Here is a 57,671-nt window from a genome sequence, read left to right as displayed (position 1 = left end):
TAAAAATAAAAAAAATCCCGTTCTTTTTGAAGAACGGGATTCTATATAACTAGCTATGAGGCTCAGTTTACATTTCTAAAGCTTTCAACGGATTGTTATCCATTAATAATTCTACTGGGTTTTCTAGCGCTTCTTTTACAGCTACTAAGAATCCAACAGACTCACGACCGTCAATAATACGGTGATCGTATGACAAGGCTACGTACATGATAGGCTGAATTACCACCTCTCCGTTTACGGCCATCGGACGGTTTACGATATTGTGCATTCCTAAAATACCACTCTGTGGAGGGTTGATGATAGGTGTTGACAACATAGACCCGAATACACCTCCATTGGTAATGGTAAAGGTACCTCCAGTCATTTCATCAACAGTAATTTGCCCATCGCGTGCGCGCAACGCCAAACGCTTTACTTCGCTTTCCACTCCTCTAAAAGTTAAGTTTTCAGCATTTCTAATAACAGGAACCATCAATCCTTTAGGACCTGACACTGCTATAGAGATATCTTGGAAATCGTGCATTACTTTGTAATCTCCATCGATCATAGAGTTTACATCTGGGTACATTTTTAATGCGCGAACCACTGCTAACGTAAAGAAAGACATGAACCCTAAGCCCACACCGTGCTTTTCTTTAAACGCTTCTTTATATTGTTTTCTCAAGTCAAAAATTGGCTGCATATTCACCTCATTGAACGTGGTCAACATGGCAGTTTCATTTTTAACAGACACCAAACGCTGCGCAACTTTTCTACGCAACATTGATAATTTTTTACGTTCTGTAGTACGTGCTCCAGTTCCTGGAGTTCCCATAGAAGGCACTGCTTTTATTGCGTCTTCTTTGGTTACACGACCGTCTTTTCCAGTTCCTTTCACCTCTGAAGCGGCGATTCCTTTTTCAGCTAATACTTTTTTAGCTGCTGGTGAAGCCGTACCTGTTGCATAAGTATCCTTTACAGGAGCTGCTTGAGGTGCTTCTTTCTTTTCTTCCTTAGCTGGTTCTGCTTTTGGAGCAGCTCCACCTTCTGGCTTTGCAGCATCCATATCAATTAAACATACAACAGCTCCTACCGCTACTGCATCTCCTTCTTCAGCTTTTAAGGTGATTATTCCACTTTCTTCCGCAGGTAACTCTAACGTTGCTTTATCAGAATCTACTTCGGCAATCGGTTGATCTTTTTCAACATAATCACCATCTTCAACCAACCACGTTGCGATTTCTACTTCGGTAATTGATTCCCCCGGAGAAGGAACTTTCATTTCTAAAACCATCAGTTCTAAATTTTTATATCTGAATTATTTTATTTCTTTTAATTGTTGCCTTAGGGCACCTTTTTGATTAATCAAAAACCTGTGCTAATACTGCTTCGTGACGACGCTTGTATCTCGCACTTGATCCTGCTGCTGGAGCCGAGTGATATCCTCTAGAAGCACATTCTAACTTCACTAAGTCAAAACGCTCTAGCATATACCCCCATGATCCCATGTTCTTAGGCTCTTCTTGTGCCCATACATAGCGCTCAACATTTGGATATTTATTGATTACTTCTTGTATTTTATCGTTGTGTAATGGGAACAATTGCTCCAATCGTACTAAGGCTACATCTTCTCTACCGAGTTCTTCGCGTCTCGTCAATAAATCGTAGTAGAATTTACCTGTACAGAATACTAATTTCTTCACCTTTGTAGGCTCAATAGTATCGTCAATTACTTCTTGGAAACCTCCCGTTGCCAATTCCTCCATAGTACTTACCGCTTTAGGTAAACGCAACAAACTCTTCGGCGTAAACACAATCAATGGCTTTCTGAACTCACGTTTCATCTGACGGCGTAAAATGTGGTACATATTCGCCGGAGTTGAACAGTTAGCAATGGTCATGTTATCAACTGCACACGATTGTAAAAAGCGCTCAATTCTCGCTGAAGAGTGCTCTGGACCTTGTCCTTCATAACCGTGTGGCAATAATACTACCAATCCGTTTTGCAGCTTCCATTTATCTTCTGCAGAAGTGATGTACTGGTCAAACATAATTTGTGCTCCGTTGGCAAAATCACCAAACTGAGCTTCCCAGATTGTCAAAGTGTTCGGAGCCGCCATCGCGTATCCGTAGTCAAAACCTAACACCCCGTACTCTGATAAGTGCGAGTTGTAAATGGTCATGTTTCCTTTGTTATTAGGATTGGTGTTTAACAAGTTAATACGTTCTTCAGACACCTCATCTCTCAAAATAGCATGACGGTGTGAAAAAGTTCCACGTTCAACATCTTCTCCCGAAATACGAACATCGTAGCCCTCTTCTAACAAGGTACCATAGGCCAACGTTTCTGCCGTTCCCCAATCCAATTCGTTGGTTTCGAAAGCTCTCTTTTCTCTGTCCTTTAAAATACGTTCAGCTTTTCTTACAAACTTTACACCTTCAGGAACCGATGAAATCACTTTGGCAATACCGCGCAAACGCTCGAGGTCAAAAGTAGTATCAACAGGTTGCAGCATATGCTCCAACTGCTTACGGATAAATCCATTCCATACTTCTGGCATAAATTCGCTTACACGAGACACCTCTTGCTTTTTCGACTCTTCAAACTCTACTTCAAGCATGTTTTTGAATTCAGCCGTTTCTGCTTTGATGTATTCATCGTCCACAATTCCTTCAGCAATTAGTTTTTCACCGTAAATCAACTTCGGGTTCTTGTGCTTAGAAATTGCTTTGTATAAGGTAGGTTGTGTAAAACGAGGCTCATCACCTTCATTATGACCGTATTTTCTGTATCCTAACAAGTCGATAAACACATCGCGCTTGAACTTCATTCTAAACTCTACCGCCAATTGCATTGCGTGACAAACAGCTTCTGCATCGTCAGCATTTACGTGCAATACCGGTGACAAGGTTACTTTGGCAACGTCCGTACAGTAGGTACTAGAACGTGCGTCTAAGTAATTGGTGGTAAATCCGATTTGGTTATTCACGACCACGTGAATAGTACCTCCGGTTTTGTACCCGTTTAACTGAGCCATTTGCACTACCTCATACACGATACCCTGTCCTGCAATTGCAGCGTCACCATGTACTAATACCGGTAGAATTTTACCATCGTCTCCTTGATAATCTTGATCTACCTTAGCGCGAACAATTCCTTCCACAACAGCATCTACTGTTTCTAAGTGAGAAGGGTTCGGTACTAAGTTCATTTTTATTTCTTGTCCTTCCTTGTAGGTTTTACTCAAGGTAAGACCGAGGTGATACTTTACATCTCCATCGATATCTTTGTCTTCAAAATCTTTCCCTTCGAACTCGCTAAACAAATCGCGAACAGGCTTTTTAAAGATATTCACCAAGGTATTTAAACGCCCTCTGTGCGCCATTCCGAGCACGCATTCTTTGACACCGTATTTTTCAGCAGCGTCGCGCAATGCCATACTCAACCCTGGGATTAAGGTTTCACCACCTTCTACAGAAAAACGTTTTTGCCCAACGTATTTCGTTTGTAAAAAGCTCTCAAAACCAACCGCCTGGTTCAATTTCGAATAGATATACTTTTTAGTATCCGCAGAATAGTCAGGGTGATTATCGTTCTTATTCAAACGATTTTGCCACCACTTTATTTCTTCAGGATTTCGCAAGTACATGTATTCCACTCCAATACTATCACAATAGATAGCCTTTAAGTGGTTTATGATATCCGCTAGCGTTTTAGGACCAATACCTAAAATTTCACCAGCGTTAAATACTGTTGCTAAATCATCAGAGTTAAGACCGAAGTTTTCAATATCCAGTGTTGGTGAATACTTTCTTCTATCTCTTACGGGATTGGTTTTAGTAAATAAGTGACCTCGGGTACGGTACCCATTAATCAAATCGATCACTAAAAATTCTTTACGTACTTCTTCGGGGATTTGTACCGAAACTTCTTCATCGGTTAGCGAGTAGTTTTCATTTGCTAAATCATAACCTTGAAAAAAGCTCCTCCAACTTGGTTCTATCGCATCAGGATTTTTTTGATATTGTTCATACAAATCACCTACAAACCCTGCGTGTACTGCGTTTAAGAACGAAAACTTGTCCATATTTTTGTTATACTTTTCTTTATAATAAGAATAATGGATACAAAAGTACAACTTTTAACTGTATCCCACTTTTATTTTGATTTTATTTTGTCCTAACTTTTTACCCGCTTTGTATTGGGATTTTAAATTTAGCAAAAAAATCTTCACCTCTAACCATTTGATTTACAATAAATGCCAAAATATCTTTGTTTTTTTTCGTATTTTTGTTTGGTGATATCAAAAAAACGCCTAAATTTGCACTCGCATTTGAAACGAACACCGTTTTAAATTCCTCCTTAGCTCAGTTGGTTAGAGCATCTGACTGTTAATCAGAGGGTCCTTGGTTCGAGCCCAAGAGGAGGAGCAAAGGCAACATGGAAGCCGATAATTTCCATACTTACATATATATTCTTGAGAAATCGAGAAATTCCTCTTTAGCTCAGTTGGTTAGAGCATCTGACTGTTAATCAGAGGGTCCTTGGTTCGAGCCCAAGAAGAGGAGCAAAAAAAGACTAACATTTACGTTAGTCTTTTTTGTTTTAAGTTGGTACAGTTCCGTTTTGTATTATACCCCTACGCTGTACTTTTGTTGAAAATACTGAACCAAATCGGTCGATTCAGATACTTCTCCATCCATAAAGAACTGCATAATCTCAAGTTGATCATCCTCTGGGTGCGCTGCTATGTGTTTGGTCATGCGCTCTAATTGCGTCTCATGAACAAAATTCCAAGTAATTGAAACACTATCCGACAAACAGGTCACATCGTGAAACCAACCTGAAGGGAAAAAGATAATCTCTCCTGGTGCCAGTACATCTTTATAATCAGGTGTTGTATTTTTAAAATTTGGGAATTTGGCATGATCCGGATTTTTTACGTCTACGAAGTCGGTACCATTCATTACTGAGGCCTCCTTTTGAGGACTGTACAAGTATATTTCTTTTTGTCCATAAAACTGACACAGTACTGCATTGCTCATAAAAGGATCTTTGTGCAAACGAGTTCTCGACCCTCTTCCCGATATAAACAGACCTTTATAGGGGTAACTGTATTCGTTAATTGGGCGCTTTGCTGTTTTGTGATTACTTGGTATCACTAAATTGGTATCCGGAATAAAATACGGTTGTGACCACGCGGGCTTCAGAGCCTCAAAAACCTTGTCAGACCAATAAAATTCTACTTCCTTTAGTTTGGTATACCAACGCATATAATTTTTAGCGGGTCCGTCTTCAGGAGCTCTATCAAAGTTTGTATCGATGTATTCTGACAGTGTTTGGATGGTTTGCAAGTCGAATAAGTCGTTGTACACCTGTACTATTTGATCACCAAAAGTAGCTTTTAGGTATTGGGGGGTAAACTTCTCCCTATCCCAATGCTCCATACCATCCGTGACAATGATGGGTTGATTAGCCTTGATGCACTTTTCTATAAATAATTCTGGGGTAATATTTTTAACTCTCGTTACTTCCATAATGTTTGGTTTTAAATAATTAATTAGTTGTGAAGCTCTTTAACTCACGTAGTTCAAATACGATTTATACAGTGAAAAAATCACTTTTTCAGGCATGCGTAATCGCAGACCGCTGTACAATAAAGCGTTGTAATACACATTTTTTAACGGTGCTCCTTGCCAAAGCGTGTTCACTCCTTTCCAGGCTCCTTTAGCCGTATGCCAGTCTATGTTGAAAGAAATAGATTGACTGAGTCCATGCACTTGATGCAACATCCCTCCCGGCATGAATAAAATATCTCCTGGCCCCAACAACGCTTCGCGAATTTTTAGAGAGCCCGACTTAGGAAACTTTGAATAGTCGGGATTTTGAGGATCAAACTGAGCCCAACGCCACCCCTCGATGTAACACTTGTTGCGATCTTCAGCATCGATGAGTATAAATTTCTTTTCTCCTACTACCTGAAAAAACAAGTTGTTCGTAAGTAGGGTATCGAAGTGCAGGGGCGTAAGACTTCCGGTCGACCCCATAAAGAACTGAATATAATTTTGCCAGGTATTCGCATACCAGTCCGGCAATAGATCTTTAGGAAACGGATTAATGTCTTGAAGGTATTCTGGGAACAAGTAAAAAAATGGGATGTCGTGTAGGTATCCTGGCTTTTCTGCCGGCAACCCTAAACGCAGCTGTTGTTCGTAGTCCTCCAAACGGGCTACGTAATCACTGAGCAACATTTGTTCGCGTTTTCCTTCACTGACATTCCCGACTTTGATCGCTACTTTTTTCCCTGTTTCTCGACTTTTAAAATAAGCCGTATCCCAATGGAGCGCTTTCCATTCCGCTGTCATTCCTTTGATGAGAACAGGTTTATTTTGAGAAACGTATTTCTCGTAGAACGTCTTTTTGTCTATGGTCTGTTCCACAGGAATATGTTCGAAGGTTTTTAACACATCTCTATCTAACACATTCATAATCGTAGTTTTATTTAAGTTCTTAAATTTTGAAGTTTATATTAGACCACTACATCAGTAGTAAGGTCAGTAGTTAACAGGCAATTGTGCAGTAGTTCAAGTACCTCTTTAAAGTTCCCTTTGTCAAAGATTAAGGAGATAGAATTGAAAAACATTCGGAAACCTACGACAGGAATTCCCTCTTGCGACAAGACTTCATTGATACGAATGAGCTCTTGTTTCTTATCCATACTCTGGCTCGTAATCGTTATCAAGGCTATGTTTCTCTTTTCGATGACCACTTTTCGAATCATTTCAGAAAACTGGGCTCCACTAACACCAGTTCCTGTACCAGGTGTAAAAAAATGTATGCACTCATCGGCCACCACGTAATACGATCGGCCATCATTTGACGAAGTTTTAATTCTGAAAAACAAGTAATCCTTATCGATGATCTCCTTGGTAAAATTTTTAGGCAAATTCCATTCTTTCTCAAAACTAATAATACTACATGCTTGATGTAAAGAGAGTGCTTTTTGAGCCGAACGATCTCCATTAATTACCTGTGTCCCTCTAAAATTTCTATTAAAGGTATTTCTAATCACAAAAGGGATGTTGTTTTTGGACAGCTGCCCAATAGATTCGGGATGAACCAATACATTAGACCCGAATTTAGACAAGTTTTTCAATTCGTCGAAAGAGATGTTCGTCAGTGAATGCGCTTTCGGAACCTTGTTGGGATCGGCTGTCATAATACCATTGACATCGGTCCATTTTGTCACACTATTTGCCCCTAATACAGTACCGAGTATGGTTGCCGTATAGTCAGAGCCGCCTCTACCCAACGTTGTCGTACTCCCCGTTTCAGTAGCTCCTATAAATCCGGTGATGACAAAATTCCCTGGATTGGCAACAAAAAAAGTGCGAATTGCCTTCGCTGTTTGCTCCCAATTTACGCGGGCATTCTTGTGATTATCATCTGTGATGATCAACCCACGGGCATCTTTAAATCGGAAATCTAGTCCGTAGCTCTGTAAGTAGCAGGTAATAATATTGGCCGAAAACAATTCGCCAAAACTTAAAATCTCATCGTAGTCTGCATCCGTTACCCTTCCTTTTTCAGCGAGTGCAGCTACCTTTACTCTAAAAGCCTTTTCAATTTCTTTGACAATCGCTTTACTATTTTCCAATTCGGTTTCAAAAAGGAAGTTTACAAAGTCGTCATGCCTATTCACTATTCGTTCCAAGACCTCTTTATAGGTTGGACCTCCTGTTTCAAGGGCATCTAATAAACTCAAGAGTTCGTTAGTGATTCCTTTTAAGGCCGAAACTACAACGAGTACCGGCTCTTGCTCCAAATCGTAACTCCTCAAGATATGTCGCATATTCTGAAGAGAAATTTTTGAACTGACCGAAGTGCCTCCAAATTTCAATACGTTCATAATAGTTATTTTGTAAGGTTAGTCTATAAGTATTCGTGAATGCACCATGTGCATGTAAATGACTTCTTAGGAAGTCTGTTTGTATAAATTTTGTACTAGCAGCAGGTGATATACCAACTCAGCGCTATCTAGTGTATGAATCTCTACCTCATAAATGGGTTTACTCGCCACCAAATGACAGGGATGAGATTTATCGATTTCTAGTTTATTAATAAACCACTGCTTGTTTTCCACTGTAACTCCAGCGGCATTGAGTCGAATTTTATCGAGAGGAATGTTCAGACCTCTCCCATCGGCTTTGCTCACGGCTTCCTTGATGGTCCAGTAATCAAAAAACCGGGTGTATTTACACGGAGCCTCCATGACATCTTCCCATTCTTGGTCACTTAAGATATTGGTAAACAATTCCAAGTCTATTCCTTCTGAAATCTGTTCGATATCGATGCCTATAGCCTCTTCGTTAGTACTGAAAGCACAAAGTACAAAGCTCCCTGCATGACTGATATTAAACGCCATTTGAGTTCCTATCGTCGGCTTCCCAAATTCGTCGTAATACACGTCCTTTAAACTTTTGTCTGTATGGCGTCTCAGCACCAACAACAACAAACAGCGTCCTAATAAAAAGGCCTGACGATCTTTCCAGAAACGAAATGTATTTGCTTTCTTTTGCAAAGGCTCTGGAACAAACTCCAACAGGGTTTCCCAAAGCTCTTTAGGAAACTCTTCTCTGTTCTCTATACTGAGAACTGTGATGACATTTGACCACATTTCTTTTTAGTTTATGAGGTTAGTAATTTTCGCTTGTAAAGCAGTCTTATCCATCACGCCAACAATAGTATCGTTTCGGATTTCAAGGACTACCGGTACCGTTTTGGTAATCGATTTCAATAGCGTTCTCGGCACTTTATTGACTTCAAAAGCTATGGCTAGTTCACGGGCAAATACTTCGTACGCTTCAGCGGCCTCACTATACGTGATTCCGGCTACGACCTTGCCTCTTTGCTGTAGTGCATGCATCATAGGAATTGCTTCCTCACAATGTTTACAGGTAGGAGAGAACAACAATACATAACTGTTCTCTTTTTGTATTTTACTGATAGGTAATTGGTAACTGCTTACTGTTTTTCCGATAGCCTGCTTTACAAAATCGGCGTTATCAACACTGCCAAATTGCATTACTTGATAACTTATCAAGGCCACGGTACACAGCGATATCAACTGTAGCACTCCTATAGTGCCTTTGTTTTTCCACGATCCTTGTAGTAGTGTCCATGCCATGAATACTAGTACTGCATTTTTTCCGAGGACCACAGCAATATTTTCGGAATTCAAAAAACTAAACGATCCGAAACAATCGCACTCTGTAATTCCCAACACCCAATATCCATAGCTGTATACTAGGCTCAACAGGATCAAAAACACCATCGAAAATTTAGCGGTGAATTTCTTGAATACAAACAGGGTAAAAGCGGCTGACAATGCCAACTCAACCCCCAGAATGAGCTGAGATACGCCTGAAAAATAAAGAGGGTATGCCGCCAGCTTTTCATTAAAACTCGGAAAATCGATCAACTTCCCAATGGCCGACAATCCAAATACGACTCCTAAAACCAAGCTCATCCCAAATTTTAGGTAGCCTTGCCCCTTTACATCGGACAAACGTTGGGCATTTCGCTGCCATAAACCTCGCACAAAACGTATAAAAAGCACGTAAAAGATTGTTGGAAAAATCAATGGTTTCCATAGCTCCCAACGCATGCCTGAGGTCCAGCTCTCTGTAATAGCAAGGCGTACATTTTGTGGAAATTGTAAGATTCCACTAGGATCATTTATTAATAGTAAGCTCAAAAAGAGTACAATCAAGCTCATGCTCACCACCGCGTAGAGTACCAACAAAACGTTTTGTCTGGTATAGGAAAAGGTCGCTACTCCTTGTACACTCTGTGCAAACTGACGCAATACTTGATTCGACGTAGCCCTTAGGTTGCTCACCCCCGAGATATCTGTCAATACCCAATAGCCATCGGTTCTAAAAAACGGATTGAGATTAAATGCTACACTGAGTACTCCTAAGGCGTACATCAATACGAGAAATTCAAGTTGACCTGTCCATTGGAAAAGCAGGGCAAAAATAGCTGCCAACAAAATTTGCATAAACAAGCCACCTAAATTTACGATGATTCTGTCCGATCTTTTCAACCGCCATATATCTGAAACATCGGCAAACATCACTGGTGTTAGCAGGTAAAAGCCCACACCGATGTCCCCGTGTTTTCCTCCCAACTTTTTACATGCCGCGGCATGACCAAACTCGTGAAAAAATATAGCTCCTGATAGCACTGCCCCCACAAAAACTGGTGATATCGCACGCCAATCCGCATAGACATTACTCAAGAAATAAGGCAAATAGTGAATGGCAAATCCGCCTACGACCAACAGCCCTATAATGAGCAAGCTATAAAACACGCTCGGTGAAAACAACGGTGCAAAAAACGAAGCTATCGGCCCCACGATACGCTTGGGAATGAGGGTAAAACTCAATTTTAAATAATCGGGTTTCTCCGCAACTCGGTATTCGTGTTCATCATTCTTAACAATGTGATATTTCCCCAAGGTATGATACAGAATATCATGAATTTGCTCCGGGCTCATTTGCTTCCCGTGTTTTGCATTAAAAACTCTGGTCAACTCATCAATGGTTTGTTCTCCATCAATGAGCTTTAACAAATTCACTACCGAATCATTTACCTTGATGTGGTGGTTTAATTCCTTTTGCACTATTAAGTGCCCAGGACCATCGTACGGAAGGATTTCTATATGCTCAGAAACAACGGGTATTCTCGTTAAAATATTCATAGTATTATACGCTATTAACTCCTAATTTTTCATTTTTCCATAGGCTGTAAGTCCAGCCACACAGCTCACTGTCGTAAATACTCTGTGAAAATCTTGCAGTACACAATTGGTTCCACGATCAGCGAGTATCCATTTAATTTCAGGGTGATCAGCTCGCAACACTGCAGGATGCGGTATGCGCATGGCTGCACTGGCTGGCCAAGATCCGTCGATAAATTGTCCGGATGTAAGAGCAGTTACCAAGGCCTTTTTCGCTGCCTGATACTTTGCAAAATCCTCGTGTAAACAGAGTAATTCAAGCAATTGTCCTTGATACCAATAATTTTGTTTTTCGATTAACTTCTCTACGATACCTCCATCCATCAACTGCCAAACCTGCGGTAATAACCAAGAAATCATTTCGTAGTCGTCTCGTCGCACTGCAGCCTTTAGTAGCTGATTGAATGCGTAAATAGTAGAGGTCCACCAATAAGAATGCAGTGTCTCAGGCTCTTGAAGTGCCGCTATTAAATAGGTTCTCAACTGAACTAGTGCAGTTCCTTGATAATCCACTAAGGACAGTAAATCATATGCTGCCGCACTAACACAAAAATGCGATTGAGTCCATCCTTGGACTTCTTGAATACGATCTGAATTCAACGAAATCCTGACCATATCGTCATTTAGGTAGGTGCTAAACCCTCCGTCAGACTTTTGGTAGTCCAACCAGGCTGTCAAATAAGGGCTAATATCTATACCTTGGTTGTATAGAGCTTTCAAAACAAAGGTAGACGAGTCTGCATCTGAAATCCAACGAGTATTATAGCCCCATAAACCATCCGCATTCCTTGCCGCTTTCAATTTTTGGGGTAGATTTAGCTCTTCAAATCGCGATCGAGCTTCCGAAGTCCAAAAGGATTGCGACATCACAAACCCGGTTGTCCAAAGGTCGCTATTTCCGGCATCGTTAAAATAATCTAACCACAATCCCGACTGTTCTTTGCGGGCCTCACTAATAAACTCAAGGCCTTTTCCCCTTTGTTCTTCCAGCGACATATGCTCCGAAACAGGACTCATAGCCAAGGAATTTTTGACTTCAAACACCGTGATAAACCCAGCTACATTCAACTGATTGCGCACGATGGCATTGTGGAGTTTTTGAATTTCAAACTCCCAATCTTTTAATCCAAATCCTTCACTGCATTGCTTGGCTTTTTGGAGATACTCCAACGCCTTATCGTATAAATCTTCAATAATTCCTTCTAAATAGAGGCTCTTCTTTAGTGTTCCGGGAGCTTGGTTTTGCAAAGCCTCAGTTCCAAGCCTCTTTTCGAGTTCGAAAAACGCGATATTAAACTGTCCGTTTTCCAAATCTTCTTGAAAATCGGTAATATCATCCGTAATCTGGAAGGCAGCATAATAAAACTTATGGGCCTCTAACAGACTGCCAAAGGTTCTCTGATCAGCATCCTGGGCTAAGGAAAAAAGTGCATCGATAGCTACTTTCCCAAAAGCGCATTTGTAATCTGCTAATTTTTCAAAATCTTCATAACTCTGGATAAGTGCGGCATTTTTATCCATTTCATAGGCTTTAGCATATTGAAACTTGCGCCCATTCCAGAGGGTCCAAAAGTTGTGATTGTTAGGAAACAGGCTCGCGAGTAACTTTATCGCTTCTTCCTTACAAATATCTGAGACTAGGAAGCCCATAAAATTGGCTCCAGTATCTTTTTTATCGACCATTTCATCGATCAACATCACCGCTTTATAATATAAAAAACCAGCCAAATTCAACGTCTCTAAATCCGAAGTACTAGGACCGTTAAAAGCCTCGCTAAACAAATAAGGATAGTAGGTATAATACGAGGGGTTATCACTGATAAATTTTTCATCCAAAATGATGGCAGCGATAGATTCAGGCAAATTCTTAGAGGCAAAATAGGCCTCTAATTGCCCTAAAAATTTTTTCTGTAATTCAGGGGCGTATAACGGTTGGGCATCGGTATAGATCATAATACTAGACTTTAATGGTATAAAAAGGTGCGTTGGGGGATAAACAATAGAAGAGGAGAATTATCACCCTGGTTCCCCAGGGCAATAATTCTTATACTCAAAAGCTGCTTAGAAGTTACAGTTTACGTTGTTAGGCATGTATTGACATTCCCACGCTTGCATTTCTAAACGTTGCTCTAATTGTTCTACTTGAAATTCATTTGAAGTTTGATTGAAATTTTTCATGATTAAATTATTTAAAAATTGTGCTTACTCTTTTAAGGATTTTCAGCGTGCTCCTATTCATTTTTGGCATGAAACTCCCTAGCCTACACAATTATGTAAGCCTACCTAGTGCATTACGAAGCTCTGTGGCGATGTAAATTTTTGGCGGAGTATTGCCGTTAAACCGGGGTACTAATTAGAAGTTACAGTTTACGTTGTTAGGCATGTACTGGCATTCCCATGCTTGCATTTCTAAACGTTGCTCTAATTGTTCTACTTGAAATTCGTTTGAAGTTTGTTCGTATTTTTTCATACTAGATTGATTTTAAAAAAAGAGGGAAATTCCTCATGGAACCTCTTTTTATAGTTGGTTATTAATTAAAAGTTACAGTTTACGTTGTTAGGCATGTATTGGCATTCCCATGCTTGCATTTCTAAACGTTGCTCTAATTGCTCCACTTGAAATTCGTTTGAAGTTTGGTTTACATTTTTCATAATAAATTGATTTTAATAAAATTTCGCCTACTCTGAATAGGATTTTCGGCTTCCTCCTGTGATGGTGTTGTAATTAGAAGTTACAGTTTACATTGTTAGGCATGTACTGACATTCCCACGCTTGCATTTCTAAACGTTGCTCTAATTGCTCCACTTGAAATTCGTTTGAAGTTTGATTTGCATTTTTCATAATTAAATTGTTTAAATAATGGTGCCTACTCTAGCTAGGATTTTCGGCTTCCTCCTATATTTTAGACATGATGTTCCCAGGCCTACAAAACACTGTAGGCTTCACAGAATATCAGATGATACGGTGCTAACTCGGGTTACAAACGGTAGTAATTATTGATTCACAATCAGTTACCTAAAAAAACCAAACACTTATAACTATTTCGTTTACAAAATGTTAACCCTATATTAGTTCTTAATTTATTGCTTATACGGTTCTAAACGATCTGACTCTTTTTCAATTGCCGATTTACGTTCTTTGCGATCCTTTTTAAAGCCTCCGCCAAACTTGTAGGTAAAGGCCAATTTGATACTTTGCGTTTGCCAAGTGTTGTCTATGCGAACATCGGTATTAGGAAATGCACTTTTCCCGACGAAGTTGGTCCATGCAAAAACATCGTTTCCACTCAAGCGTAATTTTCCTTTACCTCCCCATAAACTCTTACCAATAGCCAAGGCCAGTTTTCCATAGGGTTCCTGAATAAATGTGTCAGTAAGACTGCGTGAAGTATACCAAGCTCCCAATTCAAATTTCCAGGTCGGAGCAAATCGGTACTGATGCAACATAAATCCAGTAAAGGTTCCTGTTGAAATCGAAAAATTAGTCCCTTGAACCATACCGTCCAATTGATTGCGACTGTAGTTCAAATCGATTGAAGTTACCCAGTTGTCCATCAAAGGCAAGCCAGCATTTAGCCCAATTCCATAAGAGGTTAAATCGTTCAAGTTATCCTTGCGAATAAAGGTTTCATTCTGGGCTGCATTTTGGAAAATAACATCGGTAATGATATCTTCGGTTTTGTTGTAAAAAGCCGTCGTAGTAATAGCGCCGCCCATCATCGCATAGCTCAGCTCAAAGTTGTTGCTAAACTGTGGATTCAACGCAGGATTTCCCTCTTCAAAAGTGTATTTATCATAAAAATATCTAAACGGATTTAAATCTCTGTAATCCGGACGTTGAATTCTCCTTCCGTACGACAGTCCCAGCTGTGACTCTTCATCCAAATCATAGGTAAAGAATACCGAAGGTAGCCATCGGGTATAGGAATTTGTAAATTCCGTTTTTTGTGTTAACTGTTTCCCCGTAATACTCGTCTGTTCCATTCGCACTCCTGCCTGCATGGTCAATTGCCCGAAATTTTGCGTGTAATTGACATAGGCCGCATTCACGTTTTCATCGTATTGAAAGTAATTTGACAATGCGGTATTTTCAACGAGTTGCCCGCTTGTTTTGTCGTAGAATTTAGCATTGTTGTCCGTGGCAACAAAACTCGTTTTTACTCCCATTTCAACCTTGCTTAATTCTGATAAAGGAAGTGCATAATCTGCCTTGGCTGTATAGATATCGATGGTTTGCGGCAAGTCGTTAAAAAGGACTTCTCGCGACGTCAGGTTGCCCGCATTGTTAAAGAAACTATTGTTAAACGTCTGATCTACTTCCGATTTGTATCGTAAATAATCTCCGTCAATAGACAGTTCCTGACCATCTGTATCGAACTTATGCGTCAAATGAATGTTTGCCTGTAAGTTGGTAAATTCGACATTTGACAAGGCCGGTCCTTCTAAACGCTGGGTCAATACATTGGCACTGTTACGCAAATAGGTGTCGTTTGCCGTATTTGTGGTTCCTTTGGTAAACTGAGTTCCTACAAGAAATCCGATCGTCGTTTTAGGCGTCACAAAATAATCCAATCCCAACCTGCTAGTCAGGAAGTTGTTTTCTCTTTTAATAAAGGTATTTTGTTTAAAAATTGCCGTTAAGTTATTCGATGCATCTCTAAAGTTCCTATCAATTTTGTAATCGTCAAAGTTATTTTTATCTGTATAGCTTACATTTCCAAAAATATTCACATGTCGGGTATTCGCATTCCAGGTAAGGCTGTTCGCAATTTCCGCATAGCGTCCTTGACGATACGAGCTGGCAACATCCATTTCCCAACCTTTTTGGTAATTTCTCTTGGTAATAATGTTGATTACTCCTGCATTACCGTCGGCATCGTACTTTGCCGGTGGATTGGTCATGACTTCTATTTTTGAAAATTGACCTGCAGGCATGCTATTGATATAATTGTCCAAATCAGCCCCCTGTAAATACGAGCGTCTTCCATCGATCAAGACAATAACTCCCGACTTACCTCTCAAGGTTACTTTACCTCCATTACCTACATTTACTCCTGGTGAAATTTTCAATACATCTGACAAATTCCCACCATCAGCAGCCATGGTAGCTCCTACATCCAATACAACGCGGTCAATTTTTTTCTGTACTAACTTGCGTCGGCTGTTTACAACCACCTCATCCAACACGAGGTCGGGTTGTAATTTTACAGTGGGTAAAGTAATGGCCACCTTATCGACCAATATAGGCGTACGTACCTCTTTATAACCTACATAACTCGTGTGCATGATATAGTTTCCAAATCGGATTCCTTCAAATACGAAGGTTCCATTCTCTTCAGACAAGGCAATTTTGGCTATGCTAGAATCTTTAGCTCTGTATAACACATTGGTTGCAAACCCAATTGGACTGCCTGTTTCATCGACTAGTTTCGAATTAATGGTCGCAATTTTTCTCTGCTGCGCTTGCCCTTCGCTGATTGCTCCCAATAGCAAAGCCAGAGTAAATACCAAAGCCTTTGCCATTGAAAATTGTCTTGTTGTTTGTTGAATATTACTTACAATACGTTGCTGCTGTAATCGGAAATAAGCCATAGAATGCAACTCTTTCACAGTAGTAAATTTCATTTTCTTAGATATTTTATCTGCGAGTATCACAGAATATTAATAATAATTTGGTTCGTTTTACTTTATAGAACTACTGGTTTTTCTACCGAGTAGTTGTTAATAATTTCAGTAATTTTTTCGAGATGATTGAGGATAAAAAAATGATCTCCTTCCAAAAACTCAAAACTAAATTCCTTAGAGGTTTCTAACTGCCATCCTGTTAAGTCCGCTTCTTTGGTGGTTTCTTCTGTACCACAAAAAGCTTTTATCGGAACGGGATAAGGCGTATTTTGCTCGTATACTTTTGTTTCGATGGCTTTGATATCTGAGCGCAGCACTGGCAACACAAAATCGAGTAGTTCCTGATTTTGAATCACCTCATCAGGCATGCCTCCTAATTTGATAATTTCCTGTTGGAAAGCGGCATTGCTCAATTGCGCTATTTTTGTTTTCAATCCTCTTTTTTCAGGTGATGGGCACCCCGTAGCTATAAACAACTGAGGCAACCTCTGTTGTTCATCACGAAGTTTGTGTAGCAATAAATTTCCGAGCATGGCTCCCATAGAATGACCGAATAAGACGTAGTCTTTATCGAGATACGCTTGCATTTGACGGAACAAATCGTCTGTTAACACATCCAAATCAGTAATCAGATCTTCTAGCATTCTCGTGCCTCTTCCGGGTAACTCTAAGGTTATCATTTCAATATGCTCAGAAAGGTAGGGCATAAAATTTCGGTAGGAATATTTATTACCTCCTGCATAAGTTAAACAGATTAATCGCATGGTGTTCATATTAAAAGTTCCAGAAGTAATTTTTTCTATTTTTTTGACTGATCGACTTTAGGGTCCACTGTCCACGTTCTCTTCGCAGCTTTAATTTGACCTTCATTTCTCCACAGAAAAATATAAACTCCGCTTTACCAGCACGTTCTCTAAAAGAGGCCTTCCCCATTTCAATAAACGGGTGGCCTTTTTTGATGAGCCTTGACATTTCCTTATTATCCACGATGATTACTTTTTCGCCGAACATGGTTACGGACACCTCGGGAATTCTGTTTCCAGTAACCAATACAACAGGTAGGTATTCCTTGCCTTCGGCTTCCGTTTTTAAGAGCTCTTTCATTTCTTTGAGATCTAAAGCATATTGAAGCGGTGTTCTAATTTCTTGCGCGAGCATTGCTGTTGTATTCATCATTACAAATAGTATTAAGGTATTTAAAGTCGTTTGCATATCGTTTTCGTTTTTTTTAGTTGGTTAGTAGTTCTACAGGTTGTTCCTGAGCTAGCAACACCTCGTCTTGAACAATTTTTCCGTAGTTAAATTTCACCAAGCGCTGTGCTTGATCGAAATAAGCGTCGTCATGGGTTACCGCAATTACGGTTTTTCCGCGTTCCTTTAAATTCGGGATGATATTTTGATAGAAAAAGGCTCTAAATTCTGGATCTTGTTCTGCTGCCCATTCATCCAAAATGATGAGGTCTTTATTTTCAAACAAACTGTTGATAAAAGCCACCCTCTTCTGCTGCCCTTTTGACAAGGTCGTTTTCATTTTTCCTGTCTCTTCATTCAATTCAAAAACCTTTTCCAATTGCATGGTTTTTACCAGTTCTTTAAGTTCACTGGTTCGTTGAACATAGTCAAAAGCGTTGTAATTTTCGGCAAACAAGTAGTTATCAGTAAAGATACACGAGATTTGATTTCTGTAATACGCGTAGTTGTGAAGGTCTATCTCTTTTTCGTTCAGATAAATTTTTCCAGATGCCGGTTTATACAAACCTGCCAACAACATGATAAAGGTACTTTTTCCACTTCCGTTACCTCCGGTGATGAAAATACTGTCGCCCTTATTAATAGTAATGTTTAATGGCTGAAGGGTAAATACTTTTTCCTTTTGCTCGTTAAAGTACTCAAAAGTTACATTTTCAAAGCGAATTGATTTAAACTCCGTGTTGAAGTCGGTCAAATCTCCATGTGATAGTTCTTCTCCTTCTACCACTCCCAACACTTTGTTGAAATGGTTTAAACGCTGCACTGCTACTTTCATTTTTGTAAATTCCTGAATTGCTCCAACGACGGCCGTTACCGGACCCAGTAAAAACAAGATAGTCACGACAAAATTTGTACGAACATCAGGTGAAATAACGATGGTTGCAGGCAGTCCAAAAAGAATCACTCCCACCAAAAAGTACCCTGCGTAATTTCCCATCAGGTCGTTTACCAAATACTTGGTCACGGTACGAATGGTCAAATCTTTCACGCGATTTCTATTCTTTTTCAAATAATCGTTGTACACCACATCGCTACGGTGTGAGTTCATTTTTATTTCTCGAAATCCTCTTAGAAAATCGTTGACATTATCTTGGTACACATTGGCCAAATCACGAGCCTTATTGATGTCTTTTTCGATACTGATATTCCTCACCGAATACACCACAGCCAAAGCTACCAGCGTTAAGGTTACGATGAGTGCTCCTACCGGATGGGTTACAAATAAGTACACAACTCCAATAGCCACCATAATTCCTGCATTAAAGGCTTCAATAAAACTCTGAGGGAACTTTTGTAGCGTAGTAACATCGGTCATCGCTGTTCTAACCTTTTCTTCTCCTAACTCCTGAAACTCTTTATAGTCTGTGAACCTGAGCTTGTTAAATATGGAAAGATTGAGTTCATTTCCTAACTCATAAGTCAGTTTTATCATATAAGCCTGAAAAAAACGAGCAACGATAAACGAAACCACGATAAGGCCTCCGAAAATCATCCAATCGTATTTTTCTTCTACGAAAGGAAGTTGCTTCCCAGTAATTTTATTATTGATAAACAGCAGTAATGCCGAAGCCCAGACTGCATTGATAAGTCCTAATAGTCCCAAATTCACATAAAAAAACTTGGATTTTTTCTGTAATAATTTAAATAGTCCCATTGTTATAGTTTTTGATTAGAGTTATGGTTTGTAAAATTTATGACGGCATTGTAAAGCGTTCTCTTATTCGCTTCCTGCCAAATACTAAAGTGATTTCCTGGTATTATTTGTGTTGAAAATTTATCCGAACTAAATGCTTTCCAAGCATTCATCTTATTTGGTTGACTGCTGTCTTCAGCTCCGATAGCCAAAACATTGGTCACTACCGCATTCATTGTCAAGCAATACGATTGTAATATTTTTACGTTGTTTGCTACCACACGCTCTACGCGAGCTTTCGTATGTTCTGGAAGTGTATTTCCTTGTAATTGCTCGGTAATCAATTCTTCGATTAAGGCATCATCAATCTGATGTTCTCCATCGTGCGCTAGTTCTGAAAACGCTATTTGCGGATCTTTATCGATGAGTATCAATGCGACATCAATCCCTTCTTGCTTTGCACATTTTGTCAGTTCTGCGGCTAGCAAAGCTCCCATAGAATAACCTAACAGGTACTTTCTTTTGGCGCTGCGCATTAGCGGAGCAATTTCGCGCCACATGCGCTCTACCATGTCCGACATACTCACAGGCAATGGAGTGTCAAAATCAATCCCTGGATATTGCAGTCCATAGCAAGCTACCCCTGCATTCCCCAGTGCTTCGGCGAGTTCTTTATACATTACAGAAGACCCTAGTACCGGAGGAATCATAAACATCTGACTTGCTGAGTCTGTTTGGTTCAACGGAACCAACAGGGTTTCAGCAGTGGATTGCTTATCTAGGATATCCGCTATACCTTGAATGGTTGGATTCATAAAAAAGTCTCGCACACGCAGTTCTTTATGAAATTCTTCCCATACTTGACTAATCATCGCCATCAAGGCTATTGAATGCCCTCCTAACTCAAAAAAGCTCACATCTGTGCTTACAGAAATACTGTTTCTCTTGAGGAGCTTGCTCCAAATACTCAGTAATTTTTCTTCAGTCTCCGAACTCGGTGCCACGCGACTGCTAAGTCCACTGAGGTCTTGTATAGCCAGTTCTTTTCTCAATTCAGCATAGGCCACTTTTCCATTTGTAGTGAGTGGAATTTGCTCCATAAATACAATTACTCCTGGAATCATGTACTCTGGTAATTGCTTTCTTAAGTCTCGCTTCAAATCACTTTGATCCAACGGAGTTTCTGTGACCATAAAGGCCGTTAACAACTGTAATTCCGGATTAAAATCAAGCGCTACCTCTACAACTCCGGGTTGCTGTAGGCAAGCGGCACTCACTTCTCCTTTATCAACGCGATACCCACGGATTTTTATCGTCGTACCGACACGTGCTTTAAACTCGATGTTCCCGTCGGCATTCCACCTTCCAATATCTCCAGTTTTATACCAGCGTTCTTGATTGATTTCTGGTAATTGCACAAAACTCTCTGCATTTTTTTGCGGTCGATTTATATAGCCTCTAGCCATCCCAGCTCCGGACAGATACAATTCTCCCCAAACACCGATTGGCACTTGACGTTGTTGCGCATCTAAAATTTGGATCTGAGTATTCTCGAGAGGTTTTCCAATCGGAATTTCTGTTTCCGACCCGTCAATTTTATAAAGCGTCGCACAAACACTGTATTCGGTAGGTCCGTATGCATTAAAATAATTGAGCTTTTTTGCATAAAATGCGGCATCGCTCTTGTTGGGAGCCTCCCCCGCAGTTACTAACACGCGAATCCCTGCCACGGTTCCTCTGTCGAGGTTTGACAAATACGCTGGAGGCAATGTCGCAAAACTGATATTTGCCTCTCGTAAAAACGATGAAAATTTCACTGGGTTTGCAATCGTTTCATCACTTACAAGTACCAATGTACTCCCTGCGTAGAGTGCGATGCATATTTCGTATACTGAGGCATCAAAAGAACAGCTCGCAAATTGTAAACAAGTATCTGTTGCCTCTATTCCTAGTTGCTCAATCTGATCGGTAACCATATTGATATTTCCACGATGCTCAATCATCACCCCTTTCGGTACACCTGTTGAGCCAGAAGTATAAATAACATAGGCCAAATCATCTGGTTGTACTTGGGTCGTCGGCACGCAACCTTTGTATTCTTCACAATAGTTCGCCAAACGCTCGACTCCAACAATCTCGCTGTTTTCCAAGGTCAAATCCAAGCTGTCATCTGCAATGACAAACAAGGGGTTGGCATCTTTAAAAATCAACTCTTTACGCTGTAACGGCTGCTTAGCATCGACCGGTAAGAATGCCGCTCCTGATTTTAAAATCGCCAACATGCACACCACTTGCCATTCCGAACGCCTCATAGAAATCCCGATAATGCGATCACGTCGGTGCTCAAAATTGTCTTCAATCCAGCACGCCAAGGCATTGGCTTTTAAATTGAGCTCGTAATAGCTATAGCTTCTATTTTCAAAAATCAGCCCTATTGCATCTGGTGTTTCAGTAACCTTCTCTTCAATTCTCTGATGAATTGATGTATATATTTTTTCCTGCGTTGTTTCATTAAAACTATTCAGTAACGCTTTTTCATCAGGGGTTAACAACTGTAAGTCTTGAACCGCAATACTCACATTTGAGACCACCTGCTGTAGTACCTTTTCGTAGTGCTTTACAAATTGCTCTATAAAGCCAGCATCGTAACACTGTTTGTCATATTCTACAAATACGCGCAGTCCCTCTGGAGTTTCTCTCGTTACAAACGAAGCATCAAACTTACTCTCTTGCAACTCTTCCGTAACTCCTTCAACTACGATATCTGTTAACTGCAAATCATCGTCTTGAATTTCACGTTCGTTTTGATGTATAAACATCACATCAAAAAATGGTGTTGTTCCTTGTATTCCTTCTTCAAAATCACGAGCTAACAAATCAAATGGATAGTCTTGATACTCGGCAATTTGCAATACATTTTCTCTCACACTTCGCAGCAGGGCTTCAAAACTTTGCTGCGGTGCTACTTGAGTTCTATGCACCACCGTATTCACAAAAAATCCTAATTGGTCTTCGTATTCCTGCCTGTTCCTACCCGCCACCACGGACCCTACTATTAAATCACGCTGTTCTGTATAACGGTACGCTGTAGCTTTAAAGGCTGCCAATAAAACCATAAATACACTGCTCGCTGTCGTTTTTGCTAACTCATTGATTTCTAAGGTCAATGAGGCTTCTAGTACATAACTAAAAGTGGCTCCTTCTGACTGCGACGTCTTCGTTTTGGATGTACTCCTCGGCAAACTAAATCGCGAGCGTTCTCCTGATAGATATGAATTCCAAAAGGCCTGATGTGCCTGAAAATTCCCCTCATGAAACTGATTCAGCTCCCAGCTTGCAATATCTTTAAACTGCAATTGCAAAGGGGTTTCTGTATATTTTATTCCCGTAGTTAGGGCATTGTAGCGTTCGCATAATTCATTTAACAGTATAGTTGCCGACCATCCGTCTGAAATACTGTGGTGTAAATTCATCACGAGTAAGGTTTTTTCAGGAGTTGTATACAGCCCAAAATCAAACAATGGTCCCTTCGCTAAATCAAAAACGCGATTTACTTTCTCACTAACAAAGCTAGCTACCTGATCTAGTTTTACGGGTAACGGTGCTACTTCAATAAACTGCTTAAAACGTTCTGCTTCTAAAATTACTTGTCGAGGACTTCCTTGTGCCACTCTAAAAACAGTTCTCAATATTTCGTACTTCTCAATAATCCCTTCAAATGCTTGTCTTAAAGCGAGTACATCTACCTTTCCGTGAAGCCAAAATACCTTTGGCACATTATAGGCTGACTTTGAATTGCTCAATTCGTGAAGCATCCACAATCTCTTCTGTGCATGTGATAACGGGTAGCTTTCCTGCTGAGGTGCTGGCGCAATCACCGTTTTTAATTCAGTACTACACGCTTCCAATTCTCTGGCCAACAATTGCACGGTAGGTTTTGTAAATACCATTTTCAATGCGAGTTTTTTCCCGAAAGTACTTTCGATGAGGTTAATTAGCTTTAGGGCCTTTATCGAATGACCACCTAAGTGGAAAAAGTTGGTATTTACAGCGATTTCTTCTGTGTTTAACGCCTGATTCCACAAGGCCAATAAGCGTCGTTCTGTTTCATTTTTAGCAAACACATCTTCTGATGCATCGGCCTGACTCAAACTTGCTAGTAATTTCTTCTTATTCAACTTGCCATTGGCGGTAACTGGAATCTCCTTTACCTCAACAAGTCGTTTTGGAATCATAAAATGCGGTACTTGTTCACTTAATTCTCGTGCTACCTCGGGGATACTCTTAGCATTTGTAAGCTCTAAAAACGCCACTAACTCTGGAGTTCCTTTTGTGTCTGTCATCAAAACAGCACATTGATGCACACCATCTAAGGCTATCAGCGCTCTTTTCACCTCATCCAACTCTATGCGGTATCCATTTAACTTTACCTGATCATCAATTCTTCCTTTAAACAATAACTCAGACTTTTCCGACCAGCAAACAACATCACCAGTAGCATACATTTTTGTACCTGGCTGCCAAGGATTGTCAATAAACTTTTCATCCGTACTTTCTGGCAATCCGTGATATCCTTGTGAAAGCCCTGCTCCTGCTAAATACAATTGCCCTTTCACTCCAGGGGCCACTGGCTGTAAGTTTGTATCTAATACATAGGCCTTCATATTATCTATTGGAGTTCCTATGATTACCTGTTCTGCCAATTCTCGGTACGTAGCCGCTGTAAATTCCTTGACTATACAACCAATAGTAGTCTCCGTAGGCCCGTAGTGATTGATCAATTTCTTTGTCGGAAACTTCTCGAAAAACGAGGTCAAATCACGGGCTACAATCGCTTCGCCTCCTAACATTAAGTACCTGAGCGTATCCAAGCTTTCCAATTCAAATTCCGCATCATTTATACACAATGCATAAAACGACGGGGTAGTTTTTATAAAGGTGATTGCATTCGCAGCTAAATACCTTGACAAATACGATGTGTTCAAATACTGCTCTCTCGGTAGTACGTGTAAGGTTCCTCCATTTGCCAAGGTTGGAAACACAGCGCTGTGCCCCAAATCAAAAGCAAAGGACGATAACAATACCGCCTTATCGTCAGATCCGTACTCATAGTTATGAGTAAACCAATTCACGTAATTCAACAGTTGTTTTTGTTGAATTCGAACTCCTTTAGGGGTACCTGTTGATCCCGAAGTATATATCATATAGGCCAGTGAATCTGGTGTATTCAATGATACTGAAACAGGATTCTCTGTTTGCCATGAAGTATCATCTAAGCACACGACAGTACCGGAAAATGAAAGTTCTCCTCGTCTATCACTTTGGGTGAGTACCACCTCTGCACCACTATTTTCTAGAGTGTATTCAATACGAGCTTTGGGGGTATCAACATCCAAGGGTAAATAAGCTCCACGAACTTTAAACGCCGCTAATACCGCGATAAATACTTCAGCACATGGCTCCATATAAATTCCTATAAGACTCCCTCCTGCACCGCAGGCCAACAAATGACCCGCCAAGGCATTGGCTTTTGTTTCTATCTCTGCCAAAGTCCAACTGCGCTTCGGATCTACCAAACCGATATTACTAGGATAGCGGGCTGCGCTTTTAGAAAATAATTGATCTAAGGTAGCTCCTTTATCTCTGTGTAAAACCGACGTTTGATTGACTTCTGTAAGCAATTCCTTTCTTTCATGCGGAAGCAAGACATCTATGTCACTTATCAAAGTATTCGGTGTCGATTGCAATACCGTTAGTAATTGGTAAAAGCGCTGTACTATATTTTTTGCTGTTCGTTCCGTAAACAATGCTGATTTAAACTCAAGGTCAGCGACAATTTCATCCTCTAGGAGCAAAAACTTGACATTCAAATCAAATTTCACTCCTGTATCTTTAGGAGTCACCACTAAGGTTTCTGCTGCTGCTGATGGAGACAGCTCCTCTATTTCCGTTGAAAAATCTTCTGCAGTAATCCAACTAAAAAGGGTTTTATACAGGGTATTTTCGCTTAAAATTTGCTGCTCGTGAAGACTGTCGAGCAATTGCTGTACCGGATACTCCTGCTGCTCGATATCGGCCACTACCTGTTTTTGAGTTCTCGTCAAAAAAGTTCCAAAATCTTCCTCAACCTCCCATTGCAATCGAATGGGTAAGGTATTCACAAACATTCCCACCGTCTTCTTTACCTGGGCGTGTTTCCTTCCCGCCATCGGAACTCCGATTACGAGATCGTTGGTGGCTCCTAATTTTGTCAATAGCAATGACCAACAAGCCAATACACTCGTAAACAAACTACCATGGTGCGCTGCACTCAGATCTTTTAAAAACTGAGTTTGTTCGGCTCCAATTTTAAAGGCTATAGATTTTCCTTCAAAAGTTTGGCCTGCCTGCTTACGTCCTTTATAAGGTAATTGCAATTCTGGTACCTCTTGAGCAAACCGCTCAGTCCAGTAGTTTTTCAGTTTTTTACCGTAGTCGCCTGCCAATTGTAAAGCAAACCAGCTACTGTAATCTTTGTATTGTAATGCTACAGGTGCCAAACTAGCTCCTGCTAAAAGTTCTTGTAATTCTTCTTGTATAATTCTTTGCGATACTCCATCAATAATACTGTGATGGAAATCTACCCACAATTCCGCAGCTCGTTCATCGCGATGTACAAAACTCATTCTCCACAGTGGTCCATGAACCAAATCAAACGGTGTAACAAAGCCCTTCCAGTCCTCTTCTGACGGATTGGCAATCACGGCTACTTCTACCTGTTGTTTTTCATTAATACGCTGATATACCTCTTCATTTTCACTGTAAAAAGTAGTGCGTAAACTTTCGTGACGCGCTATTAAAGCCCCCACGGCTGCCTTTACTTGTTCATACGTAACAGAATTAGGCAACTGCACTGCTCCCGGCATGTTATACACGGTACTTTCCGGCATTAACTCATACAATGCAAAGAGTTGTTTTTGCAATGCACTCGCTGTATAGGGCCCCTGTTCAGGAGCAATTGGAATGGTAATTCCCGTTCCTTTTTCTGCCGAGTCTATACGGCTTGCTAAACTTCTTAAATGTTCTGAAGTAAACACCTCGGCATAACGCAATGTCACACCACAGCGTTCCTCCACGCGATTGGCCAAGGCTATGGCCTTTAAACTATGTCCTCCTAAATCGAAAAAGTTTGCCAGTACTGAAATGTTTTCAGAATTGAGTTGCAGCACTTCGGCTACAATTTGTACTAGGGCTATTTCCGTAGCTGTATTGGGGCTTGTATAGTTTTCCGATGTAAGTGTAACGTTTGGTTTTGGAAGTTCTCGATGATTTATCTTTCCATTTTTATTTAAGGGCATATGCTCCAACTGCACATAGTAACTAGGTACCATATACGCTGCCAACTCGTTCGCTAAAAACGATTTGAGTGTCTCCTCACTAATGCTACTATCCGCTGTGTAATACGCGACTAACACTTTATCCGCCCCTTGCAAATCCAAGGCAACAACTTCCACTTCTTTAGTGGCTGGATGTTTCTGTAATACCGCTACAATTCCGTCGAGTTCAATACGATGTCCTCGAATTTTCACTTGATGGTCTTTTCGTCCGAAAAAACTGATATTTCCATCCGCTCGCCAGCGCCCTAAGTCACCTGAACGATATAGAGATCCTTCCGCTACTTTTGGTAGTTGCACAAAGCGTTTCTCTGTTTCTTCCGGGTTGTTTAAATACCCCTGGCTCACTCCTAAACCTCCCAAATAAATTTCACCGGTTACTCCTACTGGAACAGGTTGCTGATTGGCATCTAAAATATGTACCGTCGAATTATCGATTGGAATACCGATAGGTATGTTTTTCATATCGGTAAGGAAGATTTCTCCACAGGTAGAAAATGTCGTATTTTCTGTAGGTCCGTAAAAATTGATAATCGGCACCGTTGGATGTGCTGTTTTCACGCGTTCAAAATGCTCTGGTGACAAGCGTTCTCCTCCTACCCAAATTTCATTTAAACCTTTAAAAATAGAGACATCAATATCTGCTAACTGATGAAACCAGGCCGTCGTGATCCACATTTTTGTAATCCCACGACTCTCTTTTTCTCGGTGTAAATTTTTTACATCTAGTAAATCTTGTTGTGCAATGATATGCAACTGACCTCCGTTTAAAAAAGCTCCCCAGATTTCAAAGGTAGCTGCGTCAAAAGACAGCGATCCTGTTTGTAAAAAACGATCTTCTGCTGTTAAGGACGAATAGTTGATTCCCTTTACGAGTCGCAGTATATTTTGATGGTTTACCATCACCCCTTTAGGCTTACCTGTAGTTCCAGAGGTAAACATGACATAGGCCAAATCTTCCAATTGATCTGCTGGCAAGCTCGGCGGTAAGCTACTTGTCTTTTGAAAAAGTTGAGGCGTACTAATATTCACTTGCACTAGCGCTTCTTTCGCCAATAAAGGCTCTGCATCCACATCGGTCAAGACCACTCTAGCGGATGAAATGTTTAAAACGTTTGAAATATGTGCTGCCGTAAACTTTCGCTCCATCGGTAAATAGGCCGCACCAGCTTTAACAATTGCCAACATTGCAATGATATAATCGGCATTCCGATCACATAAAATTCCTACGATTTCTCCTGAAGTCACTCCTTGAGCATCTCTCAGGTAATTTGCTATCCTATTCGCACTAGCGGCGAGTTCTTTATACGTATAAGAAGTACTATCATCTCTCAAAGCCAAGGCATTGGGCTGTTGTTGAACCTGCTTTTCAAACTCGACAACTAGTGACTTCCATGGGAAATTGGTCGTTACACTTCCTGAAAAGCGCTGCAATAATGCGGTCTCATCAGCGTTCATATAACTCATCTTCCCAACGGTAAGTGCCTCCTTTTCAATTCCATTTCGCAACAACTCTACAAGATGCCTCACCAAATTTTGCATTTTCCCAGCTTCAAACAACTGTGCTTGGTAATCCAATTCCACCGTCAGTGCATCTTCGCTTTCATTAAAGTTAATCAGTAGCTCAAACTTGCTATGTTCAAAATCACGCTCGTAATTTGCATAAGTAAACCCTAAAGCTTCTGGAGTTTCTGAATCTTGTGCTGTGGTATTCTGTACTGAAGCAAACACATTGAACAACGGTGTTTTACCTGGCTCCGTGACTAACTGCAAATCCTGAACTAACAGATCAAAAGGATAAGCTTGATGCTCATGAGCTTCCCATACGGTTTGCTTCACCTCCTCAACAATTGCCGCAAATGAGCTCGTATGAGCTATTCGTGATCGCAGTGCTAAAGTATTGACATAAAAACCTATCTGCTGTGTTAGGTCACTGTGTTCTCTACCAGCTGTAGGAGTTCCGATCACCACATCTTCCTGACCGGTATACCTCGACAATAGTACTTTCAATCCAGTTAACAAGATGACAAAAACGGAGGTTTCTTTCTCCTTTGCATATTCCTTTAACTGTTGGTATAAGGCAGGCGAAACTTCGTATTTTTCCGTTTTATTTCCGCTGCACTCACTCGCAGAGACGTCGTAAGGCAATTCCAAACGAGTTAGCTCCCCTGCAAATTTTTGTTGCCAATAGGCTTTTAATTTTGTCGATTTACTTTCCGCCAATTCTGCATTTTGCCAGTGCGCAAAATCTTTGTACTGAATAGCCAACGGCGGTAAGTTTGGTACTTGGTTATTGTTGAGTGCCACATAACAGCGGAACAACTCATTACCAAACACCTCTGTTGACCATCCATCGGAAATAATGTGATGTAGCGTCAATAAAAACAAATACGTTCCCTCATTTATCTTTAGTAATAATGCCTCAAAAGGTGGGCGCTCTGAAAGGTCAAAAACAAGGTTTGCCTGGCGCTGTACTACAGCGTCAACAGCCTCTTGATTATCAGAAAGTTCCTCTAAAGATTCGTACTGTAATTCAAAACGATAAGTATCTAATACCTGCTGTACTGGCTCGTTATTTTGAGTTACGAAAACCGTTCTCAATATTTCATGTCTGTCTACCAAGGTCTGTATTGATTGCTCGATTAATTTTCTATCTACAGTTCCTCGTAGTTGAAGCACATGTGGTATGTTATAATCCGCGGCAGCTTCCGTTACCTTATTTAAAATCCACATGCGTTTTTGAGCGTGAGACAGCTCGTAATAAGGTCTGGGGCTCACGGTCGGAATCTCATCAAACCCCGTAGCTTTTTTGCTTGCAACTAGCAGCGCTAAGTCTGCCAATACTGGGTGTTGAAATATGTCTTTTAGCGATATGATTACTTGCAGTTCTCTGCGGATACTGGCCATGAGTTGCGTCGCTTTTAAAGAATGGCCTCCAATTTCAAAGAAATTATCAGTCGTACTCACGCGCTTTACCTTTAGCAATGCTTCCCATAAAGCAACCAATCGCTTTTCTTCGTCCGAAGTAGGTAATACAACCTCGTTCTCAGTGACTAACTGTGCCTCTGCAGGATCTGACAATCCTCGCTTATCAACCTTACCATTAGGTGTTAGAGGCATCGTCTTTTCTCTGACATAAAAATGCGGTCTCATGTATTCGGGAAGGCGTTCTGTAAAATAGGCCTGCATATCGGTCTTCGTCAAGGCCACCTCACTCACAAACCATAAGCTCAGGTAACGCTCCTCTCCTTTGTTGTACAACAAGCAAATAGCATCGCTTATTTGAGGGTGTTCTTTCGCTACCGCTGCAATCTCATCGAGCTCAACGCGGTACCCTCTTATTTTTACCTGATTGTCCAAGCGACCCACGAACTCGAGCGTCCCGTTTGGCAACCATCTTCCCTGATCACCGGTACAATAGATGCGTTCCTGATTTTTAACAGGGTGTTCAATAAACTTTTCAGCTGTTAGATCAGGCTGTTTATAGTATCCTTTGCTCACTCCAGCTCCTCCGATGCAAATTTCTCCCAATACTCCTACCGGTTGAATTTCTCTTTTCTCATTCAGAATGTAGATTTCCTGATTGTCATACAATCTTCCTAAAACGGGTTGCTTTTTAAATTCAGGAAAGGTTGCTTTGGTCATCCAATACGCTACGGAACCAATGGTACATTCAGTAGGTCCGTAGTGATTTCCTAAGGTCACTGTTGGATAGTATTCAAAATACTTTTCTAAATTCTTTACATTAATGGCCTCTCCTCCTTGTTTTAACAAACGCAATGACTTGCAGGCCGTCGGATTTGCCGTAAAGGCAGGTGAATTCACCAATACCCCAAAAGTAGAGGGTACTATTTTTATATGTGTAATCCCTTCTTGTTCTATATAACGCAAGGTTTGTTCAGGATCAAAGATGGTTTCTTTAGGAATGTGTAAAACACCCCCTGTCACGAGCGTTGCCCAAACATATCCATAACAACCATCAAAATTGTACGAGTTGATCAGCATAGTACTATCGGCCGGTGTCAACTCATATTGGCGTTTAAACCAATTTACATTATTGGTTAACGATCGGTTGTAAATAAGGGTTCCTTTGGGTTTCCCTGTAGTTCCCGAAGTATAAATCATGTAAATCACCTCATCAATAGCGCGTTGACGAGCAGGATTTTGACTTCCATCGCCCGAAATATCGTCCATTGACAAGTACGTTTTCCCGTTCACTGTCCCTTCTGATTTAAGGTACCAGGCTTCTGTAAGCACAATACTACAATCACTATCGGCTAAGCAATACTGCACGCGTTCTTTGGGAGCTGCTATATCAATAGGTACAAAAACACCTCCAGCTTTTAACACTGCCAAGGCCCCAATCATTATATGTTCTGAGCGATCTACCATAAGCGCAACATGTGCTCCTATCGCAAAATCATTACACTTCATAAGCTGCATGGCCAATTGATTGGCTTTGTAATTCAACTCCTCATAAGTCAAGGAGGTAGTGCCACTTTTTACTGCAATCGCCTCTGGGGTTTGCAGTACTTGATTCTCGAACTGTGTGATAACCGGAATTTCCTCAAAACTGACTTTTGCGCGCGTAATCGCGTCATTTATAATCTGCGTATCTGTCGCAGTCGTAAAATTCAGTTCATCAATAGCGACGTCCAAGTCCTTCACGACTAGCTCGAGCGCTGCTATTAAATGCTTTGCGAACACATCCATTTCGCTAGCCGAAAAAACTGCTGGTTGATAATTCAACTCGAGAAAACAATCTTCTGCCGCTCTTGAAAATTTCACCAAGCAATCAACAGTCTCTAATTCACTTGTCCATATATTGGCTCCAGGGACGTAGCAAGCAATACTTTTTAACTTTTTAGCCTGCTCTTCCACTGCGAACACTTCTTCGGTTACCTCAGCTATATCGTAATTTTGCTGTTCCATAGTTGTGAGCAGTTCCTTGTGAATTCCTCCCAACAACTGACGAACCGTCCCTTCGGTATCCAACGAAATTGCCAATGCCAACAAGCGCGATATTCCGTCATTAGTAGTACTTGCAAACGTACTAGTTGTTATTAATAATTCTCGGTATACTGTATACTTTGATAACACGATACTCATGGTAGCGATCAATAGCTTAAATAAGTTGATCTCTTTTCCCTTAGTCATGTTCAAGAGCTCATTCATGAGTTCTTGCGGTACCAAACGAGCTGCAGTCATTCTTTCCTGAAGAGCCACCCCCTTGAGGTTTTTCTCAAAAGGCGTTGTTTTGTTCGCCTCTTTTAACTTCGTATTCCAATATGCCGTTTTGGAAAGTGTATGTATTACATTTTGTTCCATCTGTTTTCTATTTCAATTAACTACTGGGAATAGGGATTATGAAAAGTCATCTACTAGATCAACTTCCGCTACAGGTTTTGTCACTAGGCTTGCCATACTCGCATCTGGTTGTGCTAACAATGCCCCGAAAAACTGCTGTATTCCCGTTGCGATTTCAGCTATACTACTCTTGTAAAACAAGCTACTCAAATACTTAATCTGCAAGGTAAATTCACCTTGTGCATCAGATTGAAATTCAAACATTAAATCGTATTTATTATGTTCTTCGTCAGTCAAGTCTGTCGCGATTTCCTGAAAGCTCAATCGGTGCGTCAAAGCTTCTTCTTCCAATCCATCATTGTAGGCAAACATGATATCGAACAGGGCATTTTTCTGCGTTTGTCCGGCCAATCCAAGTTGTTGCACTAACAAATCGTAGGGATGTGACTGTCTTATAAATGCCGCTTCTGTCTCTTCGGCTACTTGCGTTAATAGGCTCGAGAAACTCTGTGCTACTTCCCACACAGAACGCAAGACAATGATATTTACATAGAATCCTATTTGATCCTCTAATTGTGGATGATTTCTCCCAGCTACTAAGGTTCCAAGAGGAACATCAGTCGTATTTAAAAAGGTTCCTAAATACGCTTTGAGTAATGTTTGAAGAACGAGGTAAGGACGGTGTCCTGTAGATGTACTATACGCAGTAATAGCACTACTCAATTCCGTTCCGAATGCTACTGTTTTTACCACGGAATGAGTATCGCGATAGGCTCCTCTAGGCTTATCGAGTGGTAACTCTTTTCTATTGGCAACCCCAGTGAGTACTCGTCCCCAATACTGGGCCTCTTCATTAGAGGCATCCGCTAATCGTTTGTTATGCCAGCTCGCGAAGTCTTTGTATTGAATGGTGAGTTGGCGTGCGGGAATACTCCCTTGAATAAGCAGGCTCTCATAAGCTGTTTCGATTTCTTTTTGCAATACCTGCAATGACCATCCGTCCCCTATGATGTGGTGCATATTCACAATCAAAGCCTGTTGAGATCCCGAAGTTATCACCGTTACCCGCAAGAGCGCATCGGAGCTCACATCAAATTCATAGGCACGTTCTGACACTAATTTTTGTTGCGCCATCTCCAATACCTCTTTTTCTGTATGCAACACCTCAAAAAAGTCCGTACTATTTATTTGATTTTTGATTTTTTGATAGGGAATTCCTTCTTTGTCAATAAAATTTGTGCGCAAAATCTCGTGTTTGTTCAGCACATAGCTGAGGGTTTTCTCAAACTTCGCCAAGTCAAACTCTCCCTGGATTTCAAAACCAACGACGATATTGTACACTGCTTTATTTTCTGCTATTTGTTGTGCTAACCAAAGGCGCTTTTGCGCTTGAGAACACGGGTATAATTCAGCTTCTTCGACCTTTGAAATGGCTACTTTGGTACTACCATCCATTGCCTGTCCTTTTTCAATAGCCTCTGCAAGCCCTTGAATAGTTGCATTTTTAAACACCGTGGCTAAGTCGACAATGCTTCCTAACTGCTTTTGAATTTTAGCTATCATTCGCATGGCTAAAATGGAATGTCCTCCGATCTCAAAAAAGTTTTCGTGTATTCCTATCACAGGTCGGTTCAATAACTCACTCCAAATAGTTAGTAATTTTTTCTCTAGAACGGTACTTGCCATTTGCGTTGTTGTATCTTCTTCAACTGCCTTCCACTTTGCTAACTCATTTCTATCTATTTTCCCATTTCTATTCAAAGGGAACTCCTCGAGAACGACCAACTGCTTAGGCACCATATATTCTGGCAATTTCTCACCGAGTTCGGCACTAATTTGGTCTAACTGTACCTCCCTAGTTTCTCCTTGTACAAAAGCCTGTAATTGCTTACCGCCACCGGGTAATTCTTTTGCAATCACAACTCCTAATTTTACTTGTTGACACTGATTTAACACCGTTTCAATTTCTCCTAATTCAATACGGTATCCGTTGACTTTTACCTGTGAGTCTTTTCGGCCTATATAGCTCACATTTCCGTCCGGGAGCCATTTTGCTAGGTCACCAGTTTTGTACAAACGCTGACCTGTAACAAAAGGATTTGCTACAAACTTTGCTGCTGTTAAATCGGGGCGGTTTAAATAGCCCTTACCCAAACCTGTACCACCTATGCACAGCTCACCTACTACTCCAACCGGTAGCAAATTCAAATGGTCGTCTAAAATGTAAATGGCTGCATTTGGAGTCGGTTTCCCGATAGGTACCGTTACGGCATTTGCAGGCAACTCACTCGCTCGGTAATAGTTACAGAATACGGTTGTTTCGGTAGGACCATAAATATTATCTAAACTGGCCGTCAACTTCGATTTTTGATAATTTCTGACCGTTCTCACCGGAAGAACTTCTCCTCCAATTAAAAAATACTCAATACTAGGCATCTCGATATCGTTGGCTAATACGTATTCCATAAATGCCGTTAAATGCGAGGGCACTAAATTTAACTGGGTTACTTGCTGGCGATTGAGTTCGTTAATAAACTGCCCTAAATCTCTTACTGTAGCATCTGGAACAATTACCATGCTCGCGCCTCCTTTGATCCAACCGAAAAGTTCAGGAATTGCCATATCAAATCCGAAATTGGTTTTAAAGGTCATACGATCCCCTTCTTTTAACGGATGTGTTTGATCAGAAAAACAGACAAAACTATAGAGTGCTCGGTGAGAAATCACAGCGCCTTTTGGTCTTCCTGTGGTTCCAGACGTATAAATACTATAAGCCGTATCAGACTGAGAAATGATTTCCGGAGCTTGAAATACGGAGGCTTCCTTTGAATTGTTCAATAGAGCCAATGTGTCGACCCACCTTACCTCCGAGGTACCTTGAACAGTTGCCAGAACATCAGGTTGCGTCAGAACTGTTTTTGCATTACAATCATCCACGATAAACAGAATTCTATCTTTAGGATTGGAAGGATCTATGGGCACATACGCAGCTCCCAATTTTAAAATGGCAAAAATTCCTACCACAGTAGGTATTCCGCGTTCCATACAAATTGGAACAAAATCACCTCGACGCACTCCTAACCCCTGTAAATCAGCGGCAAGAGATTCCGCCTTACTATTGAGCTCTCCATAGCTCATGGTGTTGTTTGGAGCAATCAAAGCGAGAGCTTCTGGTTTTCGTTGCACTTGTTGATTAAAAAGATCGAGAATGGTTTCCTCAGAATCGAGTTCCAAATTCGCAGCATTAAACGATAACAACTGCGCTTCTTCGGCAGGACTCAGCATTGCTAAGCTCGCCAATTCTTTTTCTGGATACGTTACTACAGCCTTTACTAAATTGCTAAAATGGGTTGCCAAACGTTCTATTGTCGCCGTTTCAAACAGGTCTTTTCTATATTCAATTTCTACCTGTAGTTCCGATCCTGACTCTTCTACTATCATGTGCAAATCACTGTGTACCTGCAACTCAGATGACTCTAGTAACTCAGAGGTTAACCCGTCTAACTGTAAATCAGCAACTTCCGGCGTATTTTGGTAGGTAAACATCACTTGGTATAAGGGATTTCTATTGATATCACGTTTACCTGTGGTGCGTTCTACTACTTTTTCAAAGGGAGTATCTTGATATTTAAAGGCTTCTAAGGCAGTTGCTCTCACTTGTGCTAACAGCTCTTGAAAGCTCATATCAGCACGCAATTCCGTCCTAATAGCCAAGGTATTAACAAAAAACCCAATTAATCCCTCAAATTCTTGATGGGTTCTACCAGCAATCGGTGTTCCTACACAAATATCTCCCTGTCCTGCATACCTGTACAACAGCAGGTTAAACGCACTTAGTAAACTCATAAAAAGGGTTCCTTTCTGCGCCTGAGCCAAGGCTCTCATTGCATTGGTTTCCTCCTCTGCAATCGTAAAAGAGACGGTAGCTCCTTGAGTACTTAGGGTTTCAGGTCGTTTAAAGTCGGTTGGAAACTCTAAGATTTCAACTCCCGCAAGTTTCTTTTCCCAATACGACAACTGCTCTTCGAGAGAATTGTTCTTTTTACGTTGCCACAAAATATAGTCTACGTACTGAACTGGTAGTTCGGGTAAAACAGCCTCTTTTCCTTGCTGTTTTGCTTGGTATGCACTCAAGAATTCCTCTACGAGTATACTCTCAGACCACCCGTCGGCTGCTATGTGATGCATCACTAACACCAGTACGTGTTCTTCCGAACTGTAGCGGAACAACTCTGCTCTGAGTTTAAAATCTTTTGTAAGTACTATAGGGCGCTTACTCGCCGCATAAATATCTTCTTCAACAGTCGTCGTTGCTTGGGTTTTATCTGTTAACACTAATTCCCAATTTTGTGCATCTAAAAACTGTAAATGAGGTTCTTCTTCTGAGGTATCGATTACCGAACGTAAAATTTCATGACGGTCTACTACTTCTTTTAACGCAGCTTCCAAGACATTCACATCCAATTTTCCGGTCAACCTAACCGCAGCAGGAATGTGATATTCTGCACTCCCTCCGTGAAGTTGATCGAGAAACCAAACGCTCTCTTGAGCATAGGATAATGGAATTTTTGTCGGACGCACCTGCTTAAGCTGTTCGGTAATTTTTGCTCCTTGGAAGGTAGCATCAATATGCGCTGCCAAGGCTTGTAATTGGGTATAAACAAAGAGGTCTCTAACATCCAAGTTTACTTTCAACTGCTTTAATACTGCAGCTTTTACACGCATGGCTAGCAATGAATGTCCTCCTTTTTCAAAAAAGTCATCTGCGGCTCCAATACCTGACTTTTGCAAAACGTGTTCCCATATCGCTTTTACGACCAATTCTGTTGGCGTACTACAAGGAACCCCTGCTTCCGCTCCTTCCTTTTGCCCTTTGTGAACTTCCAAATAGTGAGCTAAAAGTTTCTTTTCATCTACTTTATCACTGAGATTCTGTGGCAATTTCACTACTTGACAGTAGTGGTTAGGTCGCATATAACTCGGTAATGCCTCCTTACACAACGCCGACAACTGCTGCTCTATATCCGAGAATTTTGTTGTCACAGCATCCTCTAGCACTATAAATGCGATTAAATCGATATCATTGGGCGATTTTTTATGGGCTATGACCGCTGCATTGGCAATGTGCTTATGGCTGCGTAACAAGGCTTCTATTTCTCCTAATTCTACTCTATTTCCTCTGATTTTGACCTGTCTGTCTTTTCTTCCGAGAAATTCAATATTTCCATCAGGTAACCAGCGTCCTAAATCGCCTGTTTTGTACATACTGTTTCCGAGAGTACCTAGAAATGGATTCTCTTTAAAACTCTCAGCCGTTTTTTCAGGTTCTTTATAGTACCCTGCTCCGACACCAATTCCTGAAACACATATTTCTCCGCTCACTCCTATAGGAACTAGCCTTTCATTGTTATCGAGAATAAAAATATTCATATTCGCTATCGGCTTTCCGATAGGAACTTTGAACTCGTTACTCGGAATTGCTTCCGTAATTTCGTATTGCGTAATATCATCCGAAGCTTCACAAGGTCCATAGCCGTTAAGCACTCTACAATTTGGTACCAATCGTCTCCAATCGTTCACCAAATGAGCTGGAATTTCTTCACCAACCATCATCATCCATTCCAAGGCTGGCAATAGCGAGTTTGTTGTTGCTTTTTCTTTTAAAAACTCGACAAAACCAATGAGGTAAGAGGGTACAAACTCAGCGATACTCACCGCTTCATCTCGTAAAATCTGAAATGTTTTTTCGTAATCCAACACCCAGGCTTTATCGGCAATCACCACCGTCCCCTTTTTTAATAGGGGCGCAAGCATTTGCCAGACAGAGATATCGGAAGCAATACTCGCACTTTGCAAAAAACTAAATCCGTCTTTTAAATCGAGTGCAGCGTATTCTGCGTAAATATGGTTTAAAGCTCCATCATGGCGGGTAATAGCTCCTTTTGGCTTTCCTGTCGATCCGGAAGTATAGAGCATATAAGCCCAATCTGACACCTCAGTATTTCCTTTGACATCAACTAACGCTGCTTCTTTGATTGCTACACCATCGCTCAACAAAACACCTTGTTTGCCCAGAGATACGCTGAGCTCGGTATCCGCTTCATCAATGACTATACATTGACCTAAGGTTTTTGGAAGTGCCTCTGAGCACAGCGCTCCTGCCAAGGTATTGTCCGTAATTACTGCTGAGATATCACCATCTGTCAGTAACTCCAAAGTTCTAGATACCGGATTTTGGATATCTAATGGTACGTATACTCCCCCTGCTTTGAACACTGCTAACAACGCGGCGATTAACTCAGGGGTTCTTTCGAGGTGAACTCCCACAAAACTCCCTTTTGACAATCCGTTTAAGCGCAAACTATTCGCCAACTGATTAGCGTATTCATTTAACGATTTGTAGGTCCACTCTCGCGATCCGTGTTTGATAGCCACCACCTCAGGAGCAGTCTTCACAACAGCTTCAAAAACTTCGTGTATGGGTTGTGTATTCGTAAAATCTACTGCTGTTGCATTGAAATCGAACAACAACTGCTTTTCTTCTTTGGAAGCTAGCCATTGTATTTCGTTAACACGGCGATCAGGACAGTGAGCAAACTGATGTACGAGTTCTTCAAAACTCGCCAGTAAACTATCCATAAATGCCGGGTGGTATTTTTCCGGATGGTAATAAAAAGTAACCGTAATTTCTTTAGCCAGCTCCACGTCAATATCAAAATCATAGTTGGTACGATCAAAAACAGCGACGTTTGAGATTTGGAACAAATCGTCTCCTGCCTCCTCTTCATTCATCTCTGATAGCGGATAGTTTTCAAAGGCAATAACGTGATTCACAAGATCAGCCTTTAAAGCTGTTTCACTTTGGATATCTGCCAAAGAGCTGTAATGGTGTGGTAGCCCGTCAATAAAATCGGTATGGGTCTTTTGTACGATGGTCCTCAAACTATCTCCGTCAGAAAATTGTACGCGTACTGGAATGGTATTGATAAATAATCCTAAACAGCGATCCATCCCTTCTAAAGTGGCAGGACGCCCCGATACTACATTTCCATATACGACATCATTGCTCCCGGAATACTTAGCTAACAGCAAACCCCAAGCGGCCTGAAAAAGATCGTTCAACGTCACTCCCATTTCCTTAACTACCTCGTTCAATATTGCTGTTTTTTCTGTATCAAACACCAATTTCTTCAAGGGGTTTCTATCATTTAACTCCTCTGTACTCGGTACTGAAGGAATTTCGGCCAAGTGCTGGTAACCATCCAAATAATTTTTCCAATAGGCTTTCGACGCCTGTTGGTCTTGTTGTTCTAACCACTTCACATAGGTCCCGAATGAGACGGCAGGAGCAAGTTGGAGCGGTCTGTTTTCTTTAAGACTATTGTAAATTTCATTTAACTCCTCAACCAAAATAGCATGGCACCAACCATCCAGTAGAATATGGTGGTAACTCCATAAAAAATCAAAGGCAGCTGTTTCCTTTTGAATAACTGTAATTCGCAACAAGGGTTCTTTAATCAAATCGAATCCTTTGTCTAAATCTGCCTCCTTGTAGGCCGTTAAAAAACGTTCATACGCCTCTTCCGACTCGTTTCTTTTGTCCAAAATTGTACAGGGAATACTTCTGTTTCTCAGTACTACTTGGATTGGGCGTTCGGTTTTATCATACACAAAGGCAGACCTCAAAATATCGTGTCGTTCTCCTAAAATTCGGATGCTTTCCGCAAAAATATCGCTATCAAAAGATCCGTTAACCGTGTAATACAACTGGTTAAAATACGCTTCTGAATCGTCCTTGATCTCATGAAAAAGCATTCCTTCTTGCATGGGAGTCAAAGGATAAATCTTTTCTATATTGTTGGCTTCTTGCTTCATGGTTGGTTAGTGAGTTAGTAGGTAATTAGTTTGATCGTTTTACTAGAGTGTCGCCTCAGAAAGTAGCGCTTCAGCGGTTACTTCATTTCCGGGCATCACACTCATCAAGGCGTCTTTCATTATTTCCAAAGCGCGATCGATGAGTTTTGGCGTAATAGTCAATGGTGGAACAATACGCAATACGTTGTTGTAATGTCCTCCAACTTCAAACAGCAGCCCTCTTTGTAAACAGGCTTGTCGAAACTCTTTTACGAGCTGACTCGCTGGAGTTTTTGTATGCGTATCGAGTACGAATTCTACTCCGATCATCAATCCCTTTCCACGGATATCCCCAATGCAATCAAACTGATTTGCTAATTCTTGCAATCCTGCTTTTAGATAAGCACCCATTTCTTTGGTATGAGCTCCTACTTGGTATTTTTCGATAAAATCGAACGCTCCGTTGGCAGCTGCCAAACTCACCTGGTTTCCTCTAAATGTACCGATGTGGTCTCCAGGTCCCCAAGCCTCTACTTCTTTTCTGTACACCAAGGCCGCTACAGGGAATCCTACTCCTCCTAAACCTTTAGACATGGTAATAATATCGGGCATGGCATCGTAATTCATACAGGCCAAAAATTCCCCTGTGCGGAAAAATCCGCTTTGGATTTCATCAAAAATCACCAAAACATCATTGCGATGTGCAACTTCGATGACTTCCTTTAAAAAGCCTGCTGCTGGAGGGATGTTTCCACCTTCTCCTTGAATAGATTCGACAATGATGGCAGCAGGCTTTGTGATCCCCGAGTGTTTATTTTCTAGTAAGAATGTCAATTGATCAATACAGAAGTTCTTACTCGCCTGACCTGTGCTATTTGACGGACAGCGATACTCATAGGTAAATGGTGTAAAATGCACATTCGGTACCAAGGCGCACAACTTTGATTTAAAAGCCGTATCCGCAGTAACTGCCAAAGCCCCTGAAGTCATCCCGTGATAACTTCCCGAAAAGGCGATAATACCCTCTCTACCCGTTTTAATTTTGGCTAACTTGATCGCTGCCTCAACGGCGTCAGATCCCGTAGGCCCTCCAAAACTCACTTTGTAATTCGTGCGTTCTGCTTCTGGCAAATTGCCTAAAATATGCTGAATGGCTCTTAATTTATTTTCTGTTGGAAAATCCAAAGCGTGAATTAACTTTTCTTGCTGTTCCTTTACATAGGCCAACACCTCATCGTTACAATGCCCTACGTTTACGACCCCACAACCTGCAAAAAAATCGATAAACTGGTTTCCGTCAACATCTTCTACTACAGCTCCCTTGGCTCTATCAATGGCAAAAGGCATACTCTTAGGATACGAAACTACCGCTCCTTCGATTTCCTTTTGTAAGTTTAAAAGCTCCTGTGATTTTTTCCCTGGAATTTGTGTCACTACTTTAGGTGTTTCTGTCAAATGAAACTGTGAAAATTTATGTGTTGTATTTTCCATCTTTTTATAAGTTTTTTTGTTCGGTTTAAACACTATGCCCCCTAGCCAGCGTGTTTTCACGAGGCTCACACAGTATAGAAACCACTGTTTGTTAGTTAATTTCTATTAAAATAAATCGTTTAATTCTACCAGATCATCGAGTGATAAGTCTTTGTAATCATAATCACTTGGAGTCGCTTCACTATGGCTACGACTCGCACAAAATGCTATCAGTTTTTCCAAGCAATTTTTATAGGTTTCGAGCCAAGATTCCATCGTTTCTCGTTTAAATTGACTACTGTGATATTGCAAGGTAAATTGCAATTGTCCATTTCGCATAGTTCCTAGTAATTCGATATCAAAATCGCTTTTATTTTCAAGGGCTTCTTCATGGCCGTAGGTCGTATCTAACACTACAAACTCTTCTTCGCTTCCATCGTCTTCAATTTTCCCTAAATAGTTAAACGCTATTTGAGGTAAAACGGCCTCTTTAATTTCTTCTGGAGCTGCATCGTCGAGGTACTTCATAATACCAAACCCAATACCGTTGTTAGGCACTTGGTGCAAGTGTTCCTTGACTTCTTTGATGAGCACTGCCAAATCTGCAGAAGCTGTTGGTAAGTATACCGGATATTCACTGGTAAACCATCCTACAGTTCTATTCGTTGACAAGCCAGGATTGATATCTGCACGACCGTGGCTTTCCAGCATTACTGGTGTGTTTTGCAAGCCAAACGATTGGGACGTAGCCCAGCTCAATGCTGCCAATAAAATATCATTAATCCCTGTGTTAAAAGCCTGATGAACCTCAGTTTCTAATACTTTTACCTGGTCGATTCCAATGCTCATACCGAGTTCTTCACGCTCCTTAACACGTGCTTTATACAGTTGATTTTCCGTAGCTGTATAAGCAATTCTCGATACCTTATTTTCAACTCTCTGCATCCAAAAAGCACGTTCGGTTTCAAATTTTTCAGATACCATATACGCTCTTAACTCATCCGACCATTCGAGGAATGAATGTGTTTTTGCGGGTAATTCAATAGGATTTCCTTGATTCAATTGCTCGTACACCGCAGCAAAATCTTCCAATACAATGCGCCATGATACACCGTCTATCACCAAGTGATGAATTGCAATCATCAAGTAATCAGCTGTATCAGTCCTTACTAGAGCGGCCTTTGTCAATGGGCCTTCTTCTAATTGTATGCTCGCCTGTAAGGTAGTCCCAATAGTATTCAAGGCAGTCTCAAACTGCTCTCCAAGTACTTCGTGTACCGTTACTGAAACCGGCATAGCTACATCTAATATCTGCTGTTTTACCACACCGTTGTCCGCTGTAAACACCGAACGCAAAGCGTCGTGCCAACATTGAACTTGATACAGTGCTTCCTTTACCAAATTGAGATCTAAACGCTGCTTTGATCGCAGTACCATAGACTGATTGTAGTGATTTGGATGCGTTTTTTCATAAGTAAAGAACTGTTTTTGAATCGGTGTCAATGAACAGGATCCCGTAATCACTCCTTGATCGGCCATCATTTCTAAAGGCACCACTTTTGTGGCTACTTCCTTGATGGTTGGATACCTCATAATATCCTTTACATCTACTTTTAATGCATTTTTATACAGGAACGACGCGACTTGAATGGCACTGATAGAATCACCTCCGATATGATAAAAATTATCAGTAGTACTCACCTCAGTCAGATTCAGTACTTTTTTCCACGCAGTGACCAAAATAGTTTCTACTGCTCCTTCAGCAACGGCGATGTCTGGGGTCGACACCTCTCTAGACTCCGCAATGGAATCCAGGTATTTTCTGTCTACCTTCCCACTCATTGTCAATGGCAGTTGCGCCAATTCTTGAAAATCTGAAGGAATCATATAGGGTGGTAATTCTTCCGTCAAGATATTCTTAAGCTTTTCTATAGATAGATCATTTTCTTCTTCGAAAACGACAAAAGCATGTAAGTATTTACGATCGTTATGCTCGTGCGATCTGTGAATAACGGTAATTGCTTTGACGCCTTCAACTTGCTCTAATTTCGATTCAATTTCACCGAGTTCTATGCGCTGTCCATTTACTTTAACTTGGTAGTCTTTTCTTCCTCTGAACTCTATCATTCCGTTCGGAAGTACACGTCCTAAGTCCCCAGTTTTGTACAAGCGTTCTGTTCGATCCGTTTTAAACGGGTTGTCAACAAAGGCTTGGGCCGTTTTTTCGGGCTCATTAATATATCCGCGTCCAACCCCAACTCCAGCTACACAAATTTCTCCTACAACGCCTACTGGACACAAGTTCATATAATCGTCAACAATGTAGTTCGCCATGTTATAAATAGGCTTACCAACCGGAATACTCAATGCATTGTCATCGACAGCATTAAACACGTTCCAAGTGGTCCCATCAGAGGCTTCTGCAGGTCCATAATCGTTTATCATGATGGTGTTCGGATATAAATTCAACCAACGCTGAACTGCTTTTGGATTGACCGCCTCTCCACAACAAATCAGGTGCGATATGGTTAAAGGAATTGGGCTTGCTTCCTCTTCAATTAACTCAAGTAACATGCCTAAATACGACGGAACAACCTGAAAAACGCTCACCTTATCGGCTACGAATTTTTGCAACAATTCTGTAGGTGAGTTTACCAAAGCATCTCCGTAAATTGCCGTAGTTCCTCCGGTTATCAAGGCCGTAAAAAATTGCCAAACAGCAATATCAAAACTCAAGGATGCATTTTGAACTAAAACTGAATCTGCATCCATATTCAAGTAATCAACGGTTGCCAGCGCGTGATTCATCATTCCGATGTGCTCATTCATGGCTCCTTTTGGCAATCCGGTAGATCCGGAAGTAAACATGGTTACCGATAAACTATTCGGATTAATTTCTCTATTCAAATTCCCTGCCTGCTGCTGGGTTGCCTCAGAAATCAAATCTTGTATAAACAAGAGTGTACATCGCGAAGCTATGCGTTGTTGTAATTCTACACTTACCAAATCACGATCGACAATTACAGCCTTGAGTTCGGCAATTTCTATCATTGACAATACGCGGTTGGCAGGTACTTTTTTGTCGATAGGAATATAAGCTCCTCCCAATTTCCAAACACCTAACACCATAGCCATAAGCGTATCTGAACGCTCTAACAAAATTCCGACTTGATCATCCTCAACTAATGGTTCTACCATTGCTAAGGCGCGTGCCAATTGATTCGCTTGGGCATTTAATGCCGCGTAACTCGTTTCTTTATCTTCAAAAATCACTGCTGTCTTCTCAGGAGTTTTTTCTGCAAACTCTTCTAAGTAATGATGATACGTACGCTCTAGAGGAAGTGTTTTTTCGGTAGCATTAAAGTCAGCTATCATTGCTTGTTCAGCTGCAGTTGTGATGCCGATTGCAGCAGTTTTTTCATCTGGATTCGCCACGATAGTATGCATCAGCAACTCGAGGTGTTCGAGTAATTGCTGCATTTGTGCCTCTTCGTACACCGAATCATTATAAGTCAACAACAGTTTTAAAGTGTCTTTTTCCTCAGCGAAATCAAAGTCCATATCAAAAGGGCTTCCTTGATTTTCTACTTCTAATTGCGCAATGCGCACATTATCGAATCCATTGATAAGCAATTCATCCTCATCCTCGTCATAACTCTGCAATTGCAACATGATATCGAATATTGGATTCCTACTAATGTCACGTTCGATATCAAGCTCGTTCACGAGCATGTCAAACGGATAATCCTGATGTTCAAAAGCTTCAATAGTATTAGCACTTACTTCTTTTAAAAATGCCTTAAAACTCTTTGTTGGATCCAATTGATTTCTCAAGGCTACCGTACTGATATAATAACCGAGCTGATTTTCTAAATCAGGATGTGTCCTACCCGCCGTTCCGGTTCCGATAATGATATCTGTTTGTCCTGTATACTTGAACAATAATACATTCAGAAAACTCGTCAACACCATGAACAAACTCGTCTCTTCCTGAGCGGCTAAAGCCTTGATTTGGCGCAATAAGCTCGTGTCGAAATATTTGACCATCGCTTTCCCACTAAAATCCTGTACGGCCGGACGCAATTTATAGGTCGGAAAATCCAATACTGGTAGCGGGCTTTGTAATTTCTGATGCCAATATTCCTTGTGCTTATCGTACCCACCTGAGGCTAACTGCTGTACTTGCCAAGCAGCGTAATCCTTGTACTGAATTGCCAAACTCGGTAAATTCAGTTCCTGTTGTTTTGACCTCGCTTGATAGGTTTTTAATATTTCTTTTACAAGAATCGTATTCGACCAGCCATCGCAAATGATATGATGCATGGCGCAGAAGAAAATAAACTCGGTTTCACTCAACTGATAAATTCTCGACTTAAATAAATACGGTGCTGACAAATCAAATGGCGTATTTGCAACCACCTCGAGTTCTTGTAGAATTTCTGCTTCTGTAATTCCCTTTTCCTTACAATCGATCAAATCGACTACCTGATCTACTCTTACCTCTTTGTGAATCACTTGAACAGGCTCTCCTTGACGTTCTGTAAAAGTCGTACGCAATACTTCGTGTCGATTTACGATATGCGTTACTGCCTCACTAAAAGCTTCAACATTGAGTGCTCCCTCAATTTTATAAGTATTGTACGAATTGTAACCAGACACCTCTTCTACAAACCTGTCTAAAATCCACAGTCGCTTTTGGGCATTAGAAACAGGGTAATAAGGGGCTTCTGCCACTTTTGGGATAGCTTCAAAAATAATTTCTTCGGCAGTATCGATTAATGCGGATAAACCGGCAATTGTCGGGTTCGAGAAAATATCACTAATGGCAATGTCGGCCTCCAGCTCTTTTTGTATTTGTGAAACCATACTCACCACTTTCAGCGAGTGTCCACCGAGCTCGAAAAAGTTATCGTGTATACTCAGCTCATCAAGCCCCAACAACTGTATCCATATTTCCTTTATTTTTTGTTGAACAGGTGTGAGCTTTTCAGTAATATCACTCTTTTTCTCTTGAACATCTGCAGGGTCTGGTAAGTCTCTTTTTGCTATTTTACCATTAGGAGTAAGAGGCATTTCGTTTAAAAATACCCAGATTTTAGGTATCATATACTCCGGGATTCTCGCAGCTAGGAAGTTTTCTAAATCTTCCTTAGTTCCCTGTGCATTCAGGACTACATAGCCAACTAAATTCTTTACGCCAGCCCCGTCATCTTTTGCCAGTACACAGGCACTTTTTACTAAAGAAGCCTGTGTTAGGGTATTCTCTATTTCTCCGAGTTCGATGCGATGTCCGCGAATTTTCACTTGGTCATCAGCTCTTCCTACAAACTCCAAAGTTCCATCTGACAACCAACGCCCGAGGTCTCCTGTCTTGTACATCCTTCCTCTTCCTGAAAAGGGATTGGGTCCAAATTTTTCACGTGTTAAGGCATCTAAATTTAAATATCCTCGGCCTACACCGACACCTCCCACACAAATTTCTCCAATCACTCCTACTGGGCACAAGTTTTCTTGTGCATCCACCACGTAGATTTGCATGTTTGCCACAGGTTTCCCAATAGGGACTAAACCATCAGCTGGTCCTGTCCTCATGATATGTAAAGTCACGTCATCGGCTGCTTCTGCCGGACCGTAAGCATTCACTACTGGTATTTCTGGATATACAGAAAACCAGGTGTCTAATATATCTTTTGTCACTGCTTCTCCAGTGACCAAAAAGTACTCTAGTTGATCTAAGCGGTGTTCGGCCGCTGCGGCTAACAAGCTAGCGGTATAAGAAGGTACTAATTGCAGAACAGAAACGCCGTCATGGTGCAACGAGGCTCCAAAAGCATTCACATCCAACAGCTCTTTTTCATCGTAGATCGCCGTTCTACCTCCAGTAAGCAATGCACATAGCAATTGCCATACAGAAATATCAAAAGTAAACGGTGCTGTAAAAGCTATGACGCTGTGCTCGTCTAATTCCAAGGTATCGATCATCACTAATAGGTGATTCACCAATCCCTTTTGTTCTATCAAAGCTCCTTTCGGAGTTCCCGTACTCCCTGAGGTAAAAATAACATAGCCCAAACTGTCAGGATTGCTATCGGTAAGCACAGGCAGTTTACTCGCCGTCTCAATAGCTTCGTGCTTTGCTACGTCAATCACTGTAGCCTGCAACGTGTTTTTGGTAGCCAAAAGTGCTGTAGTTGCAGTATCGGAAAGTACCCATTTCGCTTCGGTATCTGTCAATATATGCTGCATTCTACTTTCGGGAAAGTCAGGCTTCATAGGAACGTAGGCCGCGCCTGCTTTCATAATCCCCACAACGGCGATAAGCAGGTCAAACGTACGTTCAGAACATACGGCCACAATTTCATCTTTCCCCACACCTTTTTGCTTCAGAAAATGAGCTACTTGATTTGAGCGCTCATCCAAATCTTTATAAGTCAAACTCGCTCCTTGGCAAAGTGCTGCAATGCTATACGGGCTTTTTGCAGCTTGTTCCGCAAATAAATCGACAAACGTCTTATCGAGCGGATAGTCAACCTCGGTAGCATTAAAATCGTATATTAATTCGATGCGTTCTTCTGGAGTCAATACCGAGACCCCTGCAATTTTCTGTTGCTGATTCTCGAGCAAGGTGTGCAGAAGAACTTCAAAATGACGCAACATCTTATTTACCGTAGCTTCGGTAAACAAATCTGTACTGTACTCCATATCTAAAAAGATCCCGTTCACCGTTTCCTTGGCGACCAAAATCAGATCAAACTGCGCTGTATCTTCTTCAAATTCGAAGGGTGTCAGCGTCGTGTTTTCCAGTGCTAGTTTTTTGTTTTCTGGGATATTATGTAAGTCAAACATTACTTGGAATACCTGAGTAATACTCAAATCACGAGCATCTCCTACTTTTTCTACCACCTTATCAAAAGGAGCTAGCTGATTCTCATAACTATCCAAGGTAGTTTCCTTAACTGTTTGTAAGAATTCTTTAAAGGTCTGTTCCGTAGCAACCTCACTGCGCAAGGCCAACGTATTTACGAAAAAGCCTATCAGGTGTTCCATTTCTGCCTGTAAACGATTGGCAATCGGCGTTCCTACACAAATATCTCCTTGACCACTGTACTTGTGCAACAATACTTTGAATGCTGCGAGCAGTGTCATAAACAAGGTAGTGCCTTCGGCTTGGCTAAACTCTGTGAGCTTTGCCGACAATTGTTGATCTAATTGATAATGACAATTAGCTCCACGTCTACTTCTCACCGTTGGACGTACAAAATCTGTCGGTAAATTCAACGGTGTTACTCCTTGCAGCTTATTTTCCCAATAGTTCAATTGCTCCGCTAATAACGAACCTGCTAACTCTTGGTGTTGCCAAACGGCATAATCGGCATATTGAATGGGTAATGCTGGTAAATTCAGCTGCTCACCACGAATCAACGTTGCGTAAATTTCTTGGAATTCATCAATAAACACAGGAATTGACCACCCGTCACTAGCTATGTGATGAAATACTAAGGCGATAATCGTTTCACCCTCACTGACAGGGAAAGCACAGGCTCTAAACATATAATCTTTTGCCAGATCAAAAGGTCGGTCCAAAAATGCGTCTATCGCTTCCTTTCGTTTCGACTCAGCGAATTGCTCAGAGAATTCTAATTTCCAATTTTCGGGACTAATACATTTTTGGTACCCCGTTCCTGCTTCCTCGTAAATTACCGTTCGCAACACCTCATGGCGGGCTACTATCTGTTTAAAAGCCTGCTCAGCGATACTTAGATCGAGTGTTCCCGTGATACGTAACCCCCCAGAAATATGATACTCTCTAGTTCCCTGCATTTGGTCTAAAAACCACATTCGTTGTTGACTAAACGACAGTGGAATATGACGCTGAGGATCTCTTTTTACTATAGCTGCGACTCCTGAAAATGCCTTATCCTCATCCAGTGCCTGAGCCAGTGAAGCAATGGTTGGGTTAACAAACAACTCTTTGATAGCAAGTTCTTTCTCCAGTTCTTTTCTAATACGTGAAACGACTCTCGTCGCCAATAAAGAATGACCTCCCAATTCAAAGAAATTGTCGTGGACCCCGATGTTTTCCACTTCCAATAATTCTGACCAAATACTGGCTAATTTTATTTCTAACTCCGTTACTGGTGCTACGAATTCACTTTGAGAAAGTGCTTCCGTTACCGGAGCTGGTAATTTCTTTTTATCTATTTTTCCGTTGACAGACAAAGGCATTGACTCCAAGGTCACCCATATCTTCGGAACCATATATTCTGGTAGTTTTGCAGCCAAAAACTCTTGTAACTCTTCTTTTGATACTGCTTCCGCTAACGTTGTATATCCTATTAAATAACGTGATCCGTGTTGATCTTTAGCTGTGGTAACAGCCCCTTGTTGTACCGCTGGGTGTTTGCCTAGTACATTTTCTATTTCTCCCAATTCAACGCGGTATCCACGAATTTTAACCTGTGAGTCCTTACGACCTACATAACCTACAGAACCATCGGGTAACCACCTGGCCAAATCACCTGACTTGTATAAGCGCTCTCCTTTTCTAAATGGATTGGTCACAAACTTCTCCTCAGTTAAATCGGTTCTGTTTAGGTAACCTTTTGACAATACGAGTCCACCCACACACAATTCTCCAACGACTCCCTTGGGCACCAATTCCATTTCTTCTGATACTATGTATACTTCCGTATTTGGCATCGGTTTCCCAATTGGGATTTCAGGTGCTTCTTCAGGCAGTGCATTCAACCTCTCGAACAACACAAAAACAGTGGTTTCAGTAGGACCGTATATATTATCGAGTTTTGCTTGGAGTTTCGACGCTTTAAACAAGGCCAATGCCTTTTCAGGGAACGTTTCTCCTCCGACTAATAAGTATCGAAGATCTGGTAATTGAATATCATTGGCCACCACGTATTCAATAAATACTGAAAAGTGAGATGGCACCATTAAAAGTTGTGTTACGCGGTGTTTTTGCAAGGCTGAAACAAATTGCCCAACTTCTTTTACCTGCTCATCAGCAATAAGCACACAAGTAGCTCCGCGTTTAATCCAACCAAATATTTCAGGAATTGTCATGTCAAAACCATAATTGGTTTTAAAGGCCATGGCATCTCCCTCAGATAACGGATGAGATAGGTCCATCGACTCTAAGAAACTCCAGAGTGATCCGTAGCGCATCATTGCTCCTTTAGGCTTTCCTGTTGTCCCTGAAGTGTATATTACATAAGCAATATCATCACTGTGTACCTCCATTTCAACCTTTGCCGAAGACTGTTCTTGTATTTCCGCATCAAGCTCGTTGATGACCATACAAGGAACCGTTGAACACGCTTGAAGTTTCGAATGTACTTCCGAATGCGTAACCACCAACTTTGCCGCAACATCGCTGATGATAAACGAAATTCTATCAACTGGATTTGTCGGGTCTATTGGCACATAGGCTGCACCGCTTTTCATGATCCCAAAAATTGCGACCATGGTCATTAGGGATCTCTCCATACAAATAGGCACTAAATCGCCTTTTTGTACGCCGTTTGCTTTTAAATATCTCGCTACTTGATTTGACTTTTGTTCTAAGCTAGCATAAGACATTTTACTCGTACCAAACACCAGTGCGATAGCTTCAGGTGTTTGTTGAGCTCTTTTACTGAGCAGGTCGAATACGGTTTGAGAACCCGGAACCGTAATTCTATCCGTATTAAAATCGAGGACCAATTCTCGCTTTTCATCCTTAGAAAGCATAGCTAAATGTCCGATAGATTCCGCAGGATTTTCAATTACGGATGCTAATAGTCTTCTGTAGTGCTCCGCGAACTGCTCTATGGTCGTTGCATGGAACAAGTTTTTGCGGTACTGAATTTCCAGTACCCATCCTTCCTCAGCATCTTCTTCTATAATTACATGTACATCTGACTGTACATGAGGTTGTTTCGGACGCAGTACTGACATGGTAAAATGCTCGTTAGTACTGTTGGCCAAAACAGGCATATTTTCTACTGAAAACAAGACTTTCAAAAACGGATTTCGATCCGAGTCAGCGACATCTCCCAAGCGTTCAATCACCTGTTCAAAGGGCGCCTCCTGATTTTTGTAGGCCGCCAGTGCTGTTTCTTTGACTTCTTCTAAAAAGGTCTCAAAAGAGAGGTTTCCTGTTAGTTGGTTTCTAATAGCAATAGTATTGACAAAGAAACCAATAAGGTTTTCAAATTCTTGATGTGTTCTTCCTGACATTGGAATCCCCACACAAATATCTTTTTGTGAAGTATAGCGATATAACAATACTTTAAATACCGCTAAGTAACTCATAAAAGGAGTACAACCAAATTCTGTTGATAACAGTGCTATGCTGGTTGTCAAATCACTGGAAAGAGGCATTCTCAATACCGCTCCTTCCGAACTGTACTCTTTAGGTCTTTTTTTATCTGTTGGCAGCAACAAGGGAGTTACTCCCTGCAATTGCTCTTCCCAATAGTTTAACTGATTTGCTAAATACGCTCCATTTAAATGAGCCTTTTGCCAAAGTGCATAATCCGTGTATTGTATAGGAAGGGCCGTTGCTGCGGTTTCTCCTTTGCTCAATGCCTCATACTCTTTTGTCAATTCCTCTACAAATACCGGAATTGACCAACCATCGCAGGCAATATGATGAAAAACCAAAGCCAAGAGGTATTCGTTTTCCTCTAGTTGCTGTATTCCTGCTCTAAACATATAATCTTTAGTCAGGTCAAATGGCCTATCAGCTAAGCTTGCTATGACCGTATCAGCATCTCCCTCGGATGAAAGCGTAGTTAATTCCCAAGCATCTGCTGCAATCACAGATTGGTAACCTACACCGTCCTTGTCTTGCATAACAGTGCGCAAAACTTGATGCTTTTCTACGATGTTCTTGAGAGCTTTTGCAAGCAATTCAGTTTGTACTGCTCCTTTTAACAGCAATCCTCCTGAAATGTGAAACGCTCTTGTTCCTTGTAATTGATCGATGAACCATACTCTTTGCTGACCGAATGACAAGGGTACTTCCGATGTTTTTCCGTGAGCTACAATCGCTTGTCCCGATCCTTCATTTGCATTCATGGCGAGCACACCAGCTAACAACTGAATTGTTGGATTGGTAAACACCGTTCTAATAGATAATTCCGTATTGAATTGCTTCCTCAAAACTCCGACTAATTTGGTAGCTGCCAAAGAATGTCCTCCGAGTTCAAAGAAATTATCGTTCTGTGTAATTCCTTCGACACCCAATACCTCTTCCCAAATACCAATCAAGGCTTGCTCCACAGGAGAAGCTGCCAACTGCTCAGTTACAGACACGGCATACTCTTGTAACGTTTGATACGCTATTGCCTTTGAAGTCGTCAAGGGCAACGCTGCCATCCACTCAAACTGAGTAGGCACCAAATTTTTAGCGATACTTTTTTTCAACCACGCCTTTAAGCCTGCTTTAGAGACACGCTTTTCGGGTTTTACGACTACGAAAGCAGTCAATTGCTGTGAATTGTGATGGAAAAGAACCGCTGCAGACTCGATAAAAGGATGTAAGGTCAAGTACGATTCTGTAATATCTGGTGTAATAACAGCTGTTTCCGTTATAATTTCACGGGTTGAACGATGCAATATTTCCACACCTCCAGAAGCCAAAAACCTCGCCTTATATCCAATAGCTCGGTACGCTGCGGAGTTGGCCTCGTGCAACGGTAAACTCAAGCAACTTGCTCCTATCCATAATTCACCAGGTACTCCAATTGGACTTGGACTTCCCTGCGCGTCTACTATTTTTAATCCTGATTTTCCAAAGGGTTTATTAAATACAACATCGCCAAATACCTCCTCTCTTCTCAACCAATCTGCTTCCATTACTGACAGTCCTGTCGTTTCCAATTGGAACGTACACTTAATACGGCTAACAGTTGAGAATTGGTCAAACAACCAAGTAATATGTGCCTTGTGTAAAGGAGTTGTTGATGAAATTACCAATGAATCTACTTGCAATGCCGTAGCTTTTGCAAATTCTGCGATTTCAGTACTTCCCAACATTGCGGTATGCATCTTTAAGGTAGTCCATGCCGCAGTCGTTACTTCCGCTGTATCCCCAATGCTTATGTTTGCATTCGTTGCCATGGCAGGCAACACAAACTCTAAAATATCATCAAAAGCCTCTTGTTCAAAAATTGCAATGGTATCTCCTTGCTTCCAATCATATGCTTGCACAACATGAGCGATGTGCTCTTCAGCAGTTGCGATATCGACTGAATAAAAAGTATCTCCTTCTTGTAAAGACAACAATACTCCCCCTCGAACATTCGCGTTTCGTTTTACTGCTAGCAAGTCATTTTCAAGCGTATCCTCGGTTTTGTCTGATAACAACAAATACGATTCACAGTATTCCGATAATTTTGCTCCTTCTCCCTGCTCGATAAACTCTCTGCGAGAAAGTACAGAGCCATTCGCAGCAATTACGGCTAAAACATTGGTTAATTGCGTGAGAAAACTCTCGTAGGCAACCACCACTTGCACTCCATTTAGATCCCCCAATTCTCGGCTTCTCTCTTCGATAGATTGCAACAGTGCTGCGTAACTTGTAAATGTGCTTTTATAGTAAATACCGATGGTTTCCGTTTCGAGATTTTTAAGAAATGGAAAGTTGTAGTTGGTTAATTTTTGGTCCATTGCGTTAAATTTGATGCGGCTAAATTTTTAATTAAAAGTTGTTCCAAGCTGATAAAACAGCCGATTTTTGTGGATTTTGTAAGCTTATCTCTTTAACAATTTGAGTGCTATTGGTTACAGCCTCTTCCATGAGATTTTTAAAGTAGGCTGCCCATTCTTCAATAGTTTCTACATCAAACAAATCCGATTGATAATAGAAATCAATTGATAAGGTGTCTTTTATTTCTATGATACTTATACTCAGTTCATACTTCGCAAACGCTATTGGTGGAAAGTAAAACGCTGAGGTTGTTCCTGTAAAGTCCATATTACTCTTAACACTATTCATGTCTACTTCGGTAGTAATTTTTGGAAGTTTTACCTCCGAAGACTCAGAAACAAGAGTTTCAAATGAGCAATTCTGGAAGTTGACGGCTTTGGTTATCAAGTCTTTTAACTCGGCCATCACAGTTCTCAACGAAGCCTCAGTTGTAATTTGTATCCCGATAGGTAGCATTTTCACACACTGTCCCACCAGCTTTTTCTCTCCTTTTGCTAGTTGTCCAGAGGCAGGAATTCCGAGCACAAAAGTTGCTTGCCCCGACAGTTTGTGTAACAGTACGGCATATAGTGAAAAGACTACGTTAAACAATGTAGTACGTTCTGCCTTTGCCAATGCTTGCAACTGCTCAAGCAGCTCTTTTTCTATCGGTAAACTATACTTCCCTCCTTTTAAGGATTTGGAGATGGAAGCTCCTGTCTTCACTGGTAACTGCAGTGCTGAATAGCCTTTTTTCAGCTCTGTTTTCCAGAACTCTAATGCAGCATTATTCGTTGTACTTTCTCGTTGTAACCAACTGTTAAACGATCTTATTTTTGCCGCTGGAAGCCAACCTGGAATCTTTCCGTCAAGCAGAGCGGAATAGGCAGCTGCCAACTCGTTCCAGATAACCTCAATTGAGAATCCGTCTCCAACTAGGTGATGCGTGGTTAACAGGAGGTAATTGCTACCTTCATTTTCTCGCCAAACGCGGAGTCTTATAAAGGGTCCTTTTTCCAAATTAAAGACCGCGCTCCCTTTCTTTCCTAAATGGGTAAACACTGCTTCATCTGAAGTTTGTTCTGTTGTTTTATGGGTATCTTCTACTGTAAACTCAGCATGTACCTCTCCTGCAATATGGTAGCCTGCTTCATCAATTTTTACGGTGCGCAGTGCTTCGTGTCTATTTACTACCCATTGAAAAGCACTTTCCAAGGTTTCTAAAACTAGCGTTCCTTGGAGATGTACTATCTGATTTTCGTTAAATGAGCTCGAAGCTGCATCGCTACTAGCAGAAAGCGCGTAGAGTTGCTGTTGCTCTTCCGTAAATGGGAGTACCGTAGTTTTTGCTGTGAGTTTTTTGTTCGTTAAACTTCCCCAACCTGCGGCTAACAAATCGTCAGTAGCTTTGACAATTCCGTTGTATAACCACATTAGGTCAGCCTCGGTATGTGCGGTTGATAAGAAACAGTTTCGTCCTTCCCAAACATAAATTTTATTCGCTAATAAATGTTGGTAAAACAGCTCCCATCCACTTTTCAGTACAAAGCGGAACAACGATCCAAAACGCACGACTTTAATCGCTGCATTTTTCGTTTCAAAAAAGCGATTCAAGCGATCTACGAACCCTTGAGTTTTCGCATTCAGTTGTTCTTGTAACTGAGGGCCTTCGTTCTTTAAATGCGTCAATATAGCCAGTGATGCGCACATCGTTAAAGGATGCTGATTAAACGTTCCGGCAACGAAAGTGGTTGTTTTTTGCGGATACGATTGATCGCCGAATTCCCAATGGCCTCCGTCAACAGTATCCATAAACTCACTAGTTCCTGCTACCACACCGATAGGCATTCCTCCACCTACAACTTTTCCGTAGGTACACAAATCTGCTTTTACATCGAACCAAGCTTGTGCCCCACCAGGGTGTATTCTGAACCCTGTAATAACCTCATCTAGAATCATTGCTGTTCCTGAGTTTTTAGTCAAACGTCTTACTTCGTGTAAGAACTCGCTTGGTTGTATGTCTGGTCGTCGGCTCTGAACTGGCTCTATGAGCACAGCGGCCAATTCCGTTCCGTGTTTTTCAATAAACTGCAACGCCTCTTTACTTCCGTATTCGAGTACGATGGCATTGCTAATAAAATTATCCGTAATTCCAGGAGCTAAAGGAATCGGATTTTCGGTATCTAGCGGATTGTGCAATGCTAAAATACCGTCAAAAGTTCCGTGATACGACTCTTTGAACAATACGTATTTTGCACGTCCAGTTTTCGCTCTCGCCAATCGAAGTGCTACCATGACGGCTTCAGTTCCTGAGTTGTAAAATGCTGCGCGTTCATTCGCAGTCAGTTCACAAATCAAGGCAGCTACTTTTCCTGCGGTTTCGTTCATCGGTCCAACGGGGTATCCAAAACGCAATTCTTCTGTCAAAGCCTCTTGAATAAAACTCGGATTGTACCCTAGTAGGTTTACTCCAAATCCCATTGTTAAATCGACATATTCGTTGTCGTCCAAGTCTACAATTTTTGCTCCTTGTGCACTCTTGGCAATAATTTGATAGGTAATTTCTTTTGTCTCAGGCTTAAAACCAGCAACATTTCTATTATTTGCAAGTTCTTTCCTATAAGCCTGTGTGCTAGCTTTAGACGTTTTTGTTTGGGTAGCAATCGCAGTTACCAAACTTTTTAAATGCGCCTCTTGTTCAGGAGTCATACTTTTAGAAGACTCCTTTTGTATTTCTTTGAAAGGAACGAAGTAATCTATTTCCTTCAGTTGTTTGTTTACCTGCTTATCAGCAATTGTTGTTTTGGTTACGGATACTTTTGCTCGTCCGTGTTCTACAGTAAATTTGGTTAATTTATCTAGGTTGTTTACTACCTCGTAAAACATTCCCATTTCCAATTTTACACCGTATTGCTTTTGTATGGTTTGAATGAATTGTAAAATGACGATCGAGTCAATTCCTAAATCGAAGAAATCTTCTTCCGCCATTGCAGCATCAAATACAATCCCAGTATCCACCTCTATCATTTTCCCCAATTGGGCAAACACCTGGTCATAAGTCAATTCCTTTGCTACTTCCTCAATTTCTTCCTTTGGCTCATTTGCGATTACATCAGTAGTCACCGTGCTAAACACCGGCCAACAGGTAGTTTTTTTAAGGGGATATTTCGGTAAATCCACCGCTTCAAATACCTGATCCTTGTAATGGTCATTCCAAGAAATTACCGTTCCTTTTCTAAACTCTTCGGCCAATTCACCCAAAGAGCACGTTGTTGCTTCTCCTTGAAGTTTAAAACTATAACTCGCCTTTTGTATTCCTTCCGAAGCTTTTAAGGCAGCTACCAGCTCCTCCGTAGTTGCTACAACTGCTGCAAAGCGCCAAGCATACATTCCTCGCTTCGTATTCGATGCATAACAATACGCAGACAAATTCAAACTATCATCAGTGGTTAACTGCTCTATACTTGCAGCCATTAACGCGCGTAAAGCCTCTTCACTGTGGGCACTCAAAGTAAAAACAGCCTCCGTTGTACCTTGTTTTTCGGTCACTTCGGGACTTGAATATTCTTCTAAAATAACATGCGCATTGGTTCCGCTTATACCAAAAGAACTCACTCCACATCGTCTAGGGTGGGTCGTTTTATTCCATGCTAGTTTTTCTGTATTCACAAAAAATGGCGACTTTT

The 57,671-nt window shown here is 41.1% G+C and carries 17 protein-coding genes and 2 tRNA genes (1 of these 19 only partly in view); 2 read left to right on the top strand and 17 right to left on the bottom strand.

Annotation, left to right across the window (positions count from 1 at the left end; genetic code table 11):
* Positions 1–67 precede the first annotated feature (67 nt).
* On the bottom strand, positions 68–1,273 hold the full coding sequence (gene odhB, locus ACKTS5_RS02390; RefSeq protein WP_408042231.1) for a 2-oxoglutarate dehydrogenase complex dihydrolipoyllysine-residue succinyltransferase: 1,206 nt from the start codon (positions 1,271–1,273) through the stop codon (positions 68–70).
* Positions 1,274–1,340: 67 nt separating this feature from the next.
* A complete protein-coding gene (locus tag ACKTS5_RS02385; protein WP_408042293.1) occupies positions 1,341–4,106 on the bottom strand; it encodes a 2-oxoglutarate dehydrogenase E1 component in 2,766 nt (921 codons plus the stop codon).
* 230 nt (positions 4,107–4,336) lie between these two features.
* On the opposite strand from ACKTS5_RS02385, the gene ACKTS5_RS02380 reads away from it, so the two are divergent.
* Together ACKTS5_RS02380 and ACKTS5_RS02375 are read left to right on the top strand one after the other, a co-directional pair.
* A tRNA-Asn gene (locus tag ACKTS5_RS02380) sits at positions 4,337–4,410 on the top strand.
* A gap of 64 nt (positions 4,411–4,474) precedes the next feature.
* Positions 4,475–4,548: transfer RNA gene (locus ACKTS5_RS02375), tRNA-Asn, on the top strand.
* Between the two features lie 63 nt (positions 4,549–4,611).
* On the opposite strand, the gene ACKTS5_RS02370 is transcribed toward ACKTS5_RS02375, so the two are convergent.
* The 15 genes from ACKTS5_RS02370 to ACKTS5_RS02300 all read right to left on the bottom strand — a co-directional run.
* Positions 4,612–5,517 carry a cupin-like domain-containing protein gene (locus ACKTS5_RS02370; RefSeq protein ID WP_408042230.1) on the bottom strand — a complete coding sequence of 302 codons (906 nt, stop codon included), beginning with the start codon at positions 5,515–5,517 and terminating at the stop codon, positions 4,612–4,614.
* Between the two features lie 39 nt (positions 5,518–5,556).
* Entirely contained in the window at positions 5,557–6,468 is a 912-nt protein-coding gene (locus ACKTS5_RS02365) for a cupin-like domain-containing protein (protein ID WP_408042229.1), read from the bottom strand.
* A gap of 41 nt (positions 6,469–6,509) precedes the next feature.
* Positions 6,510–7,889 carry an aspartate kinase gene (locus ACKTS5_RS02360; RefSeq protein WP_408042228.1) on the bottom strand — a complete coding sequence of 460 codons (1,380 nt, stop codon included), beginning with the start codon at positions 7,887–7,889 and terminating at the stop codon, positions 6,510–6,512.
* Between the two features lie 66 nt (positions 7,890–7,955).
* On the bottom strand, positions 7,956–8,657 hold the full coding sequence (locus tag ACKTS5_RS02355; RefSeq protein ID WP_408042227.1) for a 4'-phosphopantetheinyl transferase family protein: 702 nt from the start codon (positions 8,655–8,657) through the stop codon (positions 7,956–7,958).
* Between the two features lie 6 nt (positions 8,658–8,663).
* Positions 8,664–10,745, bottom strand: coding sequence for a M50 family metallopeptidase (locus tag ACKTS5_RS02350; protein WP_408042226.1), 2,082 nt, complete (start codon positions 10,743–10,745; stop codon positions 8,664–8,666).
* 21 nt (positions 10,746–10,766) lie between these two features.
* On the bottom strand, positions 10,767–12,737 hold the full coding sequence (locus ACKTS5_RS02345; protein WP_408042225.1) for a class 1 isoprenoid biosynthesis enzyme: 1,971 nt from the start codon (positions 12,735–12,737) through the stop codon (positions 10,767–10,769).
* A gap of 1,128 nt (positions 12,738–13,865) precedes the next feature.
* Positions 13,866–16,409: a TonB-dependent receptor domain-containing protein gene (locus tag ACKTS5_RS02340; RefSeq protein ID WP_408042224.1), complete on the bottom strand. Its 2,544-nt coding sequence runs from the start codon at positions 16,407–16,409 to the stop codon at positions 13,866–13,868.
* A gap of 62 nt (positions 16,410–16,471) precedes the next feature.
* Entirely contained in the window at positions 16,472–17,173 is a 702-nt protein-coding gene (locus tag ACKTS5_RS02335; RefSeq protein ID WP_408042223.1) for a thioesterase II family protein, read from the bottom strand.
* A gap of 10 nt (positions 17,174–17,183) precedes the next feature.
* Positions 17,184–17,621 carry a hypothetical protein gene (locus ACKTS5_RS02330; protein WP_408042222.1) on the bottom strand — a complete coding sequence of 146 codons (438 nt, stop codon included), beginning with the start codon at positions 17,619–17,621 and terminating at the stop codon, positions 17,184–17,186.
* A gap of 16 nt (positions 17,622–17,637) precedes the next feature.
* A complete protein-coding gene (locus ACKTS5_RS02325) occupies positions 17,638–19,314 on the bottom strand; it encodes a cyclic peptide export ABC transporter (protein WP_408042221.1) in 1,677 nt (558 codons plus the stop codon).
* Between the two features lie 2 nt (positions 19,315–19,316).
* Entirely contained in the window at positions 19,317–31,994 is a 12,678-nt protein-coding gene (locus tag ACKTS5_RS02320; RefSeq protein ID WP_408042220.1) for an amino acid adenylation domain-containing protein, read from the bottom strand.
* Positions 31,995–32,030: 36 nt separating this feature from the next.
* Positions 32,031–39,848: an amino acid adenylation domain-containing protein gene (locus tag ACKTS5_RS02315; RefSeq protein WP_408042219.1), complete on the bottom strand. Its 7,818-nt coding sequence runs from the start codon at positions 39,846–39,848 to the stop codon at positions 32,031–32,033.
* Positions 39,849–39,890: 42 nt separating this feature from the next.
* Positions 39,891–41,318, bottom strand: a complete 1,428-nt coding sequence (locus ACKTS5_RS02310; RefSeq protein ID WP_408042218.1) for an aspartate aminotransferase family protein — start codon at positions 41,316–41,318, stop codon at positions 39,891–39,893.
* Positions 41,319–41,423: 105 nt separating this feature from the next.
* Positions 41,424–53,966: an amino acid adenylation domain-containing protein gene (locus ACKTS5_RS02305; RefSeq protein WP_408042217.1), complete on the bottom strand. Its 12,543-nt coding sequence runs from the start codon at positions 53,964–53,966 to the stop codon at positions 41,424–41,426.
* A gap of 31 nt (positions 53,967–53,997) precedes the next feature.
* Positions 53,998–57,671 carry the 3' portion of an aminotransferase class III-fold pyridoxal phosphate-dependent enzyme gene (locus ACKTS5_RS02300; protein WP_408042216.1) on the bottom strand. The gene runs 1,264 nt beyond the window's last position, so only the last 3,674 of its 4,938 coding nucleotides appear in the window; the start codon falls outside the window, past its right edge; its stop codon occupies positions 53,998–54,000.

This window comes from Tenacibaculum litopenaei (assembly GCF_964514025.1).
Classification (GTDB): domain Bacteria; phylum Bacteroidota; class Bacteroidia; order Flavobacteriales; family Flavobacteriaceae; genus Polaribacter; species Polaribacter litopenaei.
Note: the sequence above shows the minus strand (reverse complement) of the source record. Positions and strands in the feature narration are given on the sequence as shown.

Coding starts and splice junctions, on each gene's coding strand:
- ACKTS5_RS02305 (WP_408042217.1), bottom strand. CDS start 53,966: ATGGACCAAAAATTAACCAACTACAACTTTCCATTTCTTAAAAATCTC.
- ACKTS5_RS02365 (WP_408042229.1), bottom strand. CDS start 6,468: ATGAATGTGTTAGATAGAGATGTGTTAAAAACCTTCGAACATATTCCT.
- ACKTS5_RS02325 (WP_408042221.1), bottom strand. CDS start 19,314: ATGGGACTATTTAAATTATTACAGAAAAAATCCAAGTTTTTTTATGTG.
- ACKTS5_RS02340 (WP_408042224.1), bottom strand. CDS start 16,409: ATGAAATTTACTACTGTGAAAGAGTTGCATTCTATGGCTTATTTCCGA.
- ACKTS5_RS02370 (WP_408042230.1), bottom strand. CDS start 5,517: ATGGAAGTAACGAGAGTTAAAAATATTACCCCAGAATTATTTATAGAA.
- ACKTS5_RS02320 (WP_408042220.1), bottom strand. CDS start 31,994: ATGGAACAAAATGTAATACATACACTTTCCAAAACGGCATATTGGAAT.
- ACKTS5_RS02335 (WP_408042223.1), bottom strand. CDS start 17,173: ATGCGATTAATCTGTTTAACTTATGCAGGAGGTAATAAATATTCCTAC.
- ACKTS5_RS02310 (WP_408042218.1), bottom strand. CDS start 41,318: ATGGAAAATACAACACATAAATTTTCACAGTTTCATTTGACAGAAACA.
- ACKTS5_RS02315 (WP_408042219.1), bottom strand. CDS start 39,848: ATGAAGCAAGAAGCCAACAATATAGAAAAGATTTATCCTTTGACTCCC.
- ACKTS5_RS02350 (WP_408042226.1), bottom strand. CDS start 10,745: ATGAATATTTTAACGAGAATACCCGTTGTTTCTGAGCATATAGAAATC.
- ACKTS5_RS02345 (WP_408042225.1), bottom strand. CDS start 12,737: ATGATCTATACCGATGCCCAACCGTTATACGCCCCTGAATTACAGAAA.
- odhB (WP_408042231.1), bottom strand. CDS start 1,273: ATGGTTTTAGAAATGAAAGTTCCTTCTCCGGGGGAATCAATTACCGAA.
- ACKTS5_RS02355 (WP_408042227.1), bottom strand. CDS start 8,657: ATGTGGTCAAATGTCATCACAGTTCTCAGTATAGAGAACAGAGAAGAG.
- ACKTS5_RS02330 (WP_408042222.1), bottom strand. CDS start 17,621: ATGCAAACGACTTTAAATACCTTAATACTATTTGTAATGATGAATACA.
- ACKTS5_RS02360 (WP_408042228.1), bottom strand. CDS start 7,889: ATGAACGTATTGAAATTTGGAGGCACTTCGGTCAGTTCAAAAATTTCT.